Source organism: Sulfitobacter sabulilitoris, assembly GCF_005887615.1.
Classification (GTDB): domain Bacteria; phylum Pseudomonadota; class Alphaproteobacteria; order Rhodobacterales; family Rhodobacteraceae; genus Sulfitobacter_E; species Sulfitobacter_E sabulilitoris.
Genome location: NZ_VANS01000006.1, coordinates 56508 through 114178, shown reverse-complemented (window position 1 = coordinate 114178; position 57671 = coordinate 56508). Strand labels below are relative to the sequence as shown.

Sequence of the window (57671 nt, the reverse complement as noted above, 5' to 3'; positions counted from 1 at the left end):
GTTTGTCCATGCCCGCGGATCATCGCCGCGATCTGGCGTGCGTCGACGATGGCCTGGCTGGCACCGTTGGACCCTACCGGATAGGTTGGATGCGCCGCATCGCCCATCAGGGTGACGGCGCCGTTGGTCCAGCGCGGGATCGGATCACGATCCACCATCGGGTATTCAAAAACCTCGGTCGCGGCGGCGATCATCGCGGGCACGTCCAGCCAGTCAAATCGCCAATCCGCGAAGGCCGGCGCAAAATCCGCAAGCTTGGCGGCCCGGTTCCAGTCTTCCTTGCGCCAGCCCTGCGCCGGATCGACACGCAGTTCCGCGATCCAATTGATCGTCGCCAGCCCGGTGTCGGGGTCGGGCGCCGAGATAGGATAGGTCACGATACGCTGCGTGTCGTGCCCGGCCAGCGCCATGTCGGCACCGCCCAGAAAGGGGGCCATCCGGGTTGTGCCGCGCCACAGGATCGCGCCACCCCAGATCGGCGGGCCTTCGCCGGGATACATTTGCGTACGCAGGGCGGAATGGATTCCGTCCGCTGCGATGACGACCGATCCTTTGGCCTGCGTCGGCCCGTCCGGTCCGGCCAGGTGCAGCACCGCCCCGGTGCCCTGCGTCGTAAAACCGGTGGCGCGATGCCCGGTCACGATACAGTCGCGTCCGGCTCGGCTTACCAGCGTGTCATGCAGCAACATCTGCAATCTGCCGCGATGAACCGAAAATTGCGGCCAGTAATATCCGGCCCACGTCCCGCGCGGTTCCCGCCAGATCTCGAGCCCGGTCTTGGTATGAAAGCCATAGCTTTGCGTTCGGACCCCGATGGAGTCCAAGGCGTCCTCGAGGCCAAGATCGAATAGTTCGCGCACCGCGTTGGGTTGCAGGTTGATGCCAACACCCAACGGTCCGATCTTTTGGACGGCCTCGTAGATGCGAAAGGGAACGCCGATCTGGTGCAGCGACAGGCCGAGCGACAAGCCCGCGATCCCTGCTCCGGCAATGATGACTGTCATGGGCGGATCCTTTTGTTGCGTGCAAGCGTGGCGCCGTGTTCAGGTCAGGCTGCCATCGGCCTTCAACGCGGCAATCCCGGCGTCATCATACCCCAGATCGGACAGGATCGCGTCGCCGTCGGCGCCGATGGCGCCCGGTGCGGCGGGGCCGTCGGCGGGCGTGCGTGAAAAACGCGGTGCCGGTGCGGCCTGCGTCACTCCGCCGATATCGACAAATGTGCCGCGCGCGCGGTTATGCGGGTGCAGCGTCGCCTCGGAAAACGACAGAACCGGGGCAACGCATGCATCGGTCCCCGCAAAGATCGCCGCCCATTCATCGCGGGTCCTGGTTTTGAAGATCTCGGCATAGCGGGTGGTTTTTTCGGCCCATGTGGTCGTGTCGTTCTGGCTGGCCTGATCTGTGTCCGGCAGGCCGGCGCGCGCCAGAAGTTCGGCAAAGAACTGCGGCTCAAGCGGCCCGACGGACACGAATTTCCCATCCGCACAGGTATAGCAGCGATAAAACGGCGCCGCGCCATCCAGCCAGTTGGCCCCGCGCGATTGGGTCCATTGTCCCTTGGCCAGCATCATGTGAATCAGGCCCATCATCGCGGGCACGCCATCGACCATTGCCGCGTCGACGACCTGCCCCTTGCCCGAGACGCCGCGTTCGATCATGGCCGCCAGCACCCCGAACACCAGAAACATCGTGCCGCCGCCGTAATCCGCCACAAGGTTCAGCGGCGGCACCGGCGGTCTGTCCGCCTCGCCCATAGCGTGCAGCGCTCCGGTCAGCGCAAGGTAGTTGATGTCGTGCCCGGCCGCCTGTGCCCACGGACCGTCCTGACCCCAACCGGTCATGCGCCCATAGATCAACCTGTCTGGGCAATCCTGCGGCCCTAGGCCAAGCCGCTCCATCACGCCGGGGCGGAACCCTTCGATCAGGATGTCCGTGCGTTCGAGAAGACGTTGGACCACCGCCAGACCGTCGGGCGATTTCAGGTTCACGGCGAGAGAGCGTTTGCCCCTGCGGTTTACGTCCGCGGGATCGGCGCGCGCGCTCTTGCGGTCGATGGTGATGACATCGGCGCCCAGATCCGCCAACAACTGGCCGGCCAGCGGCGCGGGACCAAGGCCCGAAAATTCCACCACCCTGAGCGATGCAAGCGGGCCCGCCATCATTCGGCCATGTGGCACGCAACACGCGCCCCGCGCAAAGGGCGCATTTCGGGGCGCTCGCGGCTGCATACGGGGGCTGCCAGGGGACACCGCGGATGATAGGCGCAGCCCGGCGGCGGGTTGATCGGGTCGGGGATTTCACCGGTGGGCGGTGTCACCTCGCGACCAAACCCGTCCAACTGCGGCGCAGCGTCAAGCAACATCTGGGTATAGGGATGTTTAGGATCGTCGAACAATTCCTGCGGCGTGGCTTCCTCGACCAGGCGACCCAAGTAGAGTACCCCGATGGTATCGGCCATATGTTGCACGACCGTCAAGTCATGGCTGATGAAGAGATACGTCAGGCCGAACTCGTCCTTGAGGTCGCTCATCAGGTTCAGCACCTGCGCCTGCACCGACACATCCAGCGCGCTCGTCGGCTCGTCGCAGACGATCAGCTTTGGCTCTGACGCCAGCGCGCGGGCGATGCAGATCCGTTGCCGTTGGCCACCGGAGAATTCATGCGGGAACTTGCCGGCGTCGCGGGCCGAAAGCCCGACCTGTTCCAGCAGCCTTTCGGCCATGCCTTCGGTATCGCCGCCCCGTGCGGCCACGGGTTCGACGATGATGTCGCGCACCCGCCAACGCGGATTGAGCGAGGCATAGGGATCCTGAAAGATCATCTGGATATCGCGGCGTACGTCGTCGATCTTTTTGGCGTCGGATTCCCGTGCCAGATCGACGTCGCGAATTTTGACCGAACCCGACGAGGGGTTCAAAAGCCCCACAAGCATCTTGCCGATGGTCGATTTGCCCGATCCGCTTTCGCCCACCAGCGCATAGACGCGGCGCTCCTCGATTTCGAAACTCACGTCCGACACGGCGGTCAGAAACGCTTTCTTTCGCCGTTCCACCACGCGGTTCAGCCAGGGTTTCGAGACATCGAATACCCGCGTCAAACGGTCAACGGAAACGAGAGCCATCAGGCACCGCCTTTCGGGTCAAGCGGGAACCAGCAGGCCGCGCGGTTGTCATGCGCGGCCAGCGTCGGCGCGGGATTGGCGCGGCATTTGCCCTCTGCCCTGGGGCACCGCGGATGGAAGGCGCAGCCATCGGGCAATGCATCAAGCTGGGGCATCGCGCCCGGGATCTGGTGCAGCCGCGCCTTGCCTTTTGACGCCAGCGGCGTGGAGCCCATCAACCCCTTGGTGTAGGGATGGCGCGGTTCGGTCAGCACGTCGCGCACGGGCCCGAGTTCGGCCAGTTTTCCGGCATACATCACCGCCACGCGGTCGGCGGTTTCCGCGATCACACCCATGTCATGGGTGATCAGCATGACGGCCGTGCCCCGGTCGCGACAGAGCCGTTTCAGCAGCGCGATGATCTGTGCCTGCACCGATACATCCAGCGCCGTCGTCGGTTCGTCGGCAATGATCAACGATGGCTCTGCACAAAGCGCGAGGGCGATCACCACGCGTTGACGCATCCCGCCCGAGAATTCGTGCGGATAGCTGTCCACACGGTCGGCCGCGCCGGGAATGCCAACTTCCTCGAGCGCGGCGATGGCCCGTTTCTGTGCCTCGTCGCGGCTGATATCGAGATGCGCCAGCATCGTTTCGGTCAACTGGTCGCCGATCTGCAGCAGCGGATTGAGCGAGGTCAGCGGGTCCTGAAAGACCATGCCGATTTCCTTGCCACGCAAGCGGCGCATGGCGTTTCCGGTCAATTGGTCGATGCGCTGGCCCTTCAGCCGGATTTCGCCCTGCGCGATATGCGCGGGCGGGTTCAGCAGGCCGATGACGGCATTGCCGGCCATCGACTTGCCCGCCCCGCTTTCACCGACCACGCCGAGGATTTCACCGGCCGCGATGTCATAGCTGACACTGTCCACGGGCCGCAGGATACCATGGCGCGTGGGAATTTCGACCGTCAGGTCGCGGATGGACAGGATAGGATCACTCATTACCGAAGCCTTGGGTTCAGCGCATCGCGCAGCCAGTCGCCCAGCAGGTTCACGCTGAGCGCGAGCACCAGCAGCGTCACGGCGGGGAACAAGAGAATCCACCATTCGCCGGAAAACAGGAACCCCTGACCGATGCGGATCAGGGTGCCCAGGCTGGGCTGCGTGGGCGGTGCGCCGACGCCCAGAAACGACAGGGTCGCTTCGGCAATGATGGCCAGCGCCAGCGAAATCGTGGCGATCACCAGAACCGGGCTGAGCACATTGGGCAGGATATGGCGGAGCATGATCGCCCCCGACCCGCGCCCGATCAGGCGGGCGGCCTGCACGTATTCCTTGTTCTTCTCGACCAGCGTGGCACCCCGTACGACGCGCGCGAACTGCACCCAGTCCGACAGGCCGATGGCGATGATCAACACCCAGATGGCCATCTGGTCGCGGTACTCCACCGGGGTGATGCCCTTTGCCACGCCAAAGATCAGCATCGCCACGAGGATCGCGGGAAAGGTCAGCTGCACATCGGCGATGCGCATGATGATCGTTTCGGTCCAACCGCCGACATACCCCGCGATCAGACCCAGCGTCACGCCCAGCACCATCGCGAACAGCACTGCCGCCGCGCCGACGAACAGCGAAATGCGCATACCGTAAAGAATGGTCGAGAACACATCGCGGCCCTGATCGTCGGTGCCCAGCCAGAAAGTATCGCCGGTGAAGGCATTTGGCGTCATCGGCGCGGAAAACCCGTTCATCAGATTCAGCGACGACGGATCAAAGGGATTGTGGGGTGCGATCAGCGGCGCGAAAACCGCGCAAAGCACCATCAGCATGACAACCGCGGTTGCGACGATGGCGACCGGAGAGTTCTTGAACCGGTAGACGAAATCACTGTCCATCGCGACGCGGAAGGTCGAGCGTTCTTCGGTCTTGAGAGCTTGCGGGGGGGAGGTATCGACCATCAGTGCGCCTTTGTCCGGTCCACGCGCAGGCGCGGATCAATGGTGAAATAGAGCAGATCCACGATCAGGTTGATGCCGACGAACATGACCGAAATCAGCATCAGATACGCAGCCATTACGGGAATATCGACGAACTGGATCGCGTTGATGAACAACAGCCCGACGCCCGGCCATTGAAACACGGTTTCGGTGATGATCGCGAAGGCGATGATGCTGCCCAGTTGCAAGCCGGTCACGGTGATCACCGGAACCAGGGTATTTTTCAGCGCGTGGCGGAAATTCACCGTCCGTTCGCGCAGGCCGCGGGCGCGCGCAAAGCGGATATAGTCCTGCCGCAGCACCTCGAGCATCTCGGAGCGCACAAGCCGCATGATCAATGTCATCTGGTACAGGCCCAGCGTGATCGAGGGCAGGATGAGCGCCAACAGCCCACTTTTGGTGAGGAACCCGGTACTCCATCCGCCCAGTTGCACGGTATCGCCGCGCCCGAAACTGGGCAGCCAGCCCAATTCGACCGAAAAAAGGTAGATCAGCAGGATCCCGATCAGAAAGGTGGGCAGACTGACCCCGATCAGAGATATCGACATGATCGCGTTGGCCGCGAACCCGTCGCGCCGGATCGCGGTAAAGACGCCCAGCCCGATCCCGATGCTGATCGCCAGGAAACCCGACACCGCGGCCAGTTCAAGCGTGGCCGGCGCGCGTTCCATCAGAATGTCCGACACCGGGCGCCCTTGGCGGTAGCTGACACCGAAATTGCCCTGCGCCGCATTGGCGAGGAACTTGTAGTATTGCACCGGAAACGGCTGGTCGAGGCCGAGCGTCGTGCGCAGGCGTTCGATGTCGGCTTGCGTGCGTTCCTGGCCCAGCATGTTGTCGATCGGATCGCCGACGAAACGGAACATGGAAAACGCCACAAGCCCCACGATCAGCAGAACGAGCGCCGATTGCGCGACACGCTGTATCACGAATGCCAGCATGATCGTGGACCCCTTTCGGTGGTGTCTTGGCGGCGCCCGAGCGGAGCGCCGACCGGATTAGTTGACCGTCACCCAGCGCAGGATAAAGAAATCATCGGGGCGTTGGGTCAGGTCGATGTCGGCCTTGGTGCCCCACACGAGCGGTTGCACGTAAAGCGGAACATAGGCAACCTCCTCCTGCAATATCCGCGCGGTCTCGTCCAGCATTGCCTGACGTTTCGTATCGTCAATCTCGGACTGGATCATGGGCAGCAGCTCGTCCACGCGTGCGTTCGAATAACCGCCGAAATTCCAGCTTCCCAGCTTGGCGTCTTCGTTCGGTGTCGCCGCCAGAAAGCGGATCGGATGTTCGGCGTCGAAGGTGCCGGGCGACCAGCCCAACAGATACATGTCGTAATTGTCGGCGCGCAGTTCGGGCCAGTAGTTCTGCACCGGCATTGCGTCCAGCGTGGCCTTTATACCGACCTGCGCCAACATCCCGGTGATGGCCTGGCACACGGCCTCGTCGTTCAGATAGCGGTCGTTGGGGCACTTGAGGCCAAAGGAAAACCCGTCGGGATACCCGGCCTCGGCCAGCAGCGCGCGGGCGGCATCGGGGTCATGGGCGGGGCGATCCGACAGCGACGGGGTGTAGCCGCGCATCGCGGCGCTGACCAGTTGGCTGGCGGGTTCGGCGCTGCCGCGCATGATGGTTTGCAGGATGGCCGGCACGTTGATCGCATGAGCCACTGCGCGGCGCACCCGGACATCGGCAAAGGGGTTCGTGTCCGATGTTTCGGCCGAATATTTCAAGGCATCGGCTTCATGCGGAAAGCCCAGCATGATGATCCGCGCCTCGATCCCCTGGATGACCTCGACCGATGGATCGGCCTTGAGCCGGGCGACATCCTGAATGGGCACCGGGTTGATGAAATCGACGTCACCCGAAAGCAGTGCCGCCACGGCCGTGGCCGGGTTCTGTATGGGCGTGAATTCGGCACGGGTGATGTTATGTTCGGGCGTGCCCCACCAGCCATCGAACGGCTCGAGCACCGTGCGCAGGCCCGGTTCGCGGGCAGTGACCCGAAACGCGCCGGTGCCATTTGCGTTGAGCGTGGCGAAATTGCCCTGATCCTTGTCGGGGCGGGTCGCGTCGTTGGCCTCGGCCCAGCCGCTGTCCATGATCATCCAGTTGGCGATGCTGTCGGGAAAGATCGGGTTCGGGGCCGTCGTCATGATGTCGATGGTGAAATCATCCACCACGTTGACCTGCGACACCGGGGCGAACCAACTGCGGGTGTCGGCCTCCTCGGAAGAGGCACGTTCGTAGGAAAACAGCACGTCCTGCGCCGTGAATGCGCTGCCGTCCTGAAAGGTGACGCCCTGGCGGAGGATGAACCGCCAGCCCTCGCCATCGCCGATCGGCTCCCAGCCGGTGGCGAGCGCGGGCTCGATCGTCATGTCCTTGCCACGTCGCACGAGGCCCTCGTAGACGTTGTTCAGAAAGCCGAGGACCGGGGCGGAGTTGACCGCGTGTGGATCCATCGTCTGGGGGTCTGTGTTGGACGCCCAGGTGAAGTCGGCGGCGTGCGCGGCTTGGGCGGCAACGAGCGCGAGGGCGGTGGCGGAAATCGAGCGGAGCATGAAGATTGTCCTTGTCTTGGGTGTCGGCACCGAGCCGAAGGAGCGCCCCATCGGGGGCGCACGCCTATTATAAGCAAGAGTTGGGGGCTGTCTGCCCCCAAACCCCCGACGGTATTTTCATCATTTGGAAGACGGAATGTGGCGCGCGTCGGGACCGCGCGCCACGGTGGGATCAGTTCATCTTGAAGTATTTGAACTTTGGCGTGTCTTCGACATCGACGACCGTGTCGACGTTCGATTTCATCCCCCAGTTCAGCACCTGGTGGTGGATCGGGATATACAGCGCCTCGTCCTGAACGACCGTCCAGATATCCGCAATCATCGCGTCACGCTTTTCCAGGTCCGTCTCGGATGCCAGCGCTTCGATCTGGGCGTCGATGTCGGCGTTGGAGTACCGCGTGCCATTCCAGGAGCCGTATTTTTCGTCCCGGCTGTGCACGAGGAAGTTGAAGATATATTCGCTGTCATAGGTCGGAACGCCCCAGCCCAGCATGTAGAAATCCGTCTCGAGCGTGTTGATCAGCGGGAAGTGCTGTGCCTTGGGCTTGGCGTCGAGATTCACGGTGACGCCGATCTGAGACAACATCCCCACGGCGGCCTGGCAGATCGCCTCGTCGTTGACGTAGCGGTCATTGGGGCAGTCGAGCTGGATCGAGAAGCCGTCACCGTAGCCGGCCTCTTGCATCAGGGCCTTGGCGGCGTCCACATCGGTTTTCGACGACGCGTCCATCGTCTCGTCCCAGCCGTTGACGAAGGGTGGGGCAATCATGCCGGCGGGCTGGCTTTGGCCGCGCATAACGACCTGCTGGATCGCGTCGCGGTTGATCGCCATCGACATCGCGCGGCGCACGCGCACGTCGGCCAGGGGGTTGGCACCTTCGACGTTGTCATTGGCGAGGTCCGCATCGCCCATGTTCATGCCAAAGAAGATGACCCGGTTCTGCGGTGTGGTGCGGACATCCAGCCCGTCGGTGCCGCCGACCCGGTCAAGGTCCTGGACCGGCACGTCCTGGATGAAGTCGACCTCGCCCGACAAGAGCGCGGCGACGCGGGTCGCGGCATTCTGGATCGGGGTGTATTCGACGCGGGTGACCTCCATCGGGAAGTCGTCCTTGCCCCAGTAGTTCTCATTGATCTCGATCACGGTCTTCACGTCGGGCTCGCGGCTCACCAGCTTGTAGGGGCCTGTGCCGTTGGCGTTCTTGGCGGCATAGGTGTCTTCGCCGCCTTCGTAGTCCTGCACCTTGACGGCATCGTTCGCCTCGGCCCAGGTCTTGTCCATGATGAACATGTTCGTGAGGTTGTTGGGCATGATCGGGTTCGGGCCGTTCGTCTCGATCTCGATCACGTATTTGTCGGCGGCGCGGACTTCTTTGACCGAGGCGAGCAATTCCTTGTAGTCGCTGTCGGCGGTCATCGCGCGGTCCAGGCTGAATTTCACGTCTTCGCTGTCGAATTCCGATCCGTCATGATAGGTTACGCCTTCGCGCAACTGGAAAATCCAGACATTCGGGTTTTCTTCGGAAGGGGCCCATTGTGTCGCGAGACCCGGAACCATCGTGCCGGTCATGTCGCGCAGGACCAGTGGCTCCATGATCTGGTGGTTGAGGGCGGTTGTCGGCCCCTCGTTCTGGGCGTGCGGATCGAGCGTGAGCGAGTCGCCCGCGCGCGCCCACCGCAGCGTCTCGGCGCTGGCCAGTGCCGTGCTGGACAGCAGCAACGCCGCGGACAGGACTGTTTTCGTGATCGTCATCTTTGGTCTCCCCATGTTTGGTTTTTATCGGCACAATCTTTTGCACCGGCTCTGATTTGGCAAGGCCCTTCAAGGCGTTCCACTGGGTCAATATTGAAATCACTGCATTATTTTCCGCAGCGCCGGGTTTTTCGGCACCGGAACGCGGATCAGGCCAGGGCCTGTTCGATGCTGCGGTCAAGCTTGTCGACCAATTCGTCGATCTGCCGATCTTCGATGATGAAGGGCGGGGCCAGCAGCACGTGATCGCCGGATTTTCCGTCGATCGTGCCGCTCATCGGATAGCAGATCAGCCCGTTCTCAAAGGCGAGCTTCTTGATTTTTCCCGCCAGCCCGCGCTTGGGATCATAGGGGGCCTTGGTGTCGCGGTCCTCGACCAGTTCCAACCCCATGAAGAGACCTTTGCCGCGTATGTCGCCAATATTTGCATGCTGGCCGAAACGGGCCTGTAAGGCGCGCCGCAACTTGTCGCCCTGAACGGTGACGCGGGGGATCAGGTTGCGGTCAAGCAGGGCACTGACGACTGCATGCGCGCCCGCCGCGGCGGTCGGATGGCCAAGGTAGGTGTGGCCATGTTGGAAAAAGCCCGATCCGTCAGCAATCGTGTCGTACACGGCCGAAGTGCAGAGCATCGCGCCGATGGGCTGGTAACCGGCACCCAACCCTTTTGCGATGGCGAGAATGTCGGGCACCACGTCTTCCTGGGTGCAGGCGAACAAAGCGCCGGTGCGCCCCATGCCGCACATCACCTCGTCGAGGATCAGTAGGATGCCGTGCCGGTCGCAGATCTCGCGGATGCGTTTGAAATAACCGGGTGCAGCGGTCAGCGCACCGGCCGTCGCGCCGACGACGGGTTCCGCGACAAAGGCCATCACGGTTTCGGGGCCGACCCTTTGCAACTCTTCCTCCAGCAGGTTGGCGGCGCGCAGGCCATAGTCCTCAAGGCTTTCGCCTTCGCGGCGCAGGCGATATTCGTAGCACGGGTCAATGTGGCTGACGTCCATCAAGAGCGGTGCGAACTGCGCCCGTCGCCATTCGTTTCCGCCCGTCGCAAGCGCCCCCAGCGTGTTGCCATGATAGCTTTGCTTGCGGGCGATGATGCGTCCGCGGTTCATGTCGCCGCGTTCGTAGTGATATTGCCGGGCAAGTTTAAGCGCGGCCTCCATCGCCTCGGACCCGCCCGAGACCAGGTACACCCGGTCCAGATCGCCGGGCGCGTGTTCGACCAGAAGATCGGCCAGCTTTTCCGCGGGCTCTGAAGTGAAAAAGCCGGTGTGGGCATACGCCAGCGTATCGAGTTGGTTCTTGATGGCGTCTATGATCGTTCGGTCGCCGTGCCCAAGGCAGGACACGGCCGCACCACCCGACGCATCCAGATATTGCTTGCCGCTTGCATCGGTCAGGTAGCATCCCGCCCCCGACACGGCGACAGGTGGGGCGCTTTTCGTGTGACGGGGAAAGATATGGGACATGGTGCGAAATCCTTTTCAGGCGGCTCCGGGAATCTGCACACGCCGACCCCCTTCGTGAAAATTGTTCATTGCCAGCGACCAGACCGTGCCCGGCCAGCGCAGCTCCATCTCTTGCAGGCGCGGGCGATACACGGCTGTGTAGAGCGTACCGAACCCGGCGTTGAAAGCAGTTGAATAAAGTGGCGGCTTGAGAAAGGCGCTGATGAATTTGTCCTGTGGGTCGCGGTGCAGCGTCAGCCGGTGCAAGAGGAAACGTTCGCGTTCGACCGTGGCGGTAAACCGCGCGTGGCTGACCCACTCCACGTTTTCCTGGTGGTTCGTGGCCACGGCGGCATGGGTGATGATGGTCTTGCGGTCGGGCGACATCATCGCGGTCAGGTAGCGCCGCTTCTTGTCGAGAACCGTGACGTTATAGCTCATGTGCGTCGGGACGCGGGCCAGCACGGCGCCGGCTTCCTCGACGGTTGTGCAGGTTTGCAGCACATAGCGCAGGATCAGCGGCACACCGAACCCTTCGCCCACCACGCGCCGTCCGCCAAAGGTCAGCGAAATGGCGAGGCCAGCGGCATTCATGCCATCAACCATCCCCCAAAGCCCGTCGCTGGTGCCCATCACGCGGCGGCCCTGCCAGTTGGTGCGCAACACCAGGCTGTCAAAGGCATTGGGATTATAGTCGTAATTGCGCACCAGAACCGGCTCCTTGCCGGTCCAGATCGCCTGACTGCAGCCTGCAAGGTAGGGCGGCGGGCAATAGAAGCTCAGAAACCGCGCGGCATGATCGCCGCCGCCCGCCAGATCGCAAAGATCTTCCCACAGCGGTACGATCTCGGGCATGTGCTCTTTCAGGGCGCGGCGGGACTGCGCATAGGTCGGGCGCGCGGTTTCGCCCTCCTTGAGCCACCAGCGCCGGTAGTCGGGCCAGTATTCGTCGAAAAGCCCGGACCATTTAGGTCCGGGCGTTTCTTCGGAGAGTGCGCGCCACATCATGGGTTGCGCGGTCCTTTCACATCAGAGGATCTTGAACGCCGGATCCGCAAGCGCGGGGCCTGCTTCGGCCACGGGAAGCGGCTTGGCCGAAACGGCCTGCTTGATTCCGTGAATCCACTTTTTCGCGCGCTCGTTCAACTCGAAACTTTTGGTCATCGACCGCCCGCGCGTCACCAGGATGCCGATATCGGCACCTTCGTAACGGTAGTCACCCGGTTGCAGGATCCGCAGGAAGAACGCTTCGTTCTCGCTTTCCACCGCGCGGCGGTGATAGTCGAAGCGGTCATAGACGACGCGGCCATCCTCCAGCATCTTGTAGATGCCAGTTTCAGGCGCGTTGGTGCAGATGTCCACGCTGTCCTCTGTGTGCTTGATGACCATTTGCGACCAACTGTCGATCATGTCGGGGTCGGCCCAGCGGGAGTTCAGTTCGTCCACGTCGAGGTTGAATTTCTTCTTTGAGAATTCAAGCAGGTGGAACAGGAACAGCGGCGCATCGGCATGGGCAAAGGCCGCGTGGTTGGTCATCGACGACGCCCCGGTGATGCGCGGGTTCAGTTCGCCCAGCCACAGATCACCGGTTTTCTTGTCGATCAGGAAATCAAGTTCGAAATACCCGCGATACCCTTCCTTGCGCAACTGTTCACCGAACTTGAACGTCAGATCGCGCGCCTGGTTGCGGACCTTGGGCGGAAATGCGGTGGACAGGATCTCGTTGCCGCACCAGCCGCCGCGATACGGGGTCAGTTCCTTGAAACCGACAAGTTCGGTCATCAACGGGCCGACGATCGTGCCTTCCTTGGTTGCGCAGGCCTCGATCGCGGATCCACGGCAATCGATCCGCTTCATGATCTTGATTTCGCCTTCGCCGATGATCTCGTGCTCGTGGCGGCGGAAATCGGCCTCGGACTTGATGAAGAACGTGGTGTGACCGCTGTCGCCAAACGCCGATTGCAGCACCAGATCATGCCCGATCCCGGCCTTCTCGCAGGTTTCGCGCAATTGCTCATAGCTGGTGACTTCGGCCAGAACATTCGGCACCGACGGAACGCCGGCCTTGTTGCCAATTCGGACGGTTTCGATCTTGTTGTCCATCGACTGACGCAGCTTGGCCTTGGGGAACCAGACTTCGGCGCCCAGTTCCTTGGACAGGCGCTCGGTCTCTTCGTCGAACATCAGGAAGACGAACTTGGGCTTGCCGCCGCGACGTTTGATGAAGTCGATGACTTCCTTGTGCTGCAGCAGATAGTTGTTGATGTCCTCGATCGACTGAAATTCCGCGTGCGGCTGCTCGGATGGGCAGAACACGTTGGGGTGTTTTCCGCCGTAGCAGTCGATGTAGCAGATGTATTTGAAATTCTTCACCCATTCATCAAGGCCCAACAAGTTGAAGTTGGTGGCCGAGATGAAATAGACCGGGTCCTCGTTGCGGTGAAAGAACCTCCGGATTTCCGAAATGTTCCTGAGTACCTTCGTTGCTGCCATGTCTGTCTCCTTCTTCTTATTCCGCCACTCGGGCAATTTTTTTCATTTCGGGCTTGGCGTCGACAAGTTGCTGCAACGCCTCGGGGGTAAAGACCCGAAGCCCCAGGTCGGGGCGATAGCCGTGAATTTCGTTCACATCCAACGCACGCATGAACGCAAGAATTTCCTGACTGATCACCTGGCCCGGCACCAGGATTGGAAAGCCGGGGGGATAGGGAATGATAAAGCTGGCCGAGACGACCACCTGTCCGTCGTCCATCGCATCCTTGAGCGACCCGTTGAGATCGAGATAGTCGCAATTGTTGTCGTCATAGGCGAGGAAGAACGCGGTTCGGATGTCGCCTTCGGAGGTTACCGTGTCAGGCCGGAATGCATCGTGGAAGCGGCTGAAATCGGGCAGCGGCGGCAGGTCGTGCATCAGGTTCTTGACGCGGCGATCAAACGACAGGCGCTCCATCCGGCTGGCGTCGTCCAGAAGCTCATCAAGGGATTTCGCGATCTCGACGAGAACTTCGATCAGGTAGGCCACGCTGGAGCGTGTCGTGCCGATGTTGGTCATGAAAAGGACAGTGTTGCGGGACGTCTTGTTGATCTGGATGCCGTACTTGTCCATCAGGATATCGGTCTTGAAGGTATCGCCGTCCCAGCCCGTTCCGCCGACGGCCAGCGTCACCCGCGTGGCATCGAGAACGAAATCATCCTGTTCCCAGCTGTCCCACATATCGGTCCAGCCCTGTTCGGCGTCATAATAGCTGGTGATCCCGCTCTGGCGGTATTCATCCGGGATCATGTCGCCGGCGGTCAGGACCTTGAAGTATTTTTTCAACAGCGGATGGGTGGAAATCGCGCGACGCATCGACATTGCCGCCTCGATCTGGCGCTGCACGAATTCGAAACCTTCCAGCTCGACCTGCCTGCGCCCCACATCAAGCGATGCGATGATCTGATAGTTCGGGGACGTTGAGGTGTGCGTCATGTAGGCTTCGTGGAAGCTCTGTTCGACCTGGCCCTTGAAGTCCTGGTCGTTCACATGAATCATCGACCCCTGTCGCAACGATGTCAGCGTCTTGTGCGTCGACTGTGTCGCATAGACCCGCACACGCGCCGTCGGGGGCGGAATCAGCCGCGTATCGAGAAGCTTTTCGTCGTCCGCGTCCTTGAGCGTGCTCTGCTGCGCCTCGTACAGGCGTGCATGTTGTTCAGATCGGAATTTTTCGCGCAAGCGATTGGCGGCGTCCATGCCGGTTCGGTTGCGGTAGGTCGGGTTGAACCTTGCAAAGGCGAACCACGCTTCGTCCCACAGGAAAATCAGGTCGGGCTTGATCGCCAGACATTCCTCCATCACACGCTCGACGTTGTAGACCAGCCCGTCAAAGGTACAGTTGGTCAACAACAGCATCCGCACACGGTCAAGCTTGCCTTCGGCTTTCAGCTGCAAGAGCTGGTGCTTGATTTCGCGCAGCGGCACCGCGCCGTACATGGAGTATTCATTCAGCGGATAGCTATCGAGGTAGCAAACCTGAGCGCCCGCCAGCACCATGCCGTAGTGGTGCGATTTGTGGCAATCGCGGTCCACAAGGACGATGTCGCCGGGCCGCACGAGCGCCTGCACCACGATCTTGTTGCAGGTCGATGTCCCGTTGGTGGCGAAAAACGTCTGTTTCGATCCGAACGCGCGGCTGGCCAGTTCCTGGCTTTCCTTGATCGGGCCATGCGGCTCCAGCAGACTGTCGAGCCCGCCCGACGTGGCGGAGGTTTCCGCCAGAAAGATATTCGGCCCGTAGAACGCGCCCATATCCTGGATCCAGTGGCTGCGGGTGATGGATTTGCCACGGCTGATCGGCATCGCGTGAAACACGCCCGTCGGCTGCTTGGAATACTCGACAAGCGCGGTAAAGAACGGCGTCTTGTTGCGCGCCTGAACGCCCCGCAGGATGTTCAGGTGAAGCTCCATGAAGTCTTCCTGGTTATAGAAGACGCGGCGGCAGATCCCCAGGTCGAGCCCGGCGATATCCTCCACCGACCGTTCCGTCACCAGATAGGCGTCAAGCTCTGGCCGGACCTTTGCGACAAGACGGCAAAGCTCGGGACCGTAGTTTTCGGGCAGCATGTGCTCGATCTCTTCCTGGCCGCCCGCGCGGTTCAGGTAACGGCCGAGAACTTCCTGATCCATCTTGGATTTCAGGGTCAGTCCGGGGCGCACCACGATCGCCTGGATATTATGGTTGAACAGAACGGCGACCAGCGCGTCCTCAAGGCTCGGCACGACCACGGCTTCATAGATGAACTGGTCTTCGGGGCGGCGCATGCGCGACACATTATGCTTGAGCCAGCGTTCCTGATGCTCGTTCACGTTGTCGACGATCAGAACCTCGAAATACGGTTTGGCCATCGCGCGCGCCTCTGGCGGCAGCATGGCTTCGTCGTCCTGCTCTTCCTGATCCATCGAATCGCGCTCAAGCGGGATATGACGGCGGCGGTAGGCCCCTGTGGTCAGGGCCCGTGTGACCCGGTTGGTGGAAAAGGCAAGATCCTCGAAATTGCCGTGCTCGAACTGGCGACGCATGTAGTCGAAGGCGGGCATGCCGGGGAACGCCCAGTAGGCTTCGATCATGGCAAGGGATTCGAACAATTCTTCGACGCGCTTGCGCAGCGCCGCCGCGGCCTTGGCCTTGGGGTCGCGCGTCAGGGCCGCGGCGGCTTCACGCAGCGCGCTCCACCGATCGGACCGCAGTTGAATGGCCGAGGAATAGTCGTTCATCGATTGCATCAGTCGTTCTCCGCTGTGCGGGGCCAAAACCGATGCGATGCCGGGCGTGTCCGCCCGGCATGATCGATTTCGTTACCCGCTTGATGTTTTCCCCATGACCGGCGGCGTGCCGGATTTCTGGATGGGGTTAGGAAGGGCGGCGGCAGGCGACGCCGGGACAGGCGCCTCTGCTGCCGGGGTGGCGATTTCCGCTGTCGGGCTGGGCAGGGGATCTGCCGGATACCCGGTCACGGAATCATGGGTGTGACCTTTGAACGTCGGAATTTCCTGCATCTTCTGGGCTGGAACATCCACATGAAGCCCCGCGCGCGTGCCCTGATGCGGGATTTCGAGCGGGCCAAGCGTCTGAAGGTAATGGTCCGTGCCGCTTGCGCGATCATAAACCGAGAAATCGACGGACCGATCCCGGAAGCTCTTGAGCACCTGGCCCAGACCTTTCATCCCGGTTTCGCGCTGGCGGCGGACCATCGAAAGATCGACTTCGATGGGGAACATATCCTCCTGACCGGCGGATTGGTGCAATACCATCGACGTCGGATCCACCACGCAGGATTTTCCGACACCGCCCGCGCCAAGGCCGTTCACGTCGATCACGTAGCACTGAAATTGCGCTGCGGTCGCGCGGGCAATCGCCAGTTCGGCGTCACGGTCGGTCGTGCCGGTCAGAACCGGGTGCAAAAGCACCTCGACGCCCTGAGCGGTTAATTGTCGTGTCGTCTCTGGGAACCACATATCGTAGCAGATCGACAGGCCGAAACGGCCCACTTCCGGCACGTCGAACACACAGAATTCCGTACCTGCCGCGATTCCTGCCTCATAGGGGCGGAACGGGAACATCTTGGAATAGCGGCGGATGATCTCGCCTTCGGGGTTGATCACCACCGACGTATTCAGAATGAGCCCGGTGTCGGGATCCTTGAGGAACATCGAGCCGGGAATCAGCCAGACGCGATGCTTGGCTGCCGCTTCGCAGAAGCGGTCGATTGCCTCGTTCTGGGGCGGTTGGGCGAATTTATCCAGCGGGCCATAAGGGGCCAGCTCGGAAAAGAGGACCATCTGGGTCCATGGAAATCGCGCCATCAGAACGTCGAGGCGCTGGATCATGCCTTCGACGTTGGATTGAAGGGCGTTCACGTACATCTGAACGCCTGCGATTGCAAAAGGGGTCATATCGTCAAGTCTCCGTGGCACAGAGCAGGCCCGAATAGCGGGCGCAACAGCACTCTGCGATTGCCACGTCTTACGCCCTTACAACAAGAACTGAAACGGGTGATCTGCGCACAACTCTGTCAGCATTCGATCCGACAAGGAATTCGCGCACGCGGTCCGGTGCGTGGCTTGCCATAACGACAAGATCACATCCGGTATCGTGGATCGCCTTGAGCACCTGATCGTGAATGTCGCCATATCCCAGGTGCTGTTTTACCGTCACATCCGGTGGCACCCCGTCAGAGACGATCTTGTCGAGTTCCTCCGCCGCCTTGGCGACAGCCTTTTCTTCGAAGTCCGCAGGGAAAAACCCTTCGACCAGGGGCGTGCCATAGTCCGGCACGACGGACATGATGTGCAACGTGCCCTTGGACGTGCGCGCAAGCTCGACTGCCTGCGGCAACGCTTTTTCCCAACTCGCCGGATGGTTCAGATCCACCGTCAGAAGTATCGTGTTGAACATCGCCGTCTCCTTTATGCCGCCGAGGTTTTGCGCTGCGCCCGCGCGCTGCGGCCGCGTTGCAGCACGATGACCAGCAAAAGCAGTGCAAGTGCAGGAATGAACATCAGGTACTTGCTGGGCTGATAGACCGGCTTGAGCACTCGGATCACCTCCTGGTCCCAGTCGAGCCCGGCGTTTTGCGCGGCGCTGTCGAAAAGAACATCGTCGACGATCATCTTGTCGCCATCGATCCGCGTCACCAGCCCGGCGTTTTCCAGCTTCTCCTCGCCTGTGGCGCCCTCTCCGATGGGCAGCAAGGCCACGAATTCAATGGGATCGCCCAGATCGTTCACGCCCGATACGCGCAGCCTGAGGTTCTCGCCCGCAGGCGTGTCCGCCGCTGCGGCGGCAAGCTCGCTCGGGGCTTCCTGGCTGTAGGGCGGATAGACCATATCCATCCAAAAGCCCGGCCGGAACAGGGTGAATGCGATCAGGAGCAGGGCAATGGTCTCGTAGAAACGGTTTTTCGCCATGAACCAGCCCTGCGTCGCCGCGGCGAACAAAAGCATCGCGATGGTTGCCACGACAAAGACGAATATCCCCTGCACCCACGTGACATTGATCAGCAACAATTCAGTGTTGAAGATGAACAGGAACGGCAGGGCCGCCGTCCGAAGGCTGTAGAAAAAGGCAACGACGCCGGTCTTGATCGGATCACCGCCGGACACGGCGGCCGCCGCGAAACTGGCCAATCCGACAGGCGGCGTCACATCCGCCATGATGCCGAAGTAGAACACGAAAAGGTGCACGGCGATCAGCGGAACGATCAGGCCGTTCTGCTGACCCAGCGTGACGATCACCGGTGCGAGCAAGGCCGAGACGACGATATAATTCGCCGTGGTCGGCAGGCCCATCCCGAGGATCAGCGACAGAATTGCCGTCAGGAACAGAATGGCGAGGATATTGCCGCCTGACAGAACCTCCACCACGTCCGCAAGTGCCGATCCGACGCCGGTCTGGCTGACCGCGCCCACGATGATGCCGGCGGTCGCCGTGGCGATGCCGATGCCGATCATGTTGCGCGCGCCGACCACCAGACCGTCGAGCAGGTCGCGGAACCCGTCCGCCACATCGTTTGCAAACCGGCTTTCGCCGCGAAAAATTGCCATCAGCGGGCGCTGGGTCACAAGAATGAAGATCATGTAGGCCGTGGCCCAGAAGGCCGACAAGCCAGGGCTGAGCCGATCCACCATCAGCGCCCAGACCAGAACCACGATCGGCAGGATGAAATGCAGACCCGAGCGGATCGTCGGTCCCGGCAGCGGCAGCTTGGTGACGGGCGCGTTGGGATCGTCAAGCTTGAGCGGCGGTTCTTTCGACCCCACCCGCAGCAGGGCCGCATAGACCAGCGTGAGCACGGCGAAAATGATGTAGCCGGCGGTTTCCGGGAACGCGGGGCGCAGCCAGCCCATGCCGTAGTAAACGACCAGCGACAGGCCACAGATAAACGCGATAGTAAAAGCGATACCGATCAGACGCTGCACGATCGGCTTGGGCACATAAGCGCGCTCCAGCCCTTCCATCCCGGCTTTCAGCGCCTCAAGGTGGACGATATAGACCAGGGCGATATAGGAAATCACCGCCGGAACAAAGGCATGCGTGACGACGTCGAAATAGGGAATTCCGACGTATTCGACCATCAGGAACGCAGCGGCCCCCATCACCGGAGGCATGATCTGGCCGTTGACGGAAGAGGCCACTTCGACCGCACCCGCCTTTTCAGAGCTGAACCCCACCTTTTTCATCAGCGGAATGGTAAAGGTGCCGGTGGTTACCACGTTGGCGATGGACGAGCCCGAAATCAGGCCGGTCATGGCCGAAGACACGACCGCCGCCTTGGCCGGCCCGCCTTTCATGTGGCCCATCAGACTGAAGGCGACCTGGATGAAATAGTTGCCCGCTCCGGCCTTGTCCAAAAGCGCGCCGAACAGCACGAAGAGAAACACGAAGGAGGTCGAGACGCCCAAGGCGATGCCGAACACACCTTCGGTGGTGATCCACTGGTGGTTGGCGATCTCGGACAGCGAATTGCCCTTGTGCGCGATGATGTCGGGCATCACGGGGCCCAGAACCGTATAGATCAGAAAGACGCTCGCCACGATCATCAGCGCAGGACCCAGCGCACGGCGGGTCGCTTCCAGCAGGATCATCAGGCCGACCACGGACACGATCATGTCTTGCAGGTTCGGCGCGCCGACGCGTTCGGAAATCTCGCGGTAATAGACAAAGATATACAGCGCCGCGGCGGCCCCTACGATCCCAAGCGCCCATTCCCAAAGCGGAATGCGGTCCTTGGGCGAGCCGAGCAGCACGCAGGCGACAATCGCCAGCGCCACAAGCGGAATCCACCAGGTCGCGGTGTCGTCCTTGGCGCCGGTCATGAAAAGATAGGCCAGCAGGACGGGCACGATCACGCCCAACGCCAACTGGAATTTCGTGCGCGCCGCGGGGAAAGCGGCAATGCCGAGGAAAATGGCAAAGGCAAGATGAATGGAGCGGGTTTCGGTGTCGTTGAACACGCCCCAGCCCACGATGAAGGGAATGGGTGACGCGATCCAAAGCTGGAACAGCGACCAGGCCAGAGCCGTCATGGCGAGGAAAATACCGACACCGCCGGTAGCGGATCGTCCGCCCGTGTCCGAGGACGCAACCAGTTCATCAAGCTCTGATTGGCTCAGCCCTCCGCGGCCTGCGGCATCGGCTTCTACGGCAGCGGCTTGTTGCTGGTCTTTTTCGGACATGGTTTTTCCCCGTTGAATGCCCCGCGCTTTGTGGCAGGTGCGATATTATTCTTTGGTGGCGTCAGACGGCGGCGGTTTGCACCGCCGCCGGTTTTAAGGTTGGCATGTGCCGGATTACATCCAGCCGCGCTCCTTGTAGTACTTCTCTGCGCCGGGGTGCAGCGGTGCCGACAAACCGTCCTTGATCATTTCCTCTTCCTTGAGGTTGGCAAAGGCGGGGTGCAGCTTCTTGAAGCGGTCGAAGTTGTCGAAGACGGCTTTCACCACTTCATAGACAACGTCGTCCGGCACGTCGGCGGATGTCACGAACGTCGCCTTCACGCCGAAGGTTTTGATGTCGTCGTCCGACCCTTTGTACATTCCGCCGGGAATCGTGGCGTAGGCATAAAAGGGGTTGTCGGCGACCAGCTTGTCGATCGCCTCGCCTTCGACGGGCACAAGGTTCGCATCGACCGTCGAAACGGCTTCCTGGATCGAACCGTTCGGGTGGCCGACGGTATAGACGATGGCGTCGACCTTGTTGTCACCTAACGCCGCGGCCTGTTCGGCGGGCTTGAGCTCCGACGCGAGCGCGAAATCGTCCATCGTCCAGCCCTTGGCATCCAGCACGACTTCCATCGTGGCCAACTGACCGGATCCGGGGTTGCCGACGTTGACGCGCTTTCCCTTGAGGTCGTCGAAGCTGTTGATGTTGGCATCCTTGCGCGCGATCACGGTGAACGGTTCGGAATGCACGGAGAACACCGCGCGCTCCTTGTCGAACTTGTCGCCCTCGAACTGCGAGGTGCCGTTGTAGGCGTGGTACTGCCAGTCGGACTGAGCCACGCCCATGTCCATGTCACCGGCCTTGATCGCGTTGATGTTCGCGATCGATCCACCGGTGGACGGCGCCGTGCATTTCAAGCCCGTCTTGGCCGAATCGCGGTTCACCAGACGGCAGATCGATTGCCCTACGACGAAGTACACGCCGGTCTGGCCACCCGTACCGATTGTGATGAAACGTTCTTGTGCCGTCGCGACCGTACCGGCGGCAATCGCCCCGGCTGCGGCGAGAATTTTAAACACTTTCATAGTGGTCTCCCAAGTTTTTTATCGTTTTGTATCGCGCACCCCGCGGTGCGGGATGGCGTAATCATAAGCAAATCAAGGGGTCCTTGGGCAAGAGGCCTCGACTAAGCTGGAAAAGCTGCCGCTTGACTGCGCGGTGCCTCAACTCCGGTTCGATTTCTCCTGGCGGGTCCTCCGAGAGCTGCCTGTTTCTTGCAGGCCAGTGTGTGTATGGCCGGGAACCGCACGCGAACCAACTTCGCGGCAAGATTCTTACAAACACGTTAGGGGTGATTGATATATTGTTCAAGCAGTATGCTCGGGCTGGAAAAACCGGCGGGTCCGAACGTGCTGCATCACCCGTATTTCATGAATGGTTGCGCGATGGGTCGCTTTGCGGGATCATGGGTGGTGTGTTTAAAATATCGATCACCATTCAGGTGTTTGCCTCTCTGGCTTAACAACCCCCTGTCTGATTGCCTTCCGATTGTCCCCAGTTCCCATCCGGAGAGACCGATGCCCGATCTTGGATCCATGACCCGCTTTGCCCCGATGGCCGCAATTGCCGCTCTTGCACTCGCCTGCCTGATCGCAGCATTGGCCTGGACGGGCTGGATGCTGCTTCCTTTCGTGGCCTTTGCGTCCTTGACGGCGCTCGGGATACACGACCTTCGGCAACCCAGCCATTCGATCCTGCGCAATTATCCGGTTCTGGGGCATATGCGGTTCCTGTTCGAGGGGATCCGCCCGGAAATCCGCCAATACCTGATCGAAAGCGACCAGGACGAGGAACCCTTCAGCCGCGATGCCCGCAGCCTTGTGTATCAGCGCGCCAAGGGGATGGAGGACAAGCGCCCCTTTGGAACCCGGATGCGGGTTTATGATGCGGGGTATTCGTGGGTTACCCATTCGGTTCAGCCCGTCCATATCGCAGACACCGATTTCCGGATCACGATTGGCGGCGACAAGTGTGCCAAGCCCTATTCCGCGTCGATCTACAATATTTCGGCGATGAGTTTCGGCGCCCTGTCGGCCAATGCGATCCAAGCCCTGAACACGGGCGCGCGAATGGGCGGGTTTGCCCATGACACCGGCGAAGGCGGGATCAGCAAGTATCATCGCGACGGTGGCGGCGACCTTATATACGAAGTCGGTTCGGGATATTTCGGCTGTCGCAACGAAGACGGCACATTCAACGCCGACAATTTCACCGAGCAGGCGGCACGCGATCAGGTCAAGCTGATCGAGGTCAAGCTCAGCCAGGGTGCCAAACCCGGACATGGGGGCATGTTGCCCGCGTCCAAGATCAGCCCCGAAATCGCAGAGGCCCGCGGCGTGCCGATGGGTCAGGATTGCGTCTCGCCCGCATCTCATTCCGCCTTTGGGACGCCCTTGGAGATGATGGCGTTTCTGGGTCGTTTGCGCGATCTGTCGGGCGGGAAACCGGTGGGGTTCAAGTTGTGCATCGGGCATCGGCGGGAATTCATGTGCATGGTCAAGGCGATGCTCGAAACAGGCATCATTCCCGATTTCATCGTCGTGGACGGCACCGAAGGCGGCACGGGCGCGGCCCCGCTGGAATTTGCCAACCATGTCGGCATGCCGATGATCGAAGGACTGACTTTCGTACACAATACCCTGCGCGGTGCCGGAATTCGCCATCAGGTCAAGCTGGGCGCAGCCGGAAAGATCGTCAGCGCCTTTGACATCGCGAGGGCCCTCGCCATGGGGGCGGACTGGTGCAACTCCGCACGCGGGTTCATGTTTTCCATCGGATGCATTCAGGCGCAGGCGTGCCACACCAATCACTGCCCGGTCGGTGTGGCCACGCAGGACCCCATCCGCGCCCGCGCGCTCGACGTCGGCTCGAAAAGCCAGCGGGTCGAGCGGTTTCACCGAAACACCTTGAAAGCCTTGGGCGAAATGGCCGGTGCCGCGGGTCTGTCAGATCCGAGCGGTTTCCTGCCCCGCCATCTCATGCTGCGACGCAGCGACAGCGAAATGGTGACCGGGGATCAGATTTATCCCTATTTGCCCGAGGGCTTTCTGCTGGCCAAGACAAGCAAGGTCGGCGAGGATTTCCGGTCTCGCTGGGCGCGGGCCGACGCAACAAGCTTTGCGCCGCGGGATTGACCGCAAGAGGCTGCTCAGGTCGGGTTTGCGCCGGGTTTTGGCTGCCAGTCGCGCGCGAAAGCCTCGTCTTCCATTCAGCCGCGCAATCAAACCTGCAGATGCGCCTGTGGGCCATGCGCCGCGTCGTCGGTCAGGCACATCAACGAAAAACGGCGCGCAAACCCTGTTTGCACGCCGTTCATCTGAATTTGGAACCAGGTTTAGATGCCCTGCTCTGACACCGCGTCGGCCAAGGCGGCCTCGAAGATGGCAAGCCCTTCTTCGATCAGCGCGTCAGAGGCGGTGAGCGGCACCATGATGCGCAGCGCGTTGCCGTGCATGCCGCAGGCGAGCAGGATCAGACCCCGCTTGAGCGCATGGGCGCAAATTGCCTTGGTCAGCGCCGCGTCGGGCTTTGCCGTGTCGAAATCGGTAACGAATTCAACTGCCAGCATCGCGCCCAGACCGCGGATGTCCCACATCCGGTAGGGGGCTGTCCGCGCGCCGATCTCGGCAAAGCGGGTGCGGAAATGCGCGCCCATCTCGGCGGAACGCTCCAGCAGGTTTTCCGCCTCGATCGCCTCGATCGCAGCCAGGGCCGCAGCACAGGCCACGGGGTTCCCGCCGTAGGTGCCGCCCAGACCGCCGGGGATCATCGCGTCCATCACGTCGGCGCGCCCGATCACACCCGCGATCGGATAGCCGCCGGCCATGGATTTCGCGACCGTGATCAGATCGGGTACGACGCCTGAATGCTCGCAGGCGAACCACGTGCCTGTGCGGCCAAAACCCGCCTGGATTTCATCGGCGATCAGCATGATGCCGTGCTGGTCGCAGATCTCGCGCAGGGCATGCATCATTTCGAACGGCACCGGCACATATCCACCTTCGCCCAAAACGGGCTCGATGATGATGGCGGCCACGCGCTCTGGCTGCGCATCGGTCAGAAACAGGTTCTGCAGGCCCGTCAGCGCATCCTCGACGGTGATGCCGTCGCGGACGTTCGGGAACGGCGCGCGGAAAATATCCGACGGGAAGGGGCCGACGTCTTTCTTGTAGGGGCTGATCTTGCCGGTCATGCCCAGCGTCAGCAGGGTGCGGCCATGATACCCGCCGGTAAAGGCGATCACGCCGGGGCGGCCTGTTGCTGCGCGTGCGATCTTGACGGCATTTTCAACAGCTTCCGCACCGGTGGTGACCAGAAGCGACTTTTTCGGGTGATCGCCGGGGGCCAGCGCGTTCAGTTTTTCGGCCAGGGCGACATAGGGCTCGTATTGCACGACCTGAAAGGAAGTGTGCGTATAGCGGTCTTCCTGCGCCTTGGCGGCGGCGATGACCGAAGGGTGCCGGTGACCGGTGTTCAACACGGCGATACCGCCGGCGAAATCGATGTAACGGTTGCCTTCGACGTCCCAGATTTCGGAGTTTTCAGCGTAATCCGCGAACATCGGCGCGGCAGAGGCAACACCGCGCGGCACCGCCGCTTCGCGGCGCTTCAGCAGGGCGGCGTTCGTCTGGCCGGTTGCGGCATGTGCCTTTACGGCTTTGGTGGCGACCGGTGTCTTGGCCGCCTCTTGCTTGGCGCGCGGCTTGCGGGATTGCTTTTTCACAGAATTTGCCATGTTTGTCGTCCTTCAGATCAAACGCAGGGATATGTTTAAAATCCTAATATGATGTTTAATTTAATTGTCAATCGGGATTCTGATCCCCATATGACGATGGCTGAAATCCGCTTTCGCATAGACACAGAATAAGCCTGTGACAAGCGCGATGCACGGCGCTAGATAATGCAGCAAAACCAACGGCCCGCGGGCCAGGCAAAGGATCTGACGACTTGGATATTGGTCACAAACTCCGCTCCATCCGAAAAGCGCGTGGTTTGTCGCAACGCGAACTTGCATCGCGCGCCGGTCTGACGAACGGAACCATTTCGTTGATCGAACAGAACAAAACCAGCCCAAGCATCGCCTCGCTGAAAAGCCTGCTGGATGCGATTCCCATCAGCATGGCTGAATTCTTCTCGACGCTCGAGACGGACGAAAAGCCTCGCTACTTCTACCGCTCGGAGGATCTGACCGAGATTGCGCCGCCAAATTCGGAAAACGGCGACCAACAGCTGGTGTCGCTGCGGCAACTGGGTCACGTGGGACAGCACAGTTTGCAGGTCCTGCACGAACGCTACGCCCCCGAGGCTGACACGGGGCCGGAGTATCTGTCCCACGAAGGCGAAGAGGCCGGCATCGTGCTGCGCGGGATGATCGAAGTCACGGTGGGCGACGCTGTGCAGACCCTTGGACCGGGCGACGGGTACCTGTTCGACAGCAGTCTGCCGCACAGGTTTCGCAACACCGGCGCAGAGGAATGCGAGATCATCAGCGCCTGTACGCCGCCCACATTCTAGACGCGGTCATACCCGGCACCCAAAAGCGGCCCGGACCACGTTTGCGATCCGGGCCTTGTCGGCAACTGGCTGGCTTCCATCCGCATACAACGACCGGTCACGGTCAAAGGGGTCGATGCCCTTCTTCAGTTGGCTACGCGATAACGGCGATCAAACGACTCCCGGGCCGTTCCAGTCGTCATCATCCTTGCGGCGCTCCACCCGTTTCTTGCTGGTCAAGGCAAGCACGAGTAACGCCACAACACTTAGAATGGAAAGCCCGCCAACGAATAGGTCGGTTGACATGTCGGGCTCCTTTCGTCTGGTTTCAGATGATCAACCCCGCCTTTGCCGCTTTGGTTCCGCGTTGGGCAAACCTGCGACGATTCAGCCCAGTTCGCCTAGACGATATCCTCAGGCATGCCGGGAAGATTGCGGCCAAAGCGTTTTGCGGGCCTGATCGGATAAGGCAACAAAAACCCCTTGCGCGACACCGGCGGCAGGCGCGCGTTCTCGAACGCGCGCGCCCGCCATCCGGCAACGGCCGTTTCAGGAGCGAAACAGGCGACATCGGCGTCCTGCGGCATCCAGTGGCGAAAGCACCGCTCGCGAATGGCCGAAACGTCCTTGGGCCTGTCCAGCCAAAGACCTGCTTCTGTGTCCCAGCGAAAACTGCGGCCATTCAAATTCGCCGACGAGATGATGGCATCGGTGTCGTCAAAGACCGACAGCTTGGCATGTACATAGATCAACGGCGCACCCCGGACGGCTGCGCGCCCTGACCCGCCATTCTGCGGTTTGACCGGTGTGGCGAAAAACGCCTGCGACCCAAACGCCTTTGCGACCCGCGTCACGTACCTGGCCTGGAGGTACTCGCCGTATTGCTGGTCGGCCCCCTTCGAGTTGTCAAAGGCAATTTCCTCTGGCGCGCCGGGCAACACAACGAGCAGGTGCAGATCGGGGTTCGCCTTGACTGCGTCGACAAGTCGGTTGGCCAGCTTGCGATCCCTGAAAAACTGCGTCTCGAGATAGATCAGTTTCTTCGCCCGCCCGACCAGGTCGTAATGCGCCTGCGCCAGTTCGCTGACCACCGTTCGCGGCGATATTCGCGCGACGTTGAACACGCGGGGCCGCGACATCGTGCGCAAAAGACCCGGTGCCGGCTTGGCGGCTGTGCGCCCGGCGACGGTATCCAGGAATTCTGCAAGGTGGTCATGGGCGACCTGGGCGACGGGCCCTGTCACCATCACCTGCGTGTCGTGCCAGGTCTGCGCCGGCGGCTGATTGTGTTCGGGCGTGTCATAGCGGCGGTCATTCAGGTCGAGCCCGCCGATATAAAGCAGCTTGCGATCAAACACCGCGAGCTTCTGATGGTGCGTCACCGGTTGCAACTCGGGGATCAAGAAACGCTTCATGAGCAGCTTGCCATCGCGTTCGCGCACCAGCGGGTGCAGACCGGGCCGCAAGCGCCAGGCCCTTGCCCGTTTGGCCAGCGACATGCCATTGAGCGTGTCGAGCTGTTCGCGCAGCATGGGCCTGCTCTTGAGGGCCAGCATCATCCGCGGCAGGGCCCCAACCGACGCCGGATGGATCTTGCCGGTGCAGCGCAGCAGATCCGGACGCCCGGACGCTTCGGCCGCCGCGTGCATCAGGCGGACGCTTTGCCATGTCGCAGCGTGCATTTTGCCGATCGCGACCGGGTCGAAATCGGTAAGCACAAACGAGATTTCCACACCGCGGCGCAGGGTATCCGCAATCAGATCGAACCAGTCGCTTCCGACCGCCTTGCCCCTGTCGGATTGCAGATGGGTCGTAAGGTCAAATATCCTGAAGCAGGCCCGGATCTCGGTGGTTGCGTCCAGAAAGGCATGTTCAAGTGCGACAAAGGCCTCGGACGCCGTGATCAGGAACGTGACCTCGTCAACCTGACTGGCCCCGCGTCCCATCAGTAGTCGTAGACTTGCTTGGGCTGCTGCGGAATTGGGAACCGCAGGACCACCCGGTGCCAGACGCCACATTGGCTGACTTCGATCTGCCCGTTCAATTGCCGGGCAAAGGCATTGATCAATTGCGCCCCCAGGCCCGACCCCTCTTCGGGCGTGCCCGGCCCGACCGTGTTGGCGATCGTAAGCGTCGCGCTGTCCGGCCCGTCATATTTCAGCGAGATGTCGAGGCAGGGGCGCTCCCCCTCCTGCGCACCAAAATACTTCAGCGCATTCGTGACCGCCTCGGACACCGTGAGCGACAACGGAGCGGCATCGTCCGGATCGAGTGAAATCGCTTCGTAGGTCTGGGTTATCTTCATGCCCGATCCTGCGGAAAGGCCCACCGACAATTGCTGTTTTACAATGTCACGCACCAGCGCACCACCATCGACACGCTGCAAGTCGTCGTTTTGATAAAGGCTCTTGTGAACCGTCGCGAGGCTCAGGATACGGTCTTGCAGCCGTTTGAGCACAGCGCGCGCATCTTCGGTTCGCGCCTGGCGGATCTGCATGTTCATGATCGAGGAAATGAGCTGGAGGTTGTTCTTGACCCGGTGATGGACCTCTTTCAGAAGAATGTTCTTCTGACGCAGGTTATCCTCGAGAGAGGCCTCGTCGCGGATGATGGACTCGGCCATCCCGACGAACGCCTGTTCCATGTCGACGATCTCGCGCGGCACGCCCATCCCCATGCCGGCACGCGGCAGCCTGCGGTTGAATGCGAAATGCCGCATCTGGCGGCCAAGTTTCTTGATGTGCGTGATCGCAAGCCGGTTGAGCGCCCAGAAGGCCACGACAAGGCTTGCGATCCACATCAGCACGGGAAGAAACACGCTCAGGCTGCTGGTGCGGGCGATTTGGGCAAAGGGCACGACATCCGACCAGATGCTCATCGCATAGACCACGCCCGGAACGATCGGAACGACGGCGTAAATCCGGTCTTCGCCATTCGCGTTTACATCGGCAAACACCGTCGGGTCCGACCCCACCAGAAGCGAAAGCTTGCGGTTCACAGGCAATTCCTGTGCCGCGGCCTCGACGGAATCATCTGCGGTCAGCAAAAATCCGTGCGTATTGAAGGTGACGACATTTTCCGGTGCCCGCTCAATTTCGGTCGCGGGCGTCTGGCTGATCGCAAGCGTCGGAATCGACAAGACGACGTAACCCAGAAACTGCTCGCCGTCGAACAACGGTTGTGACAGCGCCACCACAGATTGCGAGCTGAGCGGCGCATCGCGGCTGGCAGTGGCGCGGCGGCGTGGGTTTTCCATCATCTCGTCGAAGTTCGGGTAGTCCGAAAAATCAAAGGTCTTGTCGGACGACGAACACTCCATCTTGCCGGTCACGGGCAGGAAGCCAACCAGGCTGTAAAGGTTCGAACTGACCTGGTATTCCTTCAGGAACTCATGACATTCTTCCCGGTCGTCAATGTAGAGCCGCACGATGGAGGTGAGCGCCTTGGCGACGCCGAACCCTTCCTGGATCGCGGCACGTTCGGCATTCGACGCGTGTTCCGTGACCGCCAACAGGGACAGTTCGGAATTGATGTCGCTTTGACGGGCGATCTCCCTCGTCTGAATGACGGCGATCAGGCCAAGCGGCAAAAGTGCGAGCGACAAGAACAGCAGGATGCGAAAAGCAAGCCCGCGAAAGACATTCCCGTCAAGAAACCCCGCCGTCATATCAGAAAGAGGAGGCTTTGGCCGCCGAAAGAACAGACATCGTAGCATCGTCTGTCATCTCCAGCGCCTCGTCTTCGTTGAGGTGCATCAGTTCAGCCAGCTTGATCCGCGCCCGGTTGGTCCGGCTCTTTATCGTGCCGACGGCGACGCCGCACATGTCGGCGGCTTCTTCATAGGAAAACCCCGAAGCGCCAACCAGCAGCAACGCCTCGCGCTGCTCGTCCTTGAGCTTGGCAAAGGCGACGCGAAAGTCGCTCATCTGAAGATGCCCGTCATGCGCCGGCTTCTCGGCGAGCGCTTCGGTATGAACACCGTCGATGTCGGCGACTTCCCGGTTGGCCTTGCGGCGCGACGAATAATAGGTGTTGCGCAAGATCGTGAACAGCCAGGCACGCATGTTGGTGCCTTCCTTGAACTTGTCGATGTTCGTCCAGGCCTTGACCAGCGTATCCTGCACCATGTCATCGGCAATCGCGCCGTTGCGCGTCAGGCTGATGGCAAAGGCGCGCATCGCGGGCAGGTGATCTACCAGCGCGTCCCTCGGGTCTGACTTTCCCATTACTTGGATTCCTTGGCAGCGTCCTGCTGCTTCAACTGGTCGAGCAAATCCTTGAAGCGATCGGGAATACCCTCGTCCAACGCCTCTTCATAGACACGTTTAAGGTTTTCATCGATCACACTCTCGCGTTTTCTGTCTGCGCCTGCCTGCGTCATTTTTGGAAGTGTATCCCTACAAAGCGAATATTTTACTTGCGTAACGGAACCAAACACACCGGGGCCGGGTTTGGTTCCGAGATTTGTAAAAAAAAGGAAGTGTCAGAATGACCGAAGCGAATGCAACCCGCAGTGTAAGCGACGAATTGGGTGCAAGTCTTCCGTATCTGCGGCGGTTCGCTCGCGCGATGACAGGCAGTCAATCCAGCGGCGACACCTTCGCCGCGGCCGCGCTGGAGGCGATTTTGACAGATCGGTCAATTCTGGACGACGTGGACACCAAGACCGGCGTGTTCCGGGCACTCTACCGGATCTGGTCCAGCGCCGGAGCCCCGGTAGAGCAAGGCGAAAGCGGTCTCAAGGCCAAGGCGCAGCGCCACCTGGCACGACTGACCGACAACAGCCGCGAAGCATTGCTGCTGCACACGATCGAAGGCTTTTCACTGGCCGAGGTCGCGACGATCATCGGCATCGACGACACCGAAGCGCGGCAACTGGTGGATATAGCGCGCCGCGAAATGGCGGACGCGGTGTCGGGATCGGTCATGATCATCGAAGACGAAGCGATCATCGCCATGGATATCGAAAGCATCGTCGCCGACATGGGTCACCGCGTCACCGGGATCGCCCGGACCCGCGACGAGGCGGTGAAACTCGGCAACGCCGACCGGCCCGACCTCATTCTTGCGGACATTCAATTGGCCGACAATTCGTCGGGCATCGATGCGGTGAACGATCTGATGTCACAGCTTGGCGACCGCCCGGTCATTTTCATCACGGCCTTCCCCGAGCGCCTGCTGACGGGCGACAAGCACGAACCTGCGTTCCTGATCTCCAAGCCCTACACCGAGGATCAGGTCATGTCGGCCGTATCGCAAGCGATGTTCTTTTCATCGACAGAAACGCTCAAGGTCTGACCGCAACGCGGTCGGTCAAACGCAAAAGCCCCGTCGCAGTGACGGGGCTTTTTTTAATTAATTGTGAACCTCGCAGTTGGCACCCTACACGCCGGATTGCGACATCCGGCCCTCGATCTCTATCAGGGCCGGAGCCGCTCGTGATAATCGACGGCCAAGGTCATCAGCACCGGCTTTTCCGCATCGCGCGCACGCGACAATGCGCTGTCCAGCGCGCCGAACGTATCAACCGCGATGTGATCCCAATCGAACGCCTTGGCGAGGGATGACCAATCGACATTGCAGAACTTCAGGTCGGTATGGTGCCCGGTTTCGTCCTGTTGCTTGGCCTCGATCAGCCCATAGCCGCCATCGACCCAGACCATGACCGTCATTTTCAGGCCAAGCCTGCGCGCCGTTTCCATATCCTGCACGTTCATCAGAACATCACCGTCGCCGCAGATCGCCAGGACATGACCCGCATCCGGAAGCCGCGCCGCCGCGATCGCACCGGGCAGCGCCATGCCCATACCGGCAAGACCGTTCGCTATGACGATCTGACCCGGCCGCTTGGCCGCGAGCGACCGCGCGACCTTCATCTTGTGCAGCCCGACCCCCGACAGAACGGTATCGGTCGCGTCCAGCTGCGCCTCCACCCGCGAAAGGATATCTTCGGGGCGCGACACGCTGTCGTTCGCGTCGGTCTCGACGGTGTCACGTTCGGCGCGCAGGGCATCGCGCACCATGATCATCGCCGGCTGATCGTCGAAACACCGTCCGGCGGCCCCTGCAACGATTCCGCGCAACGATGCGGAAACAGAACCCTGGACGTCTTGCACCACGTTCCAACCCACATCCGAAGCGGCAGGCACATCGGCGACATGAATAACCTGCGTGCTGTCATCCAGGTGCAGGTTTTCAGGACTATATTCGATCGGGTCAAACCCGATCGCAATGACCAGATCTGCAGCCTTTAGCGCATCGTCGATATGATCGTCGAATGGCTGGCCCACCGAAAACAGACACAACGGGTGATCTGCGGGCAAAATCCCCTTGGCCATGAACGACGTGACAACCGGAATGTTCAGCTTTTCCGCCAAATCCCGCACCTGCCGCGCGGCATCGCTGCGGATGACACCAGCGCCCGCAACGATAATCGGCGCCTTGGCATCGTTCAACGCATCGCAGGCAGCCACGACCGATGCCGGATCGGGCAACAGGTCGAACCGGTCATGCGGTCGGACAGGACGGCCTGTCATCTGCTCATTGGCCAAGTCCTCTGGCAAGGATAGATGCACGGCGCCCGGCCGGGGTTGCAGAGACAGCCGGACCGCTTCGGCGACTGCACCGGGCAATTCGTCGGCTGTCATGATAGTCTGACTGCGTTTCGTCACCGGAGCGAAGAGCGCACCCAGATCGATCACCTGATGACTTTGCGATTTCGACAACCGGGCGCGCGCGCCCTGCCCCGTGATCGCGACCAAGGGCGCGCCATCCAGATGCGCATCCGCGACGCCGGTCACGAGGTTGGTGGCACCCGGCCCCAGCGTCGACAGGCACCCTGCGGGCCGCCCGGTCAAACGGCCATGCACCGACGCCATGAATGCCGCTGCCTGTTCGTGACGGGTCAGGATGAATGTGATCCCGGAGTCCTCCAGCGCCTGCATCACGGCAGTATTCTCTTCGCCGGGCACGCCGAAGATCGTATCGATGCCCGCAGCCGCCAAGCTGTCGACAAGCAGTTTCGCGCCGGTCGTCGTCATGTCGGACATCGGCTTCTGGTCTTGCGCCATATCAGGAACGCCCTCGGATTTGATTGTACACGGTATGCGCCGGAGTGCTGCAGCGCCCCTGCCTCAGTGTTGTGCGATAGCAGACGGATCAGACCCTGCGCAGAATGCGCAACACCAACGTCACGACAAACAGCACGAGAAAGACGAAGAACAGAATTTTGGCGATCCCCGCCGACGCGGCAGCGATGCCACCGAAGCCAAAGACAGCCGCAATGAGTGCGACGATGAGAAACGTGAGAGCCCAGCCCAGCATTGGCGGTTTCCTTGTATGACGCGGCACCGACGCCGCAGGTACCAAGCCAACTGAGAACGAGGGGCAAAAGTTCCACTGCAAAAAACCATTGTAGCGGAACGATTTGCGTGATCGATGCGTTAACGCGTTGACCCATTGGAAAACGAACAGGAGAGTTGACATGGCACAGAAGACAACAGCAAGCGGCAGCAACGCCGAAGTAACGATTGACGATCTGTCGAACCAGATCGCCACGCTGAAGAACGATCTTGCCTCGCTGACGCAAACGCTGGGCAACTATGGCAAGTCAAAGCAGGCGGAATTGACGGAAACGGCACGCGCCACGGCACATGATCTGGCCGAGACGGGCCGAGCGAGGGCGGTGCACACGCAAGAGCAAGCCGAAGATTTTGTGCGCACCCAGCCCGCGACGGCGTTGGGCATCGCAGCCGGCCTTGGCTTTTTGATCGGCATGATGACAGCGCGGAAATAGAATGTTTGATGACCTGCAATCGCGCGTGAAATCCAGCGCGGCCCGTGCCGGGCGAACGGCGGCGATCGGGCTGGGCGCCGCCTTGTCTCTCTGTGTGGGGCTTGCCTTTCTGACGCTCTCTGCGTGGATGTTCCTGGTAAGCGTCACAGAACCGATGATCGCTGCGTTGATTATCGGCGGCTTTTACACGGGCGGGTCGATCGTCGCGCTGGCATTGCTGGCCTCGGGCGGAGAGAAGACAAAACCGCGCGAGACCACGCCGCCGCCTGCCTCACAGGAAGAACCATTGCCGCCGCTGGCCGAAGCATTCATTATCGGCTTGCGGGCCGGGGCGAAATCACGGTCTTGATGGCATTGATCACCATGTCTCCGCTGAAAGGGCGCGATACGAAAGGCCATGGTTCGGGCGAATCCTGTGAACCTTGCGGTGCATCGTCCATAAGAACAAACCGCACCCGATCCGCGAGTGCCCCAAGTCCATGATGCAGCGCGATGACGTCGGATATCGGGGCGCTGATGAGCGTCACGATCAAATCGGACAAAGGGTTCTTGGTCGCCCAAGTCAAGAATTCGGCCGGCGTTTCCATCGAACACACTGGTTCGTGCGGAAAACAATCGCGAAGAAGTTCCTTAAGGTCCGCACGTACGAACGGATCTTGTTCGACAATAATAAACGTCATTCAACCCACCCCCAAACGATATAGATCGCCGGTTTAGCCCGGTCGGAGACGCACCACATTAAACTACGACATAACAGGGAAAAGAATTCAGATATGACCACGACCTGTAAAAACTGCCCGTTGAGGCGCAAGAACCTGTTCACGGACATGACCGAAAACGAAGTGAATTTCATGCAACGGTTCAAAGCGGGGGAGTTGACGATAGAACCGGGCACGCCGATCCTCATGGAAGGGTCGAACGCGCCGCAGCTTTACACCGTGTTGGAAGGGCTTGGCATTCGCGATACATCGCTGTCCAACGGACGGCGGCAAGTTATCAGTTTTGTCTTTCCCGGTGATTTCATCGGCTTGCAGGCTGGCATTCTGGGTGAAATGGGCCATTCCGTCGAAGCGCGCACCAAGATGAAGCTTTGCGTTTTCGACCGCTCCGAATTCTGGAGTTTTTTCCGCGCTCACCCGTCGCGTGCGTTTGACATCACCTGGCTGGCGGCGGTCGAAGAACATTTCCTTGGAGAGACCGTGGCAACGATAGGTCAACGCAGCGCGACCGAAGCCATTGCCTGGGCCCTGATGAAAATTTTTCAGCGGGGTCAGGCGCTTGATATGGTGCACAACGCCACGATGGATCTGCCTTATCGGCAGCAGGATCTGGCGGATGCGCTTGGGCTGTCGTTGGTGCATACCAACAAGACTCTCGGCAAGCTGAAGCAACGCCAGCTTGCGTCGTGGTCGGACGGGATATTGCAGATCAACGATCTGAATTCCTTGGCGAAAGTGGCCTTGACGCAGGTCACTGACCCGGGCGTGCGCCCCCTGATGTAGATCAGTCTTCCAGCATTACCGTGTCGGCGACATAGGCGCCGCGCAAACCCGGTTTGCGCGCGTCCCCAACCGTGCTGTCGCGTTTCGTGCGCAGTTCGAGTTCAGCATTGAACGCGCCACCAAGCAGGACAAGAAAGCTGCTGATCCAGAGCCAGACAAGCATGGCGATCACCGCTCCGATCGAGCCGTATACTTCATTATAGTTGCCAAAGTTGGCGACGTAGAAGGAAAACGCAATGGACAGAACAGCCCAGGACACGACCGCGCCGACGGCACCCGGGGTCACCCAAGCCATCCGCGCGCCGCGTTTGCGATTGGGCCCATAACGGTAGAGTACGCCGACACCGACGAAAATGACCCCGATCGCGATCGTCCAGCGCAACAGATCGGCCAGCAATATCGTGACCCAGCCCAGCGGAAGGAACGCCAGCGCCACGGGCGCGACCACCACGGCCAAAAGTGCTACGATCCCGACACCAACCAGCGTCAGCGTCATCATCAACGCCCGCGCGTAGTGGCGCACGCTGGTCCTGTTACGTTCTCCGTAGACGGCGTTCAGCCCGTTCATCATCGCTCCGACACCGGCCCGCGCGGACCACACGGCCACCAAAACGGAGACCGCACCGGCCCAGCCCAGCGTATCGGAACTGGTCGATACCAGGCCGACGACCTGCTTGTTCAGGATCTTGTAGACGTCGTCGGGCATCAGCCCGCGCACTTCTTCCAGCTGCGCGACGACCACGACAGGGTCCGCGATCAGGCTCATAATCGCGATCAACGCAGCAAGGCCCGGAAAAATCGACAACATCGAAAAAAACGCCACCCCGGCGGCAATCAGGGCCAGATTGTTTTGCGCAATCTGGTGAAAACTTGCCACAGCAGCCGCCCAATAGACAGAAATCCGCGATGGCTGAACGTCGTCTCTCATGTCAGACTTTCGCAGACTTCGCTTTGGGCCCGGCGACCAGCCAGATGATGAAGCCAAGCACCGGCATCAGAAGAACCAGCAAGGTCCAAAGCACTTTCGCCCCGGTCCCGGACCGTGATCCGACAATCGAAATGATCGCCCAGACGTCTAGCACAAGAACGATCAAGCCGCCGAAACCCGCATAATCAGACATGTTTCTGTCTCCTTTGATTGGCCGTGCGCATCACGTCAGCCCTGCCCAAGTATCAATCTGCCAAACGCGCGGGCCCGAAAAAAGTTCCGTCATTCGCTGACTTGCGGCAGCTCATCCCGAACCTGACCCCAGGCCATCAGCGCAAAAATCACCGTTCCGCCAATGATATTTCCGGTCAGCACCGGCAGGAAAAACCCGCGCATCGCTCCGTCAAAGCCCAGATCGCCCTCCAGCATGAGCACGGCCATCTCGACCGAACCGGCGACGATATGCGTGAAATCACCCGCGGCGATCAGCCATGTGAATGTCAGGATCAGAAAAAACTTGGATGAATCCGCCTGCGGCAGCATCCACACGATCAGCGCCACGATCACACCCGCCGGGATCGCCCGCCAGAATGCCTGATTGGCGCCCATTCCGGTCGCGTGATGCGACAGTTCCATCACCGCGACCATCACCTCGGGCGAAATGGCCGTTGTAAACACGAACAGCGACGCCGCGGCAAAGGCCCCCACGACGTTCGCACCCAGAACAATGCCCCACAGCCGCAACATGCACACAAAGGTATGGAAGCTTCGGCTGACCATCACGGGCAAGACGGTCGTGATGGTGTTTTCCGTAAACAACTGCATCCGCCCCATGATGACCGCCAGGAAACCAAGCGAATAGCCAAGGTTCTCGATCAGATACCGGCTGGGCGTGTCCGGCAGATAGGTGCGCAGAATTGCCTCGCCAAGCACCGACATGCTGATCATGACACCGGCGGCGATGCCGGACCAGATCAGCGACCGTTTCGGGCGCTCCATCTCTTCCTCGCCTTCGCGGCGGATGACCTCGTACACAAGCTTGGGTGCCAGCGACAGGGCGTCACGTACCGATTCTTCCTCGTTTTCGGCAGAGTCGCTCTTGTTGCGCCTTGCCTTGGCCGCCGCTTTGAACGCTTCCGCTTTTTGAAATGGTGTCATGTCGCAACTCCTGGATGGCCGCTCGAAATTCTGGCCCTTTGGCGCAGCAAATAGCCCATTTCGATCCACAGTACAGATACCACCGCGCAGTTGGCGGATAAAAAACGGCGTCACACCGTGGCTTTGGCGTTGCACTCGGGGTCAAACGGGCAAAGATAACGGCCCCGTAAGCTGATCAGAAAGATGCCCAGATGACCGCGTTTCCCGCCCCCCTGCTTGCCAATATCCGTGACCGGTTCGCCCACGTCGACACCTGTCCTTTTCAGGGTCCGCGCATCTTTTTCGAGAACGCAGGCGGTGCCCTCACGTTGAAATCCGTGGTCGACACCTCGGCGATCTTTGCGGCGCTGCCTGACAACCAGGGGCGCGACAACCCGGCTGCGCACGCCCTGATGGCGCGGATAGCGCAGGCGAAATCCGACATGGCGGTCTTCTTCAATGCGCCGGGCGGCCAGTTCTTCGTCGGCGAAAGCGGAACCGAGCTGACCTTTCGTCTGATCCGCACGGCGGTCATGGGGGCGGCGGACGGCGGTGTGGTGATCGGGTCCACGGTCGAACATCCCGCATCGCGCAGCGCCGCACGGCAATGGGCCGATCAGGCGGGAAAATCCTATGTCGCCGTCCCGCATGACGATGCCACAGGTGCGGTCACACCGCAGGCCTATGCCGACCTGATGACCCCGGATGTGCGGGTCGCCACGATCCTCCATACCTCGCCCGTGACAGGCATCGCGAACGACGTGGCCGGCATAAGCGCCGCGATCCGCGCCACGGCCCCCGACGCGTTGATCTTCGTCGACGGGATCCAGCATGCCAGCCACGGCCACATCGACATCGCGTCCTACGATATCGACGGCTATGTCGTGTCACCCTACAAGGTCTTTTCGCGGCACGGCTACGGGGTGGCCTGGGTGTCGGACAGGATGACGGCCTTGCCGCTGGAGCACCTGCAGGGCGGACCCGAGGCCAATTGGGAAATGGGCACGCGTGACACCGGTTCCTATGCCACCTTTTCGGACGTCGTCGCGTATTTCGATTGGCTGGGTTCGCAACATTCCGACAGCCCGGATCGCCGCAGCCGGATCGAAGCCGCCGCAGCCGCGATCCACGATCACGAGAAATCTCTGACCGACGCGATGCTGCACGGCACCGGAAATCTGCCGGGGATAGCCGAGCTGCCGGGCGTCACGGTGCTTGGCGGTGTCGACAATTCCGCCCGCGAAGGGTTGGTCTGCTTTGCGCTGGACCACCTTCCCGCCGCCGACATCGTTGCGCGGCTGAACGCGTGCGGCATCCGTACCCATGTGCGCAAGGCCGATCATTACTCGGGCAACATCCTGACCCCGCTGGGGTTGGACGCCGCGGTGCGCGTTTCCCTGTGCCATTACAACAGCCTTGCCGAAGTGTCCGCGCTGCTGGCCGCGATGAAGGACATCTCCGCGCCCGCATGACCGCGCCGGTCTTTGGCGGGCCGTGGACGGGTTGATAAATCTTCGACCGCGCGGGCTTGACCACGGTATTTCCCTTGCCAAGCCTCGCCTGCGGCTCAACAGTTGCGCCATGCCTGACCAGACATCCCTCTCCACCGCCATAGACGCTCGGCGCGACGATCTGATCGCGCTGACGCAAGCGCTGATTCGCATTCCGACGCTGAACCCGCCGGGGCGGCATTACCGTGACATCTGCGAATTTCTGGACCGCCGCCTGGCGCGCCACGGGTTCGACACGAAACTGATCCGGGCACACGGAACGCCGGGCGACAGCGAAAAATATCCGCGGTGGAACATCGTCGCCCGACGCGACGGAAAACACTCCGGCGATTGCGTCCACTTCAACAGTCACACCGATGTGGTCGAAGTCGGCGCGGGCTGGACCTTTGACCCCTTTGGCGGCGCGGTGTCTGACGGCAAGATCTACGGGCGCGGCGCGTGCGACATGAAAGGCGGGATGGCCGCGTCGATCATCGCCGCGGAAACCTTTATCGACACACATCCCGACTTTGCCGGCGCCATCGAAATCTCCGGCACGGCAGACGAGGAATCCGGCGGCTACGGCGGCGTCGCCTATCTGGCCGAGCAGGGCTATTACGATGCGTCGCGCGTGCAGCACGTGATCATTCCCGAACCGCTGAACAAAGATCGCATCTGCCTTGGTCATCGCGGCGGATGGTGGGCCGAGATCGAGACGAAAGGCGAAATCGCCCACGGCTCCATGCCGTTTCTGGGCGACTGTGCCGTGCGCCACATGGGCGCGGTGCTGCGCGAATTCGAGGACCGCCTGTTTCCCGCGATGGCCGCGCGGCACACGGATATGCCCGTGGTGCCGCAAGGGGCGCGGCAATCGACGATGAACATCAACTCGATCCACGGCGGCCAGCCCGAACAGGAGCCGGATTTCACCGGTCTGCCCGCGCATTGCGTGCCCGACAGTTGCCGTATCGTGATCGACCGCCGCTTTCTGGTCGAAGAGCCGCTGGACGAGGTGCGCAACGAGGTCACGGCCCTGCTCGAAGGCCTCAAGAGCACACGCAAGGATTTCGATTACCGACTGACCGAGCTGAATTCGGTCCTGCCGTCGATGACTGACCGGGATGCGCCGGTCGTTCGCACCGTCGCGCGCGCCATCGAGGATGTGATCGGCGTGCCGCCCGAATTCGTGGCCAGCCCCGGGACCTACGACCAGAAACACATCGACCGGATCGGCAAGCTGGGGAATTGCATTGCCTACGGTCCAGGCATACTGGAACTGGCGCACAAACCGGATGAATATGTCGGAATTGATGATATGATCGACAGCGCAAAGGTCATGGGGGCCGCATTGCAAAGCCTGCTGTTGCCCTCCAAAAAAGACAAAACCTCAGGGAGTTAACGTGATGACAAACCTCTTCACCCGGCTGGCTGCGTCCAGCGCGCTGGCCTTGATGGCCACGCTCGGCGCGGCGCAGGCCAAGACCGATATCGTGGTCGCGATGCAGCTTGAGCCGCCGCACCTCGACCCCACCAGCGCCGCCGCGGGTGCCATCGATTCCGTGCTGTACTCCAACGTCTTCGAAGGGCTGACGCGATTCATGGCCGACGGATCGGTCGTGCCCGGCCTCGCCGAATCCTGGGAGATTTCGGACGATGGTCTGACCTACACCTTCAAGCTCCACGACGGCGTGACCTTTCACGACGGAACCACGATGGACGCGGAGGACGTGAAATTTTCCCTCGACCGGATCGGTGCAGAGGACAGCGCCAACGCGCAAAAGGCGCTTTATGCCGCGATTTCCTCGGTCGAGGTCGTCGATCCGCTGACGGTCAGGATCACCCTGTCGGAACCCAACGGCAACATGCTGTTCAACCTGGCCTGGGGCGACGCGGTGATCGTCGCGCCCGAAAGCATCGAGACTATCAAGCAGATGCCCGTCGGCACCGGCGCGTTCAAGTTCGTTGAATGGACGCAGGGCGACAAGATCGAGATCGAGAAGAACCCTGACTATTGGGGCACACCGGCAATTCTGGATCGTGCGACCTTCAAATTCATCTCTGACCCCACGGCCGCCTTTGCCGCGATGATGGCCGAGGACGTGGACGTATTCACCGGTTTCCCCGCGCCGGAAAACCTGCCGCAGTTCGAAGCAGATCCCAGGTTCCAGGTGCTTGTCGGCTCGACCGAAGGCGAGACGATCTTGGCGATGAACAACAAGATGCCGCCCTTCGACAATGCGCTGGTGCGGCAGGCGGTAACGCATGCCATCGACCGGCAGGCGATCATCGACGGGGCGATGTTCGGCTATGGAACGCCCATTGGCACGCATTTCGCGCCACACAACCCGGCCTATGTCGATCTGACCTCGACCAGCAGATATGACCCGGCGGAATCCAAGCTGCTGCTTGAGGACGCGGGCCTGCCCGACGGGTTCGAGACGACCCTGTACCTTCCGCCCCCGTCCTATGCGCGGCGCGGCGGCGAAATCATCGCGGCCCAGCTGGCCGAGGTCGGCATCACCGCCCAGATCATCAACGTCGAATGGGCGCAATGGCTGGAACAGGTGTTCAAGGGCAAGGATTTCGGCCTGACCATCGTCAGTCACACAGAGCCGATGGACATCGGGATCTACGCCAACCCTGACTATTACTTTCAGTATGACAATCCGCGCTTCCAGGCCTTGATCGCCAAGCTTAACAGCACGACGGACCCCGACATGCGCACTCAGCTTCTCGGCGATGCGCAAAAGATGATCTCGGCGGATTACGTCAACGGCTACCTGTTCCAGCTTGCCGCGCTCTCCGTCGCCAAGGCGGGTGTTCAGGGGCTATGGGCCAATGCGCCCACCCAGGCCACCGACCTGACCGCAGTCAGCTGGGCGGAATAGGCGACCGCCGGAAAAACACCGAAAGGCCCTGCGATTGCGGGGCCTTTTTTATGACCACAGCGCAACAGGAAAGGTAATCGTATGAGCGGTGCGCTTGGGGTCGCGGTCATCTACATGCTGACGATCAACGCCACGGCCTATCTGGTGTTCGCCTGGGACAAACACCGCTCGGTGCATGGGCTCTGGCGCGTCTCCGAGCAGACCTTGCTGTTGGTATCGATGATGGGCGGTTCGCCCGGGGCAAAGCTGGCGCAAAAGCGGCTGCGCCACAAAACCCGCAAGCAACCCTTTGGGCGGCGGCTGAATACCATCATCGGGGTGCAGGCCCTCTGCGGTATCGCCCTTTGGGTGCCAGCCGTCCGAGACGCCGTTCAAGACATCCTGGCCGCGGCTGGCGGGTAAGGCGCCCGCCGCTGCAACCGGTGAACCCGGCGTTTGACCTCGTCGCGCACCGGACCGTCCCGAGGGGCATCGCGCAGGGTGGTGAACCAGTGCTCCGGCGGGTTCTTGCCCCGCCTGTTTCCATCGAACCGAAGACCGCGCAGAACCGCTTCGGCGCGCGGCGGCAGGCGGTCGGGCACATGCTGGCCCGTCAGCGTTCCCCAGACCCCGGTCCAAAGCCGCCCGACCGACCACGGGTTATAGCCGCCGCCCCCGAGAACCAGCAGCCGGGGCGCCAGCCCCATCAGGGCGCGCAGCAGCGCCCAATGCGCATTGTTGCTCAGGCTCAGGTGCGCCAACGGGTCTTCCTCCACCCCGTCGGCGCCGCACAGAAAAACGATCGCATCGGGCCGAAAGGCGCGCACCTTCGGCAGGATCAGGTCATCGCGGATCAGCGCCATTTCGCTGTCATTCAGCCCGCGCGGCACCGGCAGGTTGACTGCCGATCCACCCGCATCGTCGTCGATCGGACCGGTGCGCGGCCAAAGCCGTTCTTCGTGCACAGAGATCATCAAGCAATCGCGATCGCCGTGAAACCCGGTCGCCACACCATCGCAGTGATGCGCATCGATATCGACATAGGCGATCCTGCGGACCCCGTGATGGCGCAGCGACAGCATCGCCAGGACCGGATCATTCAGATAGCAAAACCCATTTGCCCGCCCCCGCATTCCGTGATGCGTGCCGCCTGCGGGATTATAGATCACGCCACCCCGCGCAAGCAGTTCCCCCGCCAGAAGCGATCCGCCCGCGGCCGTGGCAGGACGCCGGAAAATCTCCGGAAACACCGGGTTTGTCACGCTCCCGATGTCATACCGCGCGGTATCGTCGGGTGTGGCGTGCTGCGTCTCCTCGACCCTTTGCAGGGCGGCGATATAATCGGGGTCATGCCAGATGTGCAGGGCCTTGGGTTTGGCCCGCGGCGCCGTCAGAAAGGCCTCCGCCGGCAACCAGTCCAAGGCGCGGGCAAGGTCCATCACCGTCGAGACCCTGGGCACGCGCAACGGATGCCAGCGCCCATAGCTCGAGCCGCGAAAGATTTCGGAACCGATGAAAAGCGGGCGCGTCAACATTCCAGTGAGATAATGCGCATAACGCAATCGTCCAAGACAAACCATGCTGGACCATGGCGCGCACGCGGCCTAACCTTTGCGCAATGCTGCGCTATTCGCTCAAACGTCTGCTGTCCCTGTTCATCAGCCTCGCGATTGCGTCGCTGGTCATTTTCGTCGTTATCGAGGTGGCCCCCGGCGATCCGGCCTCCTTTATGCTGGGACTGAACGCGCAACCCGAAACCGTTGCCGCGCTGCGGGCCGAACTGGGGCTCGATGTGCCCAAGTGGCAACGCTATCTGTCATGGGTCGGCGGGATGGCGTCGGGGGATTTCGGAATGTCCTACACCTACCGCACTCCGGTCACGGAAATGATCGCGGCGCGGCTTTGGGTGTCCTTGCCCCTGGCGCTCTATGCGCTGACCCTGAGCACGCTCATTGCCTTTCCCGCCGGGATATTCGCGGCGTCGCGCCGGGGACAGGCGGGGGACATCGGAGTGATGGGCGCCACGCAGCTTGGTATCGCCATTCCGAACTTCTGGTTCGCGATGATGCTGGTTCTGGTGTTCGCCATCAACCTGCGATGGTTTTCCGCCGGGGGCTTTGCCGGTTGGGACAAGGGGCTTTGGGCCGGTCTTCATTCGCTGACCCTGCCTGCGATTTCACTGGCCTTGCCGCAGGCGGCGATCCTGGCACGGGTCATGCGCTCGGCGCTGCTGGATGTGCTGGGAGAAGATTACATGCGCACCGCGCGGGCCAAGGGGCTTTCGGCGCGGCAAACGCTGTGGCGGCACGGGCTGCGCAATGCGCTGATCCCGGTCCTGACCATCATCGGACTGCAATTCTCCTTTCTGCTGGCCGGAGGGATCATCATCGAACAGGTGTTCTATCTGCCCGGCCTGGGGCGGCTGGTGTTTCAATCGATCTCGGCGCGGGATCTGATCGTGGTGGAATCGGTGGTGATGTTGCTGGTGTTCGCGGTGATCGTGGTCAATTTCGCGGTCGATCTGGCCTATGCCGCCGTAGATCCGCGCTTGCGGTCGCGCACATGAAGCGAAATCTGATCATCGGGGCCGCCCTGTCGGCGATCGTGGTGTTGGCCGCGGCGATGTCGTTCGTCTGGACGCCGTTCGATCATGCCGCCCTGAACATCCCCGCCAAACTGCAGACGCCCGGCGCGACGCATCTGCTGGGAACCGACCATTTCGGCCGCGACATCCTGAGCATGGTCATGGTCGGCGCGCGCACGTCGATTGCCGTGGCGTTGGTGGCGGTCAGCATCGGCATGGGGCTGGGTGTGCCGCTGGGCCTTTGGGCGGCGGCACGCAAGGGATCGCTGCTGGATGAACTGATCATGCGCGGCAACGACCTGATCTTTGCCTTTCCGGCAATCGTCATCGCGATTTTGATCACGGCGGTCTTTGGCGCGGGCGCGGTCAACGCGATCATCGCCATCGGCATCTTCAACGTGCCGGTCTTTGCCCGCATCACCCGCGGCGCGGCACTGTCGCTGTGGGAGCGCGAATTCATCATGGCGGCCCGTGTGGCGGGCAAATCCGCAATGCGGATCTCGGCTGAACATATCCTGCCCAACGTGATGAACCTGCTGATCGTCCAGGGCACGATCCAGTTCAGCCTCGGCATCCTGGCCGAAGCGGGGCTGAGCTATGTCGGTCTTGGCGCGCAGCCGCCGACGCCAAGCTGGGGCCGGATGCTGGCCGATGCACAGACCCTGGTCAGCATTGCCCCCCACATGGCCCTGATCCCCGGTTGCGCGATCATCGTGACGGTGCTGGGGCTCAATCTCCTGGGCGACGGATTGCGCGACTACCTCGATCCACGGCTGCGCGTGGCCCGCGTATGACCCTTTTGGACATTCAGACCCTGTCACTGGCGATCCACGGTTTTCCGGTGTTGCAGGATGTCAGCCTGAGCGTCACCAAGGGCGAAATCGTCGCGATCACCGGCGAAAGCGGGTCGGGCAAGTCGATGACAGCGATGGCCGTAATGGGGCTTTTGCCCAAGGGCGCCCGGACCACGGGGCGCATCATGCTGGGCGACCGTGATTTGCTTGCCACTTCAGAACGCGCCATGTGCGGGATCCGCGGCAACGACATCGGCATGGTGTTCCAGGAACCGATGACCGCGCTGAACCCGGTCCAGACGATCGGCGCACAGGTGGCAGAGACTATCCTGATCCACGATCGCACCACCGCCGCCAAGGCCGAGGATCAGGCGCGCGACATGCTGGCCCGCGTGGGTCTGCCCACCGACCGGTTTCCGCTCTCGCGCTATCCGCACGAGCTTTCTGGCGGACAGCGCCAGCGTGTCGTCATTGCAATGGCCATTGCGCGCCACCCCAGATTGCTGATCGCCGATGAACCGACCACGGCACTGGATGTGACGACCCAGGCACAGATCCTCGACCTGCTTCGGGATCTGGCGCGCGATTTCGACATGGGGCTCTTGATGATCACCCATGACCTGGCCGTGGTGGCGGATATGGCGGACCGGATCGTGGTCATGCAAAATGGCGGCATCGTCGAACAGGCCCCCACCGGCGCGCTGCTGACCGGGATGCAGCACCCCTACACCCGGATGCTGTTTGCGGCGTCTTCCCATCGTGTCAACCTGCCCCCTGCCCCGGCGCCCGAACCGCTGCTCGAGGTCAGCCATGTCAGCCGCGATTACCGGTTGCCGCGCAGCCGCGTCTTCGGGGCGCCGGGCACGTTCCGCGCGGTCGATGACGTCAGCTTTACCCTGCAGCGCGGCGAACGGCTGGGCCTCGTCGGGGAATCGGGGTGTGGGAAATCGACCCTGACCCGCGCCATTCTCGGGCTGGAGCCGGTACAGGAGGGATCCATCACGCTGGGCGGCGATCCGGTTTTTTCTGGCACGCGACCCAACCTTGCGGTGCGCCGCCGGATGCAGGTGGTGTTTCAGGATCCCTTCGGCAGCTTCAACCCCCGCCACCGGGTCGAGCGTTTGATTACCGAGCCGTTTCACCTTTTGACCGACCCGCCGCGAAAATCCGCGCGGCGCGACGCGATCGCCGAGGCCCTGCGCGCCGTCGGCCTGTCGCCGGACGACGCGCACAAATACATCCACGAATTTTCCGGTGGCCAGCGTCAGCGTATCGCGATTGCGCGCGCGCTGATCATCCGGCCCGATCTTATCGTGCTGGACGAGGCGGTCAGCGCGCTGGATGTGTCCGTGCGCGCGCAAATTCTCGATCTTCTGGCGGATCTGTGCCGCGAGTATGACCTGACGTATCTTTTCATCAGCCACGACCTAAGCGTCGTGCGCAGTGTCACAGACCGCGTGCTGGTGATGCGCGACGGCAAGATCGTCGAGGACGGACCGACCGAAACCGTGTTTTCCGCCCCCCGGCACCCCTACACCAAGACCCTGATCGACGCTGTGCCGCAACTTCCCGATCTGGCGGCCTTGAGACGGAGCGATACACATGCCTGACATCCAAGACGTTCTTTGGTTCGACACCGACCGTTGCCTGATCGGCGGCACCTGGGTCGAGCCGGCAAGCGGCGACACGCTGCCGCTCACCAACCCCTCCGACGGGTCAGAACTGGTACGTATCGCGCGCGGCGGCATCGACGATATCAATGGCGCGGTCACGGCGGCGCAAATGGCGCTCGGCGGGCTGTGGGGTCAACGTTCGGCGTTGGAACGGGGCCGGATCCTGACGCGCATAGGCCAGTTGGTGCTCGAGCGCGTCGAAGACCTGGCACTGCTTGAGGCCATGGACGTCGGCAAGCCCCTCGGTCAGGCCCGCGCCGATGCCATTGCGCTGGCGCGCTACATGGAATTCTACGGGGGCGCGGCGGACAAGGTGCATGGGGAAACTCTTCCATACCTGGATGGCTACACCGTCTATACCCTGCGCGAACCGCACGGTGTGACCGGCCACATCGTCCCCTGGAACTATCCGATGCAGATCATCGGCCGGTCCGTCGGGGCGGCGCTCGCGATGGGCAACGCCTGCGTTCTCAAACCGGCCGAGGAAGCCTGCCTCACGGCGCTGGCCTTTGCCAATATCTGTCTGGAGGCGGGGCTGCCGCCGGGCGCCCTCAACGTGGTGCCGGGTCTGGGTGCCGAAGCAGGTGCGGCACTGTCGGGTCACGCCGAGGTGCAGCACATCAGCTTTACCGGCTCGGTCAGGACCGGCGCGTTGATCCAGCAGGCGGCGGGGCGCAACGTGGTGCCCGTGACGCTTGAACTTGGCGGCAAGTCGCCCCAGCTCGTATTCGACGATGCCGATCTCGATGCGGCGCTGCCCTTTCTCGTGAATGCCGGCATCCAGAACGCCGGCCAGACCTGCTCGGCCTCATCACGCATTCTGGTGCAGCGCGGCGTCTACGCCACAGTACGTGACCGTATGGCCAAGGAATATGACGCGCTCAGCGTGGGCCCCGCCTTGCAGGATCGTCGTGTTGGCCCGCTGATCTCCGACCGGCAAAAACACATCGTCGAAGGGTTCATTGCGCGCGGGATGGACCTGACAATCGTCGGCCAGGGCACCTTGATCGATGCGCCCGAAACCGGATCCTACGTGCGCCCGACGCTCTTTGCCGATGTGCCGCCGGATCACGCGCTGGCACGCGACGAAATTTTCGGCCCGGTTCAGGTGATCATCCCCTTCGACACCGAGGACGATGCCGTCGCGATCGCCAACGGCACCGACTACGGGCTTGTCGCAAGCATCTGGACCGCGAACGGCGCACGCCAGATGCGCTTGGCAAAGGCGTTGAAATCCGGTCAGGTGTTCATCAACAACTACGGCGCCGGCGGTGGGGTCGAACTACCCTTCGGCGGTGTCGGAAAATCGGGGCACGGTCGTGAAAAAGGGTTCGAGGCGCTCTACGGCTTTTCAACCCTGAAAACCGTTGCCGCTTATCACGGATAGAAAGGACACGTCATGCGACTGACCGGAAAAACCGCAATTGTCACCGGAGGCGCCTCCGGCTTCGGGGCGGGCATCGTGCGCAGGTTCCTGTCCGAGGGCGCGCGCGTGATGATCGCGGACCTGAACGGCGACGGCGCCGCGGATCTTGCGTCACAGATGGGCGACCATGCCATGTCGCATCAGGTCGACGTCTCCAACGGTGCGTCGATCAACACGATGGCCAGAACCGCGCTCGAGACCTGGGACCACGTCGATATCCTCATCAATAACGCGGGCATCACGCATTTGCCCGCGATGATGGAAGACGTCAGCGAGGATGACTTTGACCGTGTCGTGGCGGTGAACATGAAATCCGTCTATCTCACCGCCCGTGCGCTGGTGCCGCACATGAAATCCCGCGGCGCGGGGGCGATCCTCAACGTGGCATCGACCGCCGGCGTCTCCCCCCGTCCCCGGCTCAATTGGTACAACGCCTCCAAGGGCTGGATGATCACGGCGACCAAGGCGATGGCCGTGGAACTGGCCCCCTCCGGCGTGCGCGTCAACGCGCTCAACCCTGTCGCGGGCGAGACACCTCTTTTGAAATCCTTCATGGGCGAGGACACGCCGGAAATGCGCGCCAAATTCCTCTCCACCATCCCCCTGGGCCGGTTTTCCCAACCCGAGGACATGGGCAATGCGGCCTTGTTCCTGTGCTCTGACGAGGCCAGCATGATCACCGGCGTCGCCCTTGAAGTTGACGGAGGCCGGTGCATATGATGCCCGCTGCCGGAAATCAGGCCATCGCCACGATCGCACCAGGGATCTGAGATGTTTCATTTGGCTCCAAATACCTCCGCCGGAGGCACATCAAAGACTCTCTTGCGGGCGCAGCGCGCACCGTTTGACGGCAGCTCATGACGCCGGGTCCGCGAAACCTCATTACCGATGTCGCAGGGCTGCGTGTCGGAAATGCACAGGACACCGCGTTGAAATCGGGCGTCACGGTGCTGACCGGCGATGCGCCGTTCACCGCCTCGGTCCACGTCATGGGCGGCGCGCCCGGTACACGCGAAACCGATCTGCTGGCGCCTGACAAATCGGTCGCGGCGGTCGATGCGCTGGTGCTGTCGGGCGGGTCGGCCTTTGGGCTTGATGCCTGTTCGGGCGTCGTGGACGGGTTGCGCGCTCTGGGCCGCGGCTACCGGGTCGGGCCCGCGATCATCCCGCTGGTTCCCGGCGCCATCCTGTTTGATCTGCTCAACGGCGGCAACAAGGACTGGGTCGATAATCCCTACCGCGCTCTGGGCCGCTCCGCTCTCGACGCCGCCACGTCGGATTTTGCCATCGGCAGCGTCGGCGCCGGAACCGGCGCGCTGACTGCAATGCTCAAGGGCGGGCTCGGCTCGGCTTCGTTTCGACTGCCCGACGGCACGATGGTCGGAGCCCTCGTCGCGGCCAACCCCGTCGGCGCGGTCACCACCCCCGGCGATCGCCATTTCTATGCCGCGCCCTTCGAAGTGGATGGCGAATTCGGGGGCCTGGGCCCCGATCCCGCAAGCGGCCTTGGCCGCACGCTCGACAGCCGCAAGATGACTGCGATGCGCGAAAGGGCCAATACCACCATTGCCATCGTCGCCACCGACGCACGGCTTACCAAATCGCAATGCCAGCGGGTCGCCGTCGCGGCGCATGACGGGATAGCGCGTGCCTGCCTGCCCGCGCATATGCCCGCTGACGGTGATCTGGTGTTTGCGCTCTCCACCGGTGCGCGTGACATGCCCCGTCCGGATCAGGATCTGGGCCTGATCGGTCACGCGGCGGCCTTGTGCCTGTCGCGCGCAATCGCACGGTCGGTCTTTGCGGCTCGCCCCGCCAAAGGCGATCTTCTGGCCTGCTGGAGCAATCTCAATGCCTGAACTGGATCTGGCGGATGCAACGCTGCACTTCGAGATTGACGGCACCGGCCCGCCGCTGATGCTGATTGCCGGCATGGCAAGCGACAGCGCAAGCTGGGCCCCTCTCGTGCCACTGTTGCGCGACCACTATACGCTGATCCGCCCCGACAATCGCAGCACCGGGCGCACCCGGCCTTGGGACGCGCCGGTTTCCGTTCCGATCTATGCGCGCGACTGCGCTGCCTTGCTGCACCATCTGGGCACCGGTCCCGCCCATGTCCTGGGTCATTCTATGGGGGGCATGATCGGGATGCAGCTTGCGCAGATGGCGCCGGAGCGCGTGGCAACGCTGACCCTCGCGGCCTCCGCCCCGCTTCGGCTCAGCCGAAACATCGCCCTGTTCCAGACCCTCGTGGAGATCCGGAAAAGCGATGCGCCGCCCGACACCTGGCTGCGGGCGTTCTTTCCCTGGCTTTTTGCGTCGTCGGTCTATGACGTTCCCGGCGCGGTGGATGATGCCGCAGCCGCCGCATTGGCCTATCCTCATGCGCAAAGCGTCGAAGCGATGGCGCATCAGCTTGCCGCTCTCGACGGCTTTGACCCCGCAGGTCTCCTTCCGCGCTGTCCCACGCAGGCGCTGCTGGCCAATGACGACCTGCTGGTCCCTCCGGCCCTGGCGCAGACCGTTCTGCGCGATACACCCACCACTGTCGTCGCCAACGCGGGTCATTCCATCCACTGGGATGCACCCGGTGCCGTTGCCCTTCACCTGCGTCGCTTTACTGATGACCACCCGATCGAAGGTGCCCAATGACCCATGACATCTATGGCCTGCCTGTGACCGGCGCAGGGCCCGACACTTTGACCGCAATCAACGATTTCATCCATGGCTTTATTGCCTACGAGCAAAAGGCGACCGGCATAATCGCCGCGGCTCAGGCCGACCCGGAGTGCTGTCTTGCCAATGCCTACGCCGCGATGCTTTGGATGTTCCTCGAAGCGCCCGTCGCCCCGGCCAAGGCCGAACCCTTCCTGTGCATCGCCGAGGCGACGGAGAAAGCCGCGACGCCCCGCGAACGGCAGGTCGTCGCCGCAATTCGCCACTGGATCGATGGCGACGTGCCTGCCTCCGTCGCGGCCTGCGATGACATCCTGACGGATCACCCACGGGACATGGCCATGCTCAAGCTGGCTCAATATCACCTATTCAATCTTGGCGACGCGCCCGCGATGCTCAAGGTGGCGCTCAAGGCTTTGCCGGGGGCCGCCGATATCCCCTATACGCACGGCATGATCGCCTTCGGCTATGAACAGTGCCACCTGCTGGACCGCGCCGAGACCGCCGCGCGCCATGCCATGTCGCTGCGCCACGACGAGCCCTGGGCCCATCACGCGCTGGCGCATGTCATGCTGACGCAAGGCCGCACCGCCGAAGGTGCTGCGTTCCTCGAAGCGGTGGCGGACACCTGGACGCCCCTGAATTCCTTCATGCGCAGCCACAACTGGTGGCATCTGGCGTTGTTCTACCTCAGCCTTGGGCGACACGACGATGTGCGCGCCGCCTATGACACGCATATCTGGGGTCTGGCCAAGGATTACAGCCAGGATCAGGTCGGCGCGGTCTCGTTGTTGGCGCGCATGGAATTCGCCGGCGTTCAGGTCGGGAACCGCTGGGCCGACGTCGCCGACCATGTGGCCGCCCGAGGCGCCGACACGGTCAATCCGTTCCTGACCCTGCAATACCTCTATGCGCTCGGACGCACACACCGGGCAGAGGCGGACAACCTGATGCAGGCGATCCGGGCGCGCGCGGCCGATACGACCCGTTTCGATCATCCCGCCTGGGCCGAGGTTGCACTGCCTGCGGCGACCGGCATCCTGGCGCATACTTCCGGAGACTGGGCAACCGCGATCCGCGATCTGGGTGCGGCGCTGCCGCGCATGGCCGAATGCGGAGGCAGCCACGCACAACGCGACCTCTTCGAGCAGATCCACCTAGACGCACTCGTGCAGGACGGGCGCGCATCGGCCGCGCAACAGGTGCTTGAAATGCGCCGCACCTACGATCCGGACGGCGTGCCGCTGAACCTGCTCCTTGCGGAGATATACACGAAAACCGGCCTGCCGGACCTTGCCGAGGAAGCCCGCGCACGCGCCACGGCCACGGCGCGGGCTGCATCCGCCTGAAGCTCACGCTGCGGGCGGCGCGCTTTGCGGCAAACCGATCGGGCCCGCAAGGGGTCGATCACATCATGTCGCGCGCGGCCTTCAGGTCAACGATCCCGCCGGTGCCGCCCAACACCCGGCGAACGGCGGCTACGATCCCGCCTGCATCCAAACCCGCGTCGGCATACATTTCCGCCGGTCCGGCCTGGTCTATGAAACGATCCGGCAGGCACATGGAGCGCACGCGGCACCCGTGATCCAGCAGACCGTGCGCCGCCATCGCTTGCAAGACCGATGCGCCGAATCCGCCCATGGCGCCCTGCTCGACCGTGATCAAGGCGCCATGGCTGCGGGCCAGACGCGCGATCAGCGCCATGTCCAACGGTTTGGCGAACCGCGCGTCGGCAATCGTCACCGAAATGCCTTGGCTGTCCAGCACCTTCGCCGCGGCCTCGCATTCGCCCAGGTGTGTTCCAAGCGACAGCAGAGCGACCTCGCCCGTGCCTTCGCGGATCATCCGGCCCTTGCCGATCTGCAGCACCTCGCCGCGTTCGGGCACCGCCACACCCGTGCCAGCGCCGCGCGGATACCGAAAGGCGATGGGCCCGCTGTCATGCGCGGCGGCGGTTTCGACCATGTGGACCAATTCCGCTTCGTCCGCCGCGGCCATGACAACCATGCCCGGCAAGGCGCCCAGATACCCGATATCGAACGCCCCCGCGTGGGTCGCGCCATCCGCGCCGACAAGGCCCGCCCGGTCGATGGCAAAACGCACGGGCAGACCTTGCAGCGCCACATCGTGCACGACCTGGTCGTAGCCCCGCTGAAGGAACGTCGAATAGATCGCGCAAAACGGTTTGAGACCGCTGGCCGCCATTCCGGCGGCAAAGGTCACACCGTGCTGTTCGGCGATTCCGACGTCGAACACCCGTGCCGGAAAGCGCGCCGCCATCTTGTCCAGCCCGGTGCCCGAGGGCATCGCCGCCGTCACCGCGACAATCGCCGGATCGCGCGCCGCAGCGTCGGCCAGCGCCGTGCCGAACACGGAGGTGTAGGAGGGCGCATTGGCCTTGGTCCTTGACTGCACCCCGGTGCCGACGTCGAATTTCGAAACGCCGTGGTACTTGTCCGCCGACCCTTCGGCGGGCGCATAGCCCCTTCCCTTGACCGTGCAGCAATGGATCACGACAGGGCCCGTCGCACGCGTCCGCGCCGCGCGCAGAACCGCCAGCAACTGACCCATGTCATGTCCGTCGATCGGCCCGACGTAGTCAAAGCCGAGCTCTTCGAAAAACGTGCCGCGGCTTTCCAGCCCGGTGATCAGTTCGCGCGCCCGCCGCGCTCCGTCGCGCACGGGCTTGGGGGCCATATGCTCCATGCCTTCCGCAACGGCGCGCAGCCCGGCCAGCGGCCCCTGTTGCGACAGGCTCGACAGATAAGACGACATCGCGCCAACGGGTGGCGCGATGCTCATTTCATTGTCATTGAGGATCACGAACAGACGGCGGCCTTCGGCGCCCGCGTTGTTGAGCGCCTCATAGGCCATGCCCGCGCTGATCGACCCGTCGCCGATCACGGCTATGGCGTCGCCCGTCGGCATGCCCATGTCCCGCCCCACCGCGAACCCGAGTGCGGCGGAAATCGAGGTGCTGGAATGCGCCGCGCCAAACGGGTCATAGGGGGATTCACTGCGCTTGGTGAATCCGCTCAGACCGCCCTTCTGACGCAGGCTGCCCATCCGGTCACGTCGGCCCGTCAGGATCTTGTGCGGATAGCATTGGTGACCGACGTCCCAGATCAGCCTATCGCGCGGCGTGTCGAACACCGCATGCAGCGCCACGGTCAGTTCGACCACCCCAAGGCTGGACCCTAGGTGCCCGCCCGTGCGGCTGACCGCATCGATCACATCCGCGCGCAACTCGTCAGCCAGCGTGCCAAGCGCCCGGTCGGACAAGTGGCGCAGGTCCGATGGCCCCGCGATACGGTCAAGGGTCGGTGTGGGGGGTCTGGTCATCTGCACATCCTTTGGGTCAGGACGGATCGAGCCCGCCACCGCCAGAAAGAAAAGGCGTCGCACCCGAAGCGATTTCGACTGCGACGCCAGGTTCCTGTAGCCAACAGGAAGGAACCGGGGTGCTTTGCCCCCGTGCCCGGACCAAGGAAGCCAGCGGTCCGTGCCTGGCAGGGTCAGGCGGGCCCCCTGACGGGAAGGCCGCCTGACCCTATTGGTAAACCGGCGCCTCGCTCGTGGCCAATTCAGGCCAGTCCGCGATCACGTTCAATCCCTGCAACGGCTGTTGATAGCCTTTGTGGCAGGTCTTGCACGCCGCTTTGGGCGCATCGGCGTAGATCGGGCCAAGACGTTCCGGAGGGTATTCGTCCTCCAGCGGGACAAGGTATTCGGTGTTCATCTCGATCACCATCTGGCGGCCCAGCAGCGCCGTGCCCCACTGCGGCGTGTTCTGGCCACCATCGTAGAACGCGCGGCTGTTGTGGCAAAAGACACAGTTCACACCCAGCGAGTTGGCAAAGTAGTTCATCAGCGAATAGGTCATCTCGGTCTTTTGTATCGACGCGACATCGACACCGGGCGTTCCCGCGACACGCGATTCAAGATCGTGCACGTTCACCGGTTCGTAGTCGGTCAGGTATGCCTCGAGCGCGCCGGACGGCAGCGACGTGGCCTGGCTGAGCGACGTGGCCCGGTTCTGCACGGCGGACCAGCCGTCGACCCGTTCGTTGACGGGCGTGATCTTGAACCAGATGTCCGACGGTACATTCTGCCCGCGGTGGCAAGAATAACAGTTTACCCCGACCTCCTTGTTGGCATTCACGTGACCCGCCCAGTTCTCGTTGATGTTCTGGGTCATCTGGATCATGCGGCGCGCGACGACCTTGGTATACAGGGTGTCCTCGCCATATGTCTCGACGTCGCCATCGCCGTGGCAATAGGCACAGCCACCTTCAGGCGACACCCATTGCGTGATCGCCCCCATCAGGCGGTTGAAGTTGTCCTCGGTCAGATCGCCCAGAACCTGAACGTTCTGATAGATGTCCCCGGCCAGCGGCGCGCCAGCCTCGGGGATATAGGGCTCCTCGGTATAGTAGGAGGCGATGGTCGGATCCGGCACCGCCAGGGCGATGTTGAATTCCGGCACCGACATGCCGGTGCCGCGCGGACCGGTCTGGAGGCTGGACGTAGCCACCGGATTGCCCCAGGTCACCACCATAGCCGCGGCAAAGATCGCACCGCCGACCACACCGACCAGGATGGCCGGACCAAAGACGTTCGTCGGGTGATCCGCGTTCCACTTGTCAAACCACTTGGGCAGCATGATCAGTTCTCCTTCCCGATGAAGGCTTCGTAAGAGCCATAGTTTTCATAGCCGTACGACCCGTCATACATCGGCGCAAAGTTATGTTCCTGCGCCCAGATGAACCAGTTGTCGACGACCGTACCCGTCAGCAGGATGCCGATGCCGCCCGTGATCGGACAGAGCACCGCGAACCACCACGCCCAGCGGTGGATCCCCTCCATCGTGGCGTTGAAGCCCATCGTCCAGCGCCAGAAGAGCGCCGCGCGTTCGGTGGCCGTGCCGCGATCGTAGATCTGCTCAAGCTCGCGGTCGCCGCCGTAGCGGGTGACCGCCAGAATGGTGCCGCCATGCATCGCGAACAGCAGGACGGAGCCGTAGAGGAACACGATGGAAAGCGCATGGAACGGATTGTAGTAGAGGTTGCCGTAGCGGATCGAAAACGCCGTGGTCCAGTCGAGGTGCGGGAATATGCCGTAGGGCACGCCCTCCGCCCAGGATCCCATGAGAATGGGCCGGATCAGGTTCAGCACGAAAATCAGCCACAAGAGCGCCAGAAAGGCCCAGGCAAGGTGTTTGCCCATCTTGTGTTCCTTGGCCAGGCTGTAGGTCCGCAGGAACCAGGCGCCGCAGCCGATGGCAAAGAACATGCCCGCGATGACCCAAGCCCCACCCTGGTTGAGCGGCGGAATCCGCAGGCCCCATTCCGGGCCCGGCGGTTCCAACCCCAGCCAGAACAGCTGCCGGATGAATTCGGGGATCGACCAGCCGACCTGCGCCAGCATGGAAAAGCCCACGATATTGAACCACACCATGAAGGCCACGCAGGACACCACGCCGTAGACGCCCAGATAGACAGGCCCCAGCTGTGCGTTTCCGATCAGGCCCATCAGCGTGCTGAAACCGGGCTTACCGACGCGTTCACGGTGCATTTCGTTTTCATTGTCCATTCCCATCTCGGGAATACCCTGGACCTGCACCTGGGTGAAAATGTTCTGATACTCGGGCATGATCACATCCCTCCTGCGGAAATTTGCGAACCCCAGATCGGCAGCTCAAGCCACCAGTTCCACCACTCGGGCCACCCGGAGGTCCAGACCGGGCCGGAAATGATGATGCAGACCGCCGAGAAGAAGACCGCGTTCAGCGCCAGAAGATACCCCACCCGGTGAATGCCGAGCGTGCCGACCGAATAGCCGATGTAATCGCGAAAGAAGGTATCCTCGTGGTCGGGCGTCTTGGCCTCTTCGCCCTTTTCGGGGTTGGCCGCCGACAGGATCAGCCCGCCATGCAGCGCCAGCGCGATCGTCGTGGTAAAGAACAGCGTCACCGCCAGCATATGCGCCGGGTTGTAGTGAAAGTGCAGATAGGCGTAGCCGGTGTTGCTGACCCAATCGAGGTGGCTGAAGATGCCGTAGGGAAATCCGTGCCCCCATGCGCCCATCAGCAGCGGCCGGAATATCGTCAGCGTCACATAGGCGAGGATCGCCACGGCGAACCCCACCGGCACGTGATATCCCATGCCAAGCTTGCGGCAAATCTCGACCTCGCGCAGCGCCCAGCTGATGAAGGCGCCGGTGGCGCAGAAGGTGATGATCTGCCAAAGCCCGCCTTCCAGCAGCGGCGCCATCGCCAGACCGTAACTCAGGTCAGGGGGCGCTATATTGATAAGCCAAGGATTGAATGTGCCCTGCTGACTGGCCCCCCAGAATATGAGGATCGTGCCGAGCAGGCTGAAAAAGACCGTCGTGACCCCGAAAAAGCCCACGAAAAAGGGCCCCACCCAGAAGTCGAACAGATCGCCCCCGATCAGCGTCCCTCCGCGGACGCGATATTTTCTTTCGAAGCTGAGCAACGCCATCTTCATGTTCTCCGCGTTTTGCGGCGCGCCTATCCGAGAGGCGGAGGCCGTCGTGAAATCAAATCGTTCGCCGCGGGCGGGCGGCGCACATCTTGTCCGCCCGCAGCTGTGCTTGCTGTCACGTCAAGCTGGGTCGCGCGCCCCCCATGCCGGGGGCACCACGTCACATCGCGGC

52 protein-coding genes (2 of these 52 cut by a window edge) are annotated in these 57671 nt (G+C 62.0%); 18 read left to right on the top strand and 34 right to left on the bottom strand.

What is annotated here, in order from left to right:
• The 16 genes from FDT80_RS17400 to FDT80_RS17325 all read right to left on the bottom strand — a co-directional run.
• Positions 1-1004: the 5' portion of a flavin-dependent oxidoreductase gene (locus FDT80_RS17400; protein ID WP_138663605.1), read on the bottom strand. Its footprint begins 250 nt before the window's first position; the window shows 1004 of its 1254 coding nt (coding positions 1-1004); its start codon is at positions 1002-1004; its stop codon lies beyond the left edge, outside the window.
• Between the two features lie 39 nt (positions 1005-1043).
• Entirely contained in the window at positions 1044-2162 is a 1119-nt protein-coding gene (locus FDT80_RS17395) for a CaiB/BaiF CoA transferase family protein (protein WP_138663615.1), read from the bottom strand.
• The gene (locus tag FDT80_RS17390; protein WP_138663604.1) at positions 2162-3124 is read right to left on the bottom strand and encodes an ABC transporter ATP-binding protein; all 963 of its coding nucleotides are present in this window, start codon (positions 3122-3124) and stop codon (positions 2162-2164) included. The genes FDT80_RS17395 and FDT80_RS17390 overlap by 1 nt, the downstream gene beginning before the upstream one ends.
• Entirely contained in the window at positions 3124-4104 is a 981-nt protein-coding gene (locus FDT80_RS17385; protein WP_138663603.1) for an ABC transporter ATP-binding protein, read from the bottom strand. The genes FDT80_RS17390 and FDT80_RS17385 overlap by 1 nt, the downstream gene beginning before the upstream one ends.
• Positions 4104-5060 carry an ABC transporter permease gene (locus FDT80_RS17380; RefSeq protein WP_138663602.1) on the bottom strand — a complete coding sequence of 319 codons (957 nt, stop codon included), beginning with the start codon at positions 5058-5060 and terminating at the stop codon, positions 4104-4106. Before FDT80_RS17380 ends, FDT80_RS17385 begins: the two co-directional genes overlap by 1 nt.
• Complete coding sequence (locus tag FDT80_RS17375; RefSeq protein WP_138663601.1) at positions 5060-6040, bottom strand: ABC transporter permease; 981 nt, start codon at positions 6038-6040, stop codon at positions 5060-5062. The genes FDT80_RS17380 and FDT80_RS17375 overlap by 1 nt, the downstream gene beginning before the upstream one ends.
• 57 nt (positions 6041-6097) lie before the next feature.
• Positions 6098-7663, bottom strand: coding sequence for an ABC transporter substrate-binding protein (locus FDT80_RS17370; RefSeq protein WP_138663600.1), 1566 nt, complete (start codon positions 7661-7663; stop codon positions 6098-6100).
• Positions 7664-7835: 172 nt separating this feature from the next.
• Positions 7836-9416 (bottom strand): ABC transporter substrate-binding protein, encoded by a 1581-nt coding sequence (locus tag FDT80_RS17365; RefSeq protein ID WP_138663599.1) that lies wholly within the window; start codon positions 9414-9416, stop codon positions 7836-7838.
• Positions 9417-9565: 149 nt separating this feature from the next.
• Entirely contained in the window at positions 9566-10888 is a 1323-nt protein-coding gene (locus FDT80_RS17360; RefSeq protein ID WP_138663598.1) for an aspartate aminotransferase family protein, read from the bottom strand.
• A 15-nt stretch (positions 10889-10903) separates the two neighbouring features.
• Positions 10904-11875 carry a C45 family autoproteolytic acyltransferase/hydrolase gene (locus FDT80_RS17355; protein WP_138663597.1) on the bottom strand — a complete coding sequence of 324 codons (972 nt, stop codon included), beginning with the start codon at positions 11873-11875 and terminating at the stop codon, positions 10904-10906.
• Between the two features lie 21 nt (positions 11876-11896).
• Positions 11897-13396, bottom strand: a complete 1500-nt coding sequence (locus FDT80_RS17350; RefSeq protein WP_281278405.1) for a biotin carboxylase — start codon at positions 13394-13396, stop codon at positions 11897-11899.
• Entirely contained in the window at positions 13377-16130 is a 2754-nt protein-coding gene (locus FDT80_RS17345) for an aminotransferase class I/II-fold pyridoxal phosphate-dependent enzyme (RefSeq protein WP_138663595.1), read from the bottom strand. Before FDT80_RS17345 ends, FDT80_RS17350 begins: the two co-directional genes overlap by 20 nt.
• A 72-nt stretch (positions 16131-16202) precedes the next feature.
• Positions 16203-17300, bottom strand: coding sequence for a carbon-nitrogen hydrolase family protein (locus FDT80_RS17340; RefSeq protein WP_138663594.1), 1098 nt, complete (start codon positions 17298-17300; stop codon positions 16203-16205).
• A 70-nt stretch (positions 17301-17370) separates the two neighbouring features.
• Positions 17371-17802, bottom strand: coding sequence for a universal stress protein (locus FDT80_RS17335; protein ID WP_138663593.1), 432 nt, complete (start codon positions 17800-17802; stop codon positions 17371-17373).
• An 11-nt stretch (positions 17803-17813) separates the two neighbouring features.
• A complete protein-coding gene (locus FDT80_RS17330; protein WP_138663592.1) occupies positions 17814-20582 on the bottom strand; it encodes a TRAP transporter permease in 2769 nt (922 codons plus the stop codon).
• 114 nt (positions 20583-20696) lie between these two features.
• A complete protein-coding gene (locus tag FDT80_RS17325; RefSeq protein ID WP_138663591.1) occupies positions 20697-21653 on the bottom strand; it encodes a TAXI family TRAP transporter solute-binding subunit in 957 nt (318 codons plus the stop codon).
• Between the two features lie 492 nt (positions 21654-22145).
• On the opposite strand from FDT80_RS17325, the gene FDT80_RS17320 reads away from it, so the two are divergent.
• Positions 22146-23762, top strand: a complete 1617-nt coding sequence (locus tag FDT80_RS17320) for an FMN-binding glutamate synthase family protein (protein WP_138663590.1) — start codon at positions 22146-22148, stop codon at positions 23760-23762.
• 200 nt (positions 23763-23962) lie between these two features.
• Here the strand turns inward: FDT80_RS17320 and gabT are convergent, their stop codons facing one another.
• Entirely contained in the window at positions 23963-25363 is a 1401-nt protein-coding gene (gene gabT / locus FDT80_RS17315; protein WP_138663589.1) for a 4-aminobutyrate--2-oxoglutarate transaminase, read from the bottom strand.
• Between the two features lie 212 nt (positions 25364-25575).
• On the opposite strand from gabT, the gene FDT80_RS17310 reads away from it, so the two are divergent.
• Positions 25576-26142, top strand: coding sequence for a cupin domain-containing protein (locus FDT80_RS17310; protein WP_138663588.1), 567 nt, complete (start codon positions 25576-25578; stop codon positions 26140-26142).
• 150 nt (positions 26143-26292) lie between these two features.
• On the opposite strand, the gene FDT80_RS19195 is transcribed toward FDT80_RS17310, so the two are convergent.
• The 5 genes from FDT80_RS19195 to FDT80_RS17290 all read right to left on the bottom strand — a co-directional run bounded on the left by FDT80_RS19195 (position 26293) and on the right by FDT80_RS17290 (position 30502).
• Positions 26293-26427 (bottom strand): hypothetical protein, encoded by a 135-nt coding sequence (locus FDT80_RS19195; RefSeq protein WP_281278404.1) that lies wholly within the window; start codon positions 26425-26427, stop codon positions 26293-26295.
• Between the two features lie 95 nt (positions 26428-26522).
• Positions 26523-28067, bottom strand: coding sequence for a phospholipase D family protein (locus tag FDT80_RS17305; RefSeq protein ID WP_170311923.1), 1545 nt, complete (start codon positions 28065-28067; stop codon positions 26523-26525).
• Entirely contained in the window at positions 28067-29788 is a 1722-nt protein-coding gene (locus FDT80_RS17300; protein ID WP_138663586.1) for a sensor histidine kinase, read from the bottom strand. The genes FDT80_RS17305 and FDT80_RS17300 overlap by 1 nt, the downstream gene beginning before the upstream one ends.
• A gap of 1 nt (position 29789) precedes the next feature.
• Positions 29790-30347: an RNA polymerase sigma factor gene (locus tag FDT80_RS17295; RefSeq protein ID WP_138663585.1), complete on the bottom strand. Its 558-nt coding sequence runs from the start codon at positions 30345-30347 to the stop codon at positions 29790-29792.
• Entirely contained in the window at positions 30347-30502 is a 156-nt protein-coding gene (locus tag FDT80_RS17290) for a NepR family anti-sigma factor (RefSeq protein ID WP_138663584.1), read from the bottom strand. The genes FDT80_RS17295 and FDT80_RS17290 overlap by 1 nt, the downstream gene beginning before the upstream one ends.
• Positions 30503-30609: 107 nt before the next feature.
• Here FDT80_RS17290 and FDT80_RS17285 point away from each other — a divergent pair, with 107 nt between their 5' ends.
• Entirely contained in the window at positions 30610-31419 is an 810-nt protein-coding gene (locus tag FDT80_RS17285) for a response regulator (protein WP_138663583.1), read from the top strand.
• Positions 31420-31541: 122 nt separating this feature from the next.
• Here FDT80_RS17285 and FDT80_RS17280 read toward each other — a convergent pair whose 3' ends face one another.
• Positions 31542-33191 (bottom strand): acetolactate synthase large subunit, encoded by a 1650-nt coding sequence (locus tag FDT80_RS17280; RefSeq protein ID WP_138663582.1) that lies wholly within the window; start codon positions 33189-33191, stop codon positions 31542-31544.
• Positions 33192-33279: 88 nt separating this feature from the next.
• The gene (locus FDT80_RS17275; protein ID WP_138663581.1) at positions 33280-33444 is read right to left on the bottom strand and encodes a DUF1328 family protein; all 165 of its coding nucleotides are present in this window, start codon (positions 33442-33444) and stop codon (positions 33280-33282) included.
• 160 nt (positions 33445-33604) lie between these two features.
• Here FDT80_RS17275 and FDT80_RS17270 point away from each other — a divergent pair, with 160 nt between their 5' ends.
• Both FDT80_RS17270 and FDT80_RS17265 read left to right on the top strand, forming a co-directional pair.
• A complete protein-coding gene (locus FDT80_RS17270) occupies positions 33605-33916 on the top strand; it encodes an ElaB/YgaM/YqjD family protein (protein ID WP_138663580.1) in 312 nt (103 codons plus the stop codon).
• Between the two features lies 1 nt (position 33917).
• Entirely contained in the window at positions 33918-34265 is a 348-nt protein-coding gene (locus FDT80_RS17265) for a phage holin family protein (RefSeq protein WP_138663579.1), read from the top strand.
• On the opposite strand, the gene FDT80_RS17260 is transcribed toward FDT80_RS17265, so the two are convergent.
• On the bottom strand, positions 34228-34596 hold the full coding sequence (locus FDT80_RS17260) for a helix-turn-helix domain-containing protein (protein WP_138663578.1): 369 nt from the start codon (positions 34594-34596) through the stop codon (positions 34228-34230). The genes FDT80_RS17265 and FDT80_RS17260 overlap by 38 nt on opposite strands.
• A 93-nt stretch (positions 34597-34689) precedes the next feature.
• Here FDT80_RS17260 and FDT80_RS17255 point away from each other — a divergent pair, with 93 nt between their 5' ends.
• The gene (locus FDT80_RS17255) at positions 34690-35418 is read left to right on the top strand and encodes a Crp/Fnr family transcriptional regulator (protein WP_138663577.1); all 729 of its coding nucleotides are present in this window, start codon (positions 34690-34692) and stop codon (positions 35416-35418) included.
• Between the two features lies 1 nt (position 35419).
• On the opposite strand, the gene FDT80_RS17250 is transcribed toward FDT80_RS17255, so the two are convergent.
• The 3 genes from FDT80_RS17250 to FDT80_RS17240 form a co-directional block, all read right to left on the bottom strand.
• Positions 35420-36346, bottom strand: a complete 927-nt coding sequence (locus tag FDT80_RS17250) for a YihY/virulence factor BrkB family protein (protein WP_138663576.1) — start codon at positions 36344-36346, stop codon at positions 35420-35422.
• 1 nt (position 36347) lies between these two features.
• Entirely contained in the window at positions 36348-36539 is a 192-nt protein-coding gene (locus FDT80_RS17245; protein WP_138663575.1) for a PLD nuclease N-terminal domain-containing protein, read from the bottom strand.
• 89 nt (positions 36540-36628) lie between these two features.
• A complete protein-coding gene (locus tag FDT80_RS17240) occupies positions 36629-37504 on the bottom strand; it encodes a formate/nitrite transporter family protein (protein ID WP_138663574.1) in 876 nt (291 codons plus the stop codon).
• Between the two features lie 191 nt (positions 37505-37695).
• Here FDT80_RS17240 and FDT80_RS17235 point away from each other — a divergent pair, with 191 nt between their 5' ends.
• The 4 genes from FDT80_RS17235 (at position 37696) to FDT80_RS17220 (ending at position 42263) form a co-directional block, all read left to right on the top strand.
• The gene (locus FDT80_RS17235) at positions 37696-38955 is read left to right on the top strand and encodes an aminotransferase class V-fold PLP-dependent enzyme (protein WP_138663573.1); all 1260 of its coding nucleotides are present in this window, start codon (positions 37696-37698) and stop codon (positions 38953-38955) included.
• A gap of 109 nt (positions 38956-39064) precedes the next feature.
• A complete protein-coding gene (locus tag FDT80_RS17230) occupies positions 39065-40372 on the top strand; it encodes an acetylornithine deacetylase/succinyl-diaminopimelate desuccinylase family protein (protein ID WP_138663572.1) in 1308 nt (435 codons plus the stop codon).
• A gap of 4 nt (positions 40373-40376) precedes the next feature.
• Positions 40377-41861, top strand: a complete 1485-nt coding sequence (locus FDT80_RS17225) for an ABC transporter substrate-binding protein (protein WP_138663571.1) — start codon at positions 40377-40379, stop codon at positions 41859-41861.
• A gap of 81 nt (positions 41862-41942) precedes the next feature.
• A complete protein-coding gene (locus FDT80_RS17220; RefSeq protein ID WP_138663570.1) occupies positions 41943-42263 on the top strand; it encodes a DUF1294 domain-containing protein in 321 nt (106 codons plus the stop codon).
• Here the strand turns inward: FDT80_RS17220 and FDT80_RS17215 are convergent.
• The gene (locus FDT80_RS17215; protein ID WP_138663569.1) at positions 42233-43375 is read right to left on the bottom strand and encodes an acetoin utilization protein AcuC; all 1143 of its coding nucleotides are present in this window, start codon (positions 43373-43375) and stop codon (positions 42233-42235) included. The genes FDT80_RS17220 and FDT80_RS17215 overlap by 31 nt on opposite strands.
• A gap of 83 nt (positions 43376-43458) precedes the next feature.
• On the opposite strand from FDT80_RS17215, the gene FDT80_RS17210 reads away from it, so the two are divergent.
• The 8 genes from FDT80_RS17210 (at position 43459) to FDT80_RS17175 (ending at position 52342) form a co-directional block, all read left to right on the top strand.
• Complete coding sequence (locus tag FDT80_RS17210; protein ID WP_138663568.1) at positions 43459-44406, top strand: ABC transporter permease; 948 nt, start codon at positions 43459-43461, stop codon at positions 44404-44406.
• Positions 44403-45218, top strand: a complete 816-nt coding sequence (locus FDT80_RS17205) for an ABC transporter permease (protein WP_138663567.1) — start codon at positions 44403-44405, stop codon at positions 45216-45218. Before FDT80_RS17210 ends, FDT80_RS17205 begins: the two co-directional genes overlap by 4 nt.
• Positions 45215-46828, top strand: a complete 1614-nt coding sequence (locus FDT80_RS17200) for an ABC transporter ATP-binding protein (RefSeq protein WP_138663566.1) — start codon at positions 45215-45217, stop codon at positions 46826-46828. The genes FDT80_RS17205 and FDT80_RS17200 overlap by 4 nt, the downstream gene beginning before the upstream one ends.
• Positions 46821-48278: an aldehyde dehydrogenase family protein gene (locus tag FDT80_RS17195; protein ID WP_138663565.1), complete on the top strand. Its 1458-nt coding sequence runs from the start codon at positions 46821-46823 to the stop codon at positions 48276-48278. Before FDT80_RS17200 ends, FDT80_RS17195 begins: the two co-directional genes overlap by 8 nt.
• A gap of 12 nt (positions 48279-48290) precedes the next feature.
• A complete protein-coding gene (locus tag FDT80_RS17190) occupies positions 48291-49037 on the top strand; it encodes an SDR family oxidoreductase (RefSeq protein WP_138663564.1) in 747 nt (248 codons plus the stop codon).
• 137 nt (positions 49038-49174) lie between these two features.
• Positions 49175-50176: a P1 family peptidase gene (locus FDT80_RS17185; RefSeq protein WP_138663563.1), complete on the top strand. Its 1002-nt coding sequence runs from the start codon at positions 49175-49177 to the stop codon at positions 50174-50176.
• Positions 50169-50969 (top strand): alpha/beta fold hydrolase, encoded by an 801-nt coding sequence (locus FDT80_RS17180; RefSeq protein ID WP_138663562.1) that lies wholly within the window; start codon positions 50169-50171, stop codon positions 50967-50969. The genes FDT80_RS17185 and FDT80_RS17180 overlap by 8 nt, the downstream gene beginning before the upstream one ends.
• Positions 50966-52342 (top strand): tetratricopeptide repeat protein, encoded by a 1377-nt coding sequence (locus FDT80_RS17175; RefSeq protein ID WP_138663561.1) that lies wholly within the window; start codon positions 50966-50968, stop codon positions 52340-52342. Before FDT80_RS17180 ends, FDT80_RS17175 begins: the two co-directional genes overlap by 4 nt.
• A 58-nt stretch (positions 52343-52400) precedes the next feature.
• Here FDT80_RS17175 and dxs read toward each other — a convergent pair whose 3' ends face one another.
• The 5 genes from dxs to pufA form a co-directional block, all read right to left on the bottom strand.
• Positions 52401-54335, bottom strand: coding sequence for a 1-deoxy-D-xylulose-5-phosphate synthase (gene dxs / locus FDT80_RS17170; RefSeq protein ID WP_138663560.1), 1935 nt, complete (start codon positions 54333-54335; stop codon positions 52401-52403).
• Positions 54336-54543: 208 nt separating this feature from the next.
• Positions 54544-55656 carry a photosynthetic reaction center cytochrome PufC gene (gene pufC, locus FDT80_RS17165; protein WP_138663559.1) on the bottom strand — a complete coding sequence of 371 codons (1113 nt, stop codon included), beginning with the start codon at positions 55654-55656 and terminating at the stop codon, positions 54544-54546.
• Between the two features lie 2 nt (positions 55657-55658).
• Positions 55659-56645, bottom strand: a complete 987-nt coding sequence (gene pufM, locus FDT80_RS17160) for a photosynthetic reaction center subunit M (RefSeq protein ID WP_170311922.1) — start codon at positions 56643-56645, stop codon at positions 55659-55661.
• 2 nt (positions 56646-56647) lie between these two features.
• Positions 56648-57496 (bottom strand): photosynthetic reaction center subunit L, encoded by an 849-nt coding sequence (gene pufL / locus FDT80_RS17155; protein ID WP_138663614.1) that lies wholly within the window; start codon positions 57494-57496, stop codon positions 56648-56650.
• 163 nt (positions 57497-57659) lie between these two features.
• Positions 57660-57671 carry the 3' end of a light-harvesting antenna LH1, alpha subunit gene (gene pufA, locus FDT80_RS17150; protein ID WP_068289567.1) on the bottom strand. 150 nt of this gene lie beyond the right edge of the window, so only the last 12 of its 162 coding nucleotides appear in the window; its start codon lies beyond the right edge, outside the window — the gene reads right to left on this strand; it ends in the stop codon at positions 57660-57662.

Excerpts from the sequence above, each read along its gene's own strand:
- FDT80_RS17180 (WP_138663562.1), top strand. The coding sequence starts at position 50,169 with ATGCCTGAACTGGATCTGGCGGATGCAACGCTGCACTTCGAGATTGAC.
- FDT80_RS17370 (WP_138663600.1), bottom strand. The coding sequence starts at position 7,663 with ATGCTCCGCTCGATTTCCGCCACCGCCCTCGCGCTCGTTGCCGCCCAA.
- FDT80_RS17375 (WP_138663601.1), bottom strand. The coding sequence starts at position 6,040 with ATGCTGGCATTCGTGATACAGCGTGTCGCGCAATCGGCGCTCGTTCTG.
- FDT80_RS17360 (WP_138663598.1), bottom strand. The coding sequence starts at position 10,888 with ATGTCCCATATCTTTCCCCGTCACACGAAAAGCGCCCCACCTGTCGCC.
- FDT80_RS17210 (WP_138663568.1), top strand. The coding sequence starts at position 43,459 with ATGCTGCGCTATTCGCTCAAACGTCTGCTGTCCCTGTTCATCAGCCTC.
- FDT80_RS17205 (WP_138663567.1), top strand. The coding sequence starts at position 44,403 with ATGAAGCGAAATCTGATCATCGGGGCCGCCCTGTCGGCGATCGTGGTG.
- FDT80_RS17290 (WP_138663584.1), bottom strand. The coding sequence starts at position 30,502 with ATGACGCAGGCAGGCGCAGACAGAAAACGCGAGAGTGTGATCGATGAA.
- FDT80_RS17300 (WP_138663586.1), bottom strand. The coding sequence starts at position 29,788 with ATGACGGCGGGGTTTCTTGACGGGAATGTCTTTCGCGGGCTTGCTTTT.
- FDT80_RS17275 (WP_138663581.1), bottom strand. The coding sequence starts at position 33,444 with ATGCTGGGCTGGGCTCTCACGTTTCTCATCGTCGCACTCATTGCGGCT.
- FDT80_RS17385 (WP_138663603.1), bottom strand. The coding sequence starts at position 4,104 with ATGAGTGATCCTATCCTGTCCATCCGCGACCTGACGGTCGAAATTCCC.
- FDT80_RS17250 (WP_138663576.1), bottom strand. The coding sequence starts at position 36,346 with ATGAGAGACGACGTTCAGCCATCGCGGATTTCTGTCTATTGGGCGGCT.
- FDT80_RS17235 (WP_138663573.1), top strand. The coding sequence starts at position 37,696 with ATGACCGCGTTTCCCGCCCCCCTGCTTGCCAATATCCGTGACCGGTTC.
- gabT (WP_138663589.1), bottom strand. The coding sequence starts at position 25,363 with ATGGCAAATTCTGTGAAAAAGCAATCCCGCAAGCCGCGCGCCAAGCAA.
- FDT80_RS17270 (WP_138663580.1), top strand. The coding sequence starts at position 33,605 with ATGGCACAGAAGACAACAGCAAGCGGCAGCAACGCCGAAGTAACGATT.
- FDT80_RS19195 (WP_281278404.1), bottom strand. The coding sequence starts at position 26,427 with ATGTCAACCGACCTATTCGTTGGCGGGCTTTCCATTCTAAGTGTTGTG.
- FDT80_RS17340 (WP_138663594.1), bottom strand. The coding sequence starts at position 17,300 with ATGACCCCTTTTGCAATCGCAGGCGTTCAGATGTACGTGAACGCCCTT.
- FDT80_RS17230 (WP_138663572.1), top strand. The coding sequence starts at position 39,065 with ATGCCTGACCAGACATCCCTCTCCACCGCCATAGACGCTCGGCGCGAC.
- FDT80_RS17330 (WP_138663592.1), bottom strand. The coding sequence starts at position 20,582 with ATGTCCGAAAAAGACCAGCAACAAGCCGCTGCCGTAGAAGCCGATGCC.
- FDT80_RS17240 (WP_138663574.1), bottom strand. The coding sequence starts at position 37,504 with ATGACACCATTTCAAAAAGCGGAAGCGTTCAAAGCGGCGGCCAAGGCA.
- FDT80_RS17390 (WP_138663604.1), bottom strand. The coding sequence starts at position 3,124 with ATGGCTCTCGTTTCCGTTGACCGTTTGACGCGGGTATTCGATGTCTCG.
- pufM (WP_170311922.1), bottom strand. The coding sequence starts at position 56,645 with ATGCCCGAGTATCAGAACATTTTCACCCAGGTGCAGGTCCAGGGTATT.
- pufL (WP_138663614.1), bottom strand. The coding sequence starts at position 57,496 with ATGGCGTTGCTCAGCTTCGAAAGAAAATATCGCGTCCGCGGAGGGACG.
- FDT80_RS17185 (WP_138663563.1), top strand. The coding sequence starts at position 49,175 with ATGACGCCGGGTCCGCGAAACCTCATTACCGATGTCGCAGGGCTGCGT.
- FDT80_RS17320 (WP_138663590.1), top strand. The coding sequence starts at position 22,146 with ATGCCCGATCTTGGATCCATGACCCGCTTTGCCCCGATGGCCGCAATT.
- FDT80_RS17175 (WP_138663561.1), top strand. The coding sequence starts at position 50,966 with ATGACCCATGACATCTATGGCCTGCCTGTGACCGGCGCAGGGCCCGAC.
- FDT80_RS17220 (WP_138663570.1), top strand. The coding sequence starts at position 41,943 with ATGAGCGGTGCGCTTGGGGTCGCGGTCATCTACATGCTGACGATCAAC.
- FDT80_RS17325 (WP_138663591.1), bottom strand. The coding sequence starts at position 21,653 with ATGAAAGTGTTTAAAATTCTCGCCGCAGCCGGGGCGATTGCCGCCGGT.
- dxs (WP_138663560.1), bottom strand. The coding sequence starts at position 54,335 with ATGACCAGACCCCCCACACCGACCCTTGACCGTATCGCGGGGCCATCG.
- FDT80_RS17190 (WP_138663564.1), top strand. The coding sequence starts at position 48,291 with ATGCGACTGACCGGAAAAACCGCAATTGTCACCGGAGGCGCCTCCGGC.
- FDT80_RS17245 (WP_138663575.1), bottom strand. The coding sequence starts at position 36,539 with ATGTCTGATTATGCGGGTTTCGGCGGCTTGATCGTTCTTGTGCTAGAC.
- FDT80_RS17255 (WP_138663577.1), top strand. The coding sequence starts at position 34,690 with ATGACCACGACCTGTAAAAACTGCCCGTTGAGGCGCAAGAACCTGTTC.
- FDT80_RS17305 (WP_170311923.1), bottom strand. The coding sequence starts at position 28,067 with ATGGGACGCGGGGCCAGTCAGGTTGACGAGGTCACGTTCCTGATCACG.
- FDT80_RS17295 (WP_138663585.1), bottom strand. The coding sequence starts at position 30,347 with ATGGGAAAGTCAGACCCGAGGGACGCGCTGGTAGATCACCTGCCCGCG.
- FDT80_RS17355 (WP_138663597.1), bottom strand. The coding sequence starts at position 11,875 with ATGATGTGGCGCGCACTCTCCGAAGAAACGCCCGGACCTAAATGGTCC.
- pufC (WP_138663559.1), bottom strand. The coding sequence starts at position 55,656 with ATGCTGCCCAAGTGGTTTGACAAGTGGAACGCGGATCACCCGACGAAC.
- FDT80_RS17200 (WP_138663566.1), top strand. The coding sequence starts at position 45,215 with ATGACCCTTTTGGACATTCAGACCCTGTCACTGGCGATCCACGGTTTT.
- FDT80_RS17335 (WP_138663593.1), bottom strand. The coding sequence starts at position 17,802 with ATGTTCAACACGATACTTCTGACGGTGGATCTGAACCATCCGGCGAGT.
- FDT80_RS17225 (WP_138663571.1), top strand. The coding sequence starts at position 40,377 with ATGACAAACCTCTTCACCCGGCTGGCTGCGTCCAGCGCGCTGGCCTTG.
- FDT80_RS17260 (WP_138663578.1), bottom strand. The coding sequence starts at position 34,596 with ATGACGTTTATTATTGTCGAACAAGATCCGTTCGTACGTGCGGACCTT.
- FDT80_RS17195 (WP_138663565.1), top strand. The coding sequence starts at position 46,821 with ATGCCTGACATCCAAGACGTTCTTTGGTTCGACACCGACCGTTGCCTG.
- FDT80_RS17280 (WP_138663582.1), bottom strand. The coding sequence starts at position 33,191 with ATGGCGCAAGACCAGAAGCCGATGTCCGACATGACGACGACCGGCGCG.
- FDT80_RS17380 (WP_138663602.1), bottom strand. The coding sequence starts at position 5,060 with ATGGTCGATACCTCCCCCCCGCAAGCTCTCAAGACCGAAGAACGCTCG.
- FDT80_RS17365 (WP_138663599.1), bottom strand. The coding sequence starts at position 9,416 with ATGACGATCACGAAAACAGTCCTGTCCGCGGCGTTGCTGCTGTCCAGC.
- FDT80_RS17345 (WP_138663595.1), bottom strand. The coding sequence starts at position 16,130 with ATGCAATCGATGAACGACTATTCCTCGGCCATTCAACTGCGGTCCGAT.
- FDT80_RS17265 (WP_138663579.1), top strand. The coding sequence starts at position 33,918 with ATGTTTGATGACCTGCAATCGCGCGTGAAATCCAGCGCGGCCCGTGCC.
- FDT80_RS17215 (WP_138663569.1), bottom strand. The coding sequence starts at position 43,375 with ATGTTGACGCGCCCGCTTTTCATCGGTTCCGAAATCTTTCGCGGCTCG.
- FDT80_RS17395 (WP_138663615.1), bottom strand. The coding sequence starts at position 2,162 with ATGGCGGGCCCGCTTGCATCGCTCAGGGTGGTGGAATTTTCGGGCCTT.
- FDT80_RS17285 (WP_138663583.1), top strand. The coding sequence starts at position 30,610 with ATGACCGAAGCGAATGCAACCCGCAGTGTAAGCGACGAATTGGGTGCA.